At 70.4% G+C, this 57,043-nt stretch carries 52 protein-coding genes and 1 pseudogene (1 of these 53 cut by a window edge); 36 read left to right on the forward strand and 17 right to left on the reverse strand.

The genetic code is table 11. The features are described 5' to 3' along the window. Positions 1–356 precede the first annotated feature (356 nt). Positions 357–1,232, reverse strand: coding sequence for an alpha/beta fold hydrolase (locus CG740_RS04410; RefSeq protein WP_100573508.1), 876 nt, complete (start codon positions 1,230–1,232; stop codon positions 357–359). Positions 1,233–1,349: 117 nt separating this feature from the next. On the opposite strand from CG740_RS04410, the gene CG740_RS04415 reads away from it, so the two are divergent. Next, positions 1,350–1,856, forward strand: a complete 507-nt coding sequence (locus CG740_RS04415) for a CGNR zinc finger domain-containing protein (RefSeq protein ID WP_100573685.1) — start codon at positions 1,350–1,352, stop codon at positions 1,854–1,856. A gap of 54 nt (positions 1,857–1,910) precedes the next feature. Here the strand turns inward: CG740_RS04415 and CG740_RS04420 are convergent, their stop codons facing one another. Beyond that, the gene (locus CG740_RS04420; RefSeq protein WP_100573509.1) at positions 1,911–2,822 is read right to left on the reverse strand and encodes a helix-turn-helix transcriptional regulator; all 912 of its coding nucleotides are present in this window, start codon (positions 2,820–2,822) and stop codon (positions 1,911–1,913) included. A gap of 221 nt (positions 2,823–3,043) precedes the next feature. Between CG740_RS04420 and CG740_RS04425 the strand changes: the two genes are divergently transcribed. After that, a complete protein-coding gene (locus tag CG740_RS04425; protein WP_100573510.1) occupies positions 3,044–4,021 on the forward strand; it encodes an aldo/keto reductase in 978 nt (325 codons plus the stop codon). Positions 4,022–4,123: 102 nt separating this feature from the next. Next, positions 4,124–5,152, forward strand: a complete 1,029-nt coding sequence (locus tag CG740_RS04430) for an alcohol dehydrogenase catalytic domain-containing protein (RefSeq protein WP_199846321.1) — start codon at positions 4,124–4,126, stop codon at positions 5,150–5,152. Between the two features lie 33 nt (positions 5,153–5,185). On the opposite strand, the gene CG740_RS04435 is transcribed toward CG740_RS04430, so the two are convergent. Beyond that, entirely contained in the window at positions 5,186–5,965 is a 780-nt protein-coding gene (locus tag CG740_RS04435; protein ID WP_234376038.1) for a transglycosylase SLT domain-containing protein, read from the reverse strand. A 292-nt stretch (positions 5,966–6,257) separates the two neighbouring features. On the opposite strand from CG740_RS04435, the pseudogene CG740_RS04440 reads away from it, so the two are divergent. Beyond that, positions 6,258–7,021 (forward strand): annotated as a pseudogene (locus CG740_RS04440) (IS5 family transposase). A 76-nt stretch (positions 7,022–7,097) separates the two neighbouring features. Here the strand turns inward: CG740_RS04440 and CG740_RS04445 are convergent. Then, the gene (locus CG740_RS04445; protein ID WP_100573511.1) at positions 7,098–7,658 is read right to left on the reverse strand and encodes an isochorismatase family protein; all 561 of its coding nucleotides are present in this window, start codon (positions 7,656–7,658) and stop codon (positions 7,098–7,100) included. A gap of 261 nt (positions 7,659–7,919) precedes the next feature. Between CG740_RS04445 and leuE the strand changes: the two genes are divergently transcribed. The 3 genes from leuE to CG740_RS04460 all read left to right on the forward strand — a co-directional run bounded on the left by leuE (position 7,920) and on the right by CG740_RS04460 (position 10,761). Continuing rightward, entirely contained in the window at positions 7,920–8,573 is a 654-nt protein-coding gene (gene leuE, locus CG740_RS04450) for a leucine efflux protein LeuE (protein ID WP_100573688.1), read from the forward strand. 377 nt (positions 8,574–8,950) lie between these two features. Beyond that, on the forward strand, positions 8,951–10,054 hold the full coding sequence (locus CG740_RS04455) for a ThiF family adenylyltransferase (RefSeq protein WP_199846322.1): 1,104 nt from the start codon (positions 8,951–8,953) through the stop codon (positions 10,052–10,054). Next, complete coding sequence (locus CG740_RS04460; protein ID WP_100573512.1) at positions 10,051–10,761, forward strand: GNAT family N-acetyltransferase; 711 nt, start codon at positions 10,051–10,053, stop codon at positions 10,759–10,761. Before CG740_RS04455 ends, CG740_RS04460 begins: the two co-directional genes overlap by 4 nt. Before the next feature lie 60 nt (positions 10,762–10,821). On the opposite strand, the gene CG740_RS04465 is transcribed toward CG740_RS04460, so the two are convergent. Beyond that, complete coding sequence (locus CG740_RS04465; RefSeq protein ID WP_100573513.1) at positions 10,822–11,655, reverse strand: helix-turn-helix transcriptional regulator; 834 nt, start codon at positions 11,653–11,655, stop codon at positions 10,822–10,824. 129 nt (positions 11,656–11,784) lie between these two features. Here CG740_RS04465 and CG740_RS04470 point away from each other — a divergent pair, with 129 nt between their 5' ends. Together CG740_RS04470 and CG740_RS04475 are read left to right on the forward strand one after the other, a co-directional pair. Further along, positions 11,785–12,861, forward strand: coding sequence for an aldo/keto reductase (locus CG740_RS04470; protein ID WP_100573514.1), 1,077 nt, complete (start codon positions 11,785–11,787; stop codon positions 12,859–12,861). A 95-nt stretch (positions 12,862–12,956) separates the two neighbouring features. Continuing rightward, the gene (locus CG740_RS04475; protein ID WP_100573515.1) at positions 12,957–13,517 is read left to right on the forward strand and encodes a GNAT family N-acetyltransferase; all 561 of its coding nucleotides are present in this window, start codon (positions 12,957–12,959) and stop codon (positions 13,515–13,517) included. A gap of 117 nt (positions 13,518–13,634) precedes the next feature. Here CG740_RS04475 and CG740_RS04480 read toward each other — a convergent pair whose 3' ends face one another. Both CG740_RS04480 and CG740_RS04485 read right to left on the reverse strand, forming a co-directional pair. Then, positions 13,635–13,964, reverse strand: a complete 330-nt coding sequence (locus CG740_RS04480; RefSeq protein ID WP_100573516.1) for a hypothetical protein — start codon at positions 13,962–13,964, stop codon at positions 13,635–13,637. 287 nt (positions 13,965–14,251) lie between these two features. Continuing rightward, positions 14,252–15,115 carry an NmrA family NAD(P)-binding protein gene (locus tag CG740_RS04485; RefSeq protein WP_100573517.1) on the reverse strand — a complete coding sequence of 288 codons (864 nt, stop codon included), beginning with the start codon at positions 15,113–15,115 and terminating at the stop codon, positions 14,252–14,254. 100 nt (positions 15,116–15,215) lie between these two features. On the opposite strand from CG740_RS04485, the gene CG740_RS04490 reads away from it, so the two are divergent. Together CG740_RS04490 and rph are read left to right on the forward strand one after the other, a co-directional pair. After that, a complete protein-coding gene (locus CG740_RS04490; RefSeq protein WP_100573518.1) occupies positions 15,216–15,962 on the forward strand; it encodes a TetR/AcrR family transcriptional regulator in 747 nt (248 codons plus the stop codon). 411 nt (positions 15,963–16,373) lie between these two features. Beyond that, positions 16,374–19,061, forward strand: coding sequence for a rifamycin-inactivating phosphotransferase (gene rph / locus CG740_RS04495; RefSeq protein WP_100573519.1), 2,688 nt, complete (start codon positions 16,374–16,376; stop codon positions 19,059–19,061). 160 nt (positions 19,062–19,221) lie between these two features. Here rph and CG740_RS04500 read toward each other — a convergent pair whose 3' ends face one another. Beyond that, complete coding sequence (locus CG740_RS04500; protein ID WP_100573520.1) at positions 19,222–19,509, reverse strand: DUF3253 domain-containing protein; 288 nt, start codon at positions 19,507–19,509, stop codon at positions 19,222–19,224. Between the two features lie 211 nt (positions 19,510–19,720). On the opposite strand from CG740_RS04500, the gene CG740_RS04505 reads away from it, so the two are divergent. From CG740_RS04505 to CG740_RS04520, 4 genes are all read left to right on the forward strand, one after another. Continuing rightward, entirely contained in the window at positions 19,721–20,272 is a 552-nt protein-coding gene (locus CG740_RS04505; RefSeq protein ID WP_100573521.1) for an EF-hand domain-containing protein, read from the forward strand. Positions 20,273–20,737: 465 nt separating this feature from the next. After that, on the forward strand, positions 20,738–20,962 hold the full coding sequence (locus CG740_RS04510) for a hypothetical protein (RefSeq protein WP_100573522.1): 225 nt from the start codon (positions 20,738–20,740) through the stop codon (positions 20,960–20,962). Positions 20,963–20,981: 19 nt separating this feature from the next. Continuing rightward, positions 20,982–21,449 carry a hypothetical protein gene (locus CG740_RS04515; protein ID WP_199846323.1) on the forward strand — a complete coding sequence of 156 codons (468 nt, stop codon included), beginning with the start codon at positions 20,982–20,984 and terminating at the stop codon, positions 21,447–21,449. 179 nt (positions 21,450–21,628) lie between these two features. Then, entirely contained in the window at positions 21,629–22,036 is a 408-nt protein-coding gene (locus tag CG740_RS04520; protein ID WP_100573523.1) for a hypothetical protein, read from the forward strand. A gap of 219 nt (positions 22,037–22,255) precedes the next feature. Here CG740_RS04520 and CG740_RS04525 read toward each other — a convergent pair whose 3' ends face one another. Both CG740_RS04525 and CG740_RS04530 read right to left on the reverse strand, forming a co-directional pair. Next, the gene (locus tag CG740_RS04525) at positions 22,256–23,194 is read right to left on the reverse strand and encodes a hypothetical protein (RefSeq protein ID WP_100573524.1); all 939 of its coding nucleotides are present in this window, start codon (positions 23,192–23,194) and stop codon (positions 22,256–22,258) included. Positions 23,195–23,199: 5 nt separating this feature from the next. After that, positions 23,200–24,294, reverse strand: coding sequence for a C40 family peptidase (locus CG740_RS04530; RefSeq protein WP_100573691.1), 1,095 nt, complete (start codon positions 24,292–24,294; stop codon positions 23,200–23,202). Positions 24,295–24,614: 320 nt separating this feature from the next. On the opposite strand from CG740_RS04530, the gene CG740_RS04535 reads away from it, so the two are divergent. Next, a complete protein-coding gene (locus CG740_RS04535) occupies positions 24,615–25,130 on the forward strand; it encodes an HD domain-containing protein (protein ID WP_100573525.1) in 516 nt (171 codons plus the stop codon). A gap of 89 nt (positions 25,131–25,219) precedes the next feature. On the opposite strand, the gene CG740_RS04540 is transcribed toward CG740_RS04535, so the two are convergent. Both CG740_RS04540 and CG740_RS04545 read right to left on the reverse strand, forming a co-directional pair. Next, the gene (locus CG740_RS04540) at positions 25,220–25,825 is read right to left on the reverse strand and encodes a hypothetical protein (protein WP_100573526.1); all 606 of its coding nucleotides are present in this window, start codon (positions 25,823–25,825) and stop codon (positions 25,220–25,222) included. Positions 25,826–26,181: 356 nt separating this feature from the next. After that, positions 26,182–26,769, reverse strand: a complete 588-nt coding sequence (locus CG740_RS04545) for a hypothetical protein (RefSeq protein ID WP_100573527.1) — start codon at positions 26,767–26,769, stop codon at positions 26,182–26,184. 285 nt (positions 26,770–27,054) lie between these two features. Here CG740_RS04545 and CG740_RS04550 point away from each other — a divergent pair, with 285 nt between their 5' ends. From CG740_RS04550 to CG740_RS04575, 6 genes are all read left to right on the forward strand, one after another. Continuing rightward, on the forward strand, positions 27,055–27,762 hold the full coding sequence (locus CG740_RS04550) for a helix-turn-helix domain-containing protein (protein WP_234376039.1): 708 nt from the start codon (positions 27,055–27,057) through the stop codon (positions 27,760–27,762). Beyond that, positions 27,752–28,141: a VOC family protein gene (locus CG740_RS04555; RefSeq protein ID WP_100573529.1), complete on the forward strand. Its 390-nt coding sequence runs from the start codon at positions 27,752–27,754 to the stop codon at positions 28,139–28,141. The genes CG740_RS04550 and CG740_RS04555 overlap by 11 nt, the downstream gene beginning before the upstream one ends. A gap of 245 nt (positions 28,142–28,386) precedes the next feature. After that, the gene (locus CG740_RS04560; protein WP_100573530.1) at positions 28,387–28,935 is read left to right on the forward strand and encodes a hypothetical protein; all 549 of its coding nucleotides are present in this window, start codon (positions 28,387–28,389) and stop codon (positions 28,933–28,935) included. A 172-nt stretch (positions 28,936–29,107) separates the two neighbouring features. Next, a complete protein-coding gene (locus tag CG740_RS04565; protein WP_100573531.1) occupies positions 29,108–29,554 on the forward strand; it encodes a TIGR03618 family F420-dependent PPOX class oxidoreductase in 447 nt (148 codons plus the stop codon). A 204-nt stretch (positions 29,555–29,758) separates the two neighbouring features. Continuing rightward, the gene (locus tag CG740_RS04570; RefSeq protein ID WP_100573532.1) at positions 29,759–30,211 is read left to right on the forward strand and encodes a hypothetical protein; all 453 of its coding nucleotides are present in this window, start codon (positions 29,759–29,761) and stop codon (positions 30,209–30,211) included. 293 nt (positions 30,212–30,504) lie between these two features. Then, complete coding sequence (locus tag CG740_RS04575) at positions 30,505–30,870, forward strand: VOC family protein (protein ID WP_159030224.1); 366 nt, start codon at positions 30,505–30,507, stop codon at positions 30,868–30,870. A gap of 9 nt (positions 30,871–30,879) precedes the next feature. Here the strand turns inward: CG740_RS04575 and CG740_RS04580 are convergent, their stop codons facing one another. Genes CG740_RS04580 through CG740_RS04590 form a run of 3 tightly spaced genes read right to left on the reverse strand, consistent with a single transcriptional unit; the run spans position 30,880 to position 35,559 of the window. Beyond that, positions 30,880–32,439, reverse strand: coding sequence for a GMC family oxidoreductase (locus CG740_RS04580; protein WP_100573534.1), 1,560 nt, complete (start codon positions 32,437–32,439; stop codon positions 30,880–30,882). A gap of 29 nt (positions 32,440–32,468) precedes the next feature. Further along, positions 32,469–34,037 carry an APC family permease gene (locus CG740_RS04585; RefSeq protein WP_100573535.1) on the reverse strand — a complete coding sequence of 523 codons (1,569 nt, stop codon included), beginning with the start codon at positions 34,035–34,037 and terminating at the stop codon, positions 32,469–32,471. A gap of 52 nt (positions 34,038–34,089) precedes the next feature. Then, positions 34,090–35,559, reverse strand: a complete 1,470-nt coding sequence (locus tag CG740_RS04590; protein WP_100573692.1) for an aldehyde dehydrogenase family protein — start codon at positions 35,557–35,559, stop codon at positions 34,090–34,092. A gap of 459 nt (positions 35,560–36,018) precedes the next feature. Between CG740_RS04590 and CG740_RS04595 the strand changes: the two genes are divergently transcribed. From CG740_RS04595 to CG740_RS04605, 3 genes are all read left to right on the forward strand, one after another. Beyond that, a complete protein-coding gene (locus tag CG740_RS04595) occupies positions 36,019–36,381 on the forward strand; it encodes a PASTA domain-containing protein (protein WP_100573536.1) in 363 nt (120 codons plus the stop codon). Between the two features lie 171 nt (positions 36,382–36,552). After that, on the forward strand, positions 36,553–39,318 hold the full coding sequence (locus tag CG740_RS04600) for a helix-turn-helix transcriptional regulator (protein WP_100573537.1): 2,766 nt from the start codon (positions 36,553–36,555) through the stop codon (positions 39,316–39,318). A 271-nt stretch (positions 39,319–39,589) separates the two neighbouring features. Continuing rightward, a complete protein-coding gene (locus CG740_RS04605; protein WP_100573538.1) occupies positions 39,590–40,117 on the forward strand; it encodes a hypothetical protein in 528 nt (175 codons plus the stop codon). A 410-nt stretch (positions 40,118–40,527) separates the two neighbouring features. Here the strand turns inward: CG740_RS04605 and CG740_RS04610 are convergent, their stop codons facing one another. Further along, entirely contained in the window at positions 40,528–41,436 is a 909-nt protein-coding gene (locus CG740_RS04610; protein WP_100573693.1) for a hypothetical protein, read from the reverse strand. A 1,269-nt stretch (positions 41,437–42,705) separates the two neighbouring features. Between CG740_RS04610 and CG740_RS04615 the strand changes: the two genes are divergently transcribed. The 3 genes from CG740_RS04615 to CG740_RS40740 are packed head-to-tail and all read left to right on the forward strand — an operon-like array spanning position 42,706 to position 44,611. Continuing rightward, positions 42,706–43,527 (forward strand): SDR family NAD(P)-dependent oxidoreductase, encoded by an 822-nt coding sequence (locus CG740_RS04615; RefSeq protein WP_100573539.1) that lies wholly within the window; start codon positions 42,706–42,708, stop codon positions 43,525–43,527. Positions 43,528–43,581: 54 nt separating this feature from the next. Further along, positions 43,582–44,241 carry a class I SAM-dependent methyltransferase gene (locus CG740_RS04620; RefSeq protein WP_100573540.1) on the forward strand — a complete coding sequence of 220 codons (660 nt, stop codon included), beginning with the start codon at positions 43,582–43,584 and terminating at the stop codon, positions 44,239–44,241. A 40-nt stretch (positions 44,242–44,281) separates the two neighbouring features. After that, positions 44,282–44,611 (forward strand): hypothetical protein, encoded by a 330-nt coding sequence (locus tag CG740_RS40740; RefSeq protein WP_234376040.1) that lies wholly within the window; start codon positions 44,282–44,284, stop codon positions 44,609–44,611. A gap of 237 nt (positions 44,612–44,848) precedes the next feature. On the opposite strand, the gene CG740_RS04630 is transcribed toward CG740_RS40740, so the two are convergent. Then, positions 44,849–45,760 carry an alpha/beta hydrolase gene (locus CG740_RS04630; RefSeq protein WP_100573541.1) on the reverse strand — a complete coding sequence of 304 codons (912 nt, stop codon included), beginning with the start codon at positions 45,758–45,760 and terminating at the stop codon, positions 44,849–44,851. A gap of 44 nt (positions 45,761–45,804) precedes the next feature. On the opposite strand from CG740_RS04630, the gene CG740_RS04635 reads away from it, so the two are divergent. From CG740_RS04635 to CG740_RS04675, 8 genes are all read left to right on the forward strand, one after another. Further along, complete coding sequence (locus CG740_RS04635) at positions 45,805–46,281, forward strand: MarR family winged helix-turn-helix transcriptional regulator (protein ID WP_100573542.1); 477 nt, start codon at positions 45,805–45,807, stop codon at positions 46,279–46,281. A gap of 615 nt (positions 46,282–46,896) precedes the next feature. Further along, positions 46,897–49,776 carry an aldehyde dehydrogenase family protein gene (locus CG740_RS40745; RefSeq protein ID WP_234376041.1) on the forward strand — a complete coding sequence of 960 codons (2,880 nt, stop codon included), beginning with the start codon at positions 46,897–46,899 and terminating at the stop codon, positions 49,774–49,776. Then, positions 49,773–51,503, forward strand: a complete 1,731-nt coding sequence (locus CG740_RS04650) for a thiamine pyrophosphate-binding protein (protein ID WP_100573543.1) — start codon at positions 49,773–49,775, stop codon at positions 51,501–51,503. Before CG740_RS40745 ends, CG740_RS04650 begins: the two co-directional genes overlap by 4 nt. Further along, positions 51,500–52,762, forward strand: a complete 1,263-nt coding sequence (gene fabF / locus CG740_RS04655) for a beta-ketoacyl-ACP synthase II (protein WP_199846324.1) — start codon at positions 51,500–51,502, stop codon at positions 52,760–52,762. Before CG740_RS04650 ends, fabF begins: the two co-directional genes overlap by 4 nt. 10 nt (positions 52,763–52,772) lie before the next feature. Beyond that, complete coding sequence (locus tag CG740_RS04660; protein WP_100573545.1) at positions 52,773–54,815, forward strand: condensation domain-containing protein; 2,043 nt, start codon at positions 52,773–52,775, stop codon at positions 54,813–54,815. Then, positions 54,812–56,059, forward strand: a complete 1,248-nt coding sequence (locus tag CG740_RS04665; RefSeq protein WP_100573546.1) for an aminotransferase class I/II-fold pyridoxal phosphate-dependent enzyme — start codon at positions 54,812–54,814, stop codon at positions 56,057–56,059. Before CG740_RS04660 ends, CG740_RS04665 begins: the two co-directional genes overlap by 4 nt. 162 nt (positions 56,060–56,221) lie before the next feature. Continuing rightward, positions 56,222–56,446, forward strand: coding sequence for an acyl carrier protein (locus CG740_RS04670; RefSeq protein ID WP_234376068.1), 225 nt, complete (start codon positions 56,222–56,224; stop codon positions 56,444–56,446). 103 nt (positions 56,447–56,549) lie between these two features. After that, positions 56,550–57,043: the 5' portion of an SDR family NAD(P)-dependent oxidoreductase gene (locus CG740_RS04675; RefSeq protein ID WP_100573547.1), read on the forward strand. It continues 268 nt past the right edge of the window; only the first 494 of its 762 coding nucleotides appear in the window; it begins with the start codon at positions 56,550–56,552; its stop codon lies off the right edge, out of view.

Raw genomic sequence — 57,043 nt, forward strand, 5'->3', positions numbered from 1 at the left:
ATCGTGGATGCGGCGCCTGCGCAAGGGCTCTCGCGAGTCCGCGGCGGCCTCCGGGTCCGGCGGGCCCGCGAACCCCTAGCTCCTTCCTTGCCCGCGTCGCCCGCGTCGGGCGCCTGGCGCGTCAACGGGGCTGCGGGGAAGGGGAGTTGAAGCCTCGGACTCCGGCGGTCGAGAGGCTGGCAAGGCCATGGATCGCGACAGTGGGCGAGGGCCCCGCGCCGGAAGCGGGGCCCTCGCCCACTGTGTGCGCCTTGTGTGTCCCCTGGGCGTGCCCTCTCTGTACGGCCTCTTCGTGTGGCCCGTCGGTTTCGTGTGACCCATCGGTCGTGATGCCTCTTCGTGAGCCTTCGTCGGCGTCACGCAGGCCCTTCGCCGGCCGTCAGGAACCCGCGCATGTACCCGGCCACCGTGTCGAGATGGCTTTCGAGCAGGAAGTGCCCGCCGCCGGGAACGAGGTGAACTTCCGCGTCCGGCAGGTCCCTTGAGAAGGCGCGGGCACCGTCGGGGCCGAAGATCTCGTCGCCCGCTCCCCAGACCGCGAGGAGTGGCACCCGGTGTTCGCGGAAGTAGGCGTGCAGCTGCGGATAGAGGGGCGGATTGCTGGCGTAGTCGAGGAACAGGGCGAGCTGTACGAGGTCGTTGCCCGGTCGGTTGACCTCGCGGTGGTCGGTGGCCCAGGTGTCCGGGTCGACCAGCTCGGGCCGGGCCACCCCGTTCAGGTACTGCCAGCGAATGGCGTCGAGGGAGAGCGCGCCGCGGACGGCGGGCTCGGTCTCGGGGCCGGGATCCTCCCAGTACGCCCGCACGGGCTTCCAGAAATCCGCTACGAAGCCGTCCTCGTAGGCGTTGCCGTTCTGGCTGACCACCGCGGTGATCGCCTCCGGGTTGCGCAGCGCGAGCCGCCACCCGATGGGTGCCCCGTAGTCCTGGACGTAGATGGCGTAGCGGGCGACGCCGAGCTGGGCCAGCAGGCCCTCGGTGACGTCGGTGAGCGCGTCGAAGGTGTAGGTGAACGCGTCGACCGACGGGGCGTCGGAGTTGCCGAACCCGAGATGGTCCGGCGCGATGACGTGGAACCGGTCGGCCAGCGCGGGAATGAGGTGGCGGAACATGCGCGAGCTGGTGGGGAACCCGTGCAGAAGCACGAGGGTGGGCGCCTCGCGGGGGCCCGCCTCGCGGTAGAAGACGCGGTGTGACCCCACGGTCGCGTACTGGTGCCGGATCTCAACCATGGCTAACCCCTTCAGATGTCTATGACGGTTACCTCGCAGATCTAGTAGACGCCCGGAGGAGTAACCTGTCAATCGACTTGATGGAGTTAGCTGGAATCGGCGGGAAAGGTGGCGGCCGTGCTGGACGAGCAAGCCCTTATGGAGGCGCTGAACAGCACTCCTGTCGTGGACGGCCAACGCCAGGACCTGTGGCACGCGGACCACGAGGTAGACGGCTGGGCGCGGAAACACGGCGGACACGGCGGCGAGGAGGAGCGCCGATGGCTGCGCACCGCTCGGGACGCGCTCCAGGCGGTGGAGTCCGGCGCGGCGGCGGAGTCCCGGCTGCGGCGGGTCCTGGCGGGCGTTCGCCGGACCCCAGAGCCCAGCGCGGCGGGCATCTCTTGGCACCTGGAGGTGGCACCGGAGCGCCGGCTCGCGGTGGAACTCGTCCTGGCGTGGGCGGATGTGAAGGAGCGGATGCCCGGTCGTCTGCGGCCCTGCGAGAACCCCGAATGCCGCCTCTTCCTCCTGGACCGCAGTCGGGCCAACACGGCACGGTGGTGCTCCATGAAGGCATGCGGAAACCGGCTCAAGGCCCGCCGCCACCAGGCCCGCGCGCGCGAAACCCCGGGTCTCGACTAGAACGCCGGGTCCGTCCCGCGAGCGGGGGAACGCGCCCTGCCGAAGCGCGGTGTCCTACCGGTCGGCGGCTCGCGGCTCCGAGGCGGGTGCCGGCGGAGCGTGCCCCGGGTCGGGGGCGGCCAGGTCGAGCAGGAGCAGGGCGTCGTGGTCCGGGCTGCCGGGTTCGGCGGTGTAGACGCCGATGCGCTGGCCGGGGGTGCCTTCGACCTGGAGGGACTGGGACGTGAGGGTGAGCGTTCCGACCCGGGGGTGGCGGAAGGTCTTCTGGGCGGGTTTGCGTCCGGTGACCTCGTAGCGTTCCCACAGTCCGGCGAACTCGGGGCTCTTGAGGAGGAGTTCGCCGACGAGGTTGGTGAGGTCGGGGGCATCGGAGGCGGTACCGGCGATGGCGCGCAGCCGGGCCACGCAGGACGTGATCTGCCGGTCCCAGTCCGTGAAGAGGTCACGGGCAGCGGGATGCAGGAAGAGGTAGCGGGCGAGGTTGCGGTGTTTGGCCGGCCAGTCGTCCAGGCCCGCGTAGAGGGCGAGCCCGCCGGGATTCCAGGCCAGTACGTCCATGCTGCGGCTGATGACATACGCCGGGTTGGGGCGCAGCGAGTCGAGCAGCAGCTTCAGGTGGGGTCGCACCGCCCGACTGGGCGCGGGCGGCGGCTCGGGCGCGTAACGGGCGGCCCGCGCGGCCAGTTCGCGCAGGTGCTGGGACTCCTGATCGTCCATGTGCAGAGCGCGCGCGAGGGCCTCAAGGACGGCGGGGCTCGGGCGGGTCTCCTTGCCGCGCTCCAGCCGTACGTAGTAGTCGATGCTGATGCCGGCGAGCGTGGCGAGCTCCTCGCGGCGCAGACCGGGAGTGCGCCGAATGCCGGTGCCGATGGTCAGGCCGACATGACCGGGGCTCGTCTGGGTGCGGCGGGCACGCAGATAGTGACCCAGCTCGGCGCCTTCACTGTTCGCGCTCTCGGATGCCATGTCTTTCAGTCTCACACCGTCCGCACCGCACCAGGACCGCGAGAGGGGCCCTGCCATTACCCCCGAAGAGCCCGCCCTGCCGGACCGCCGTGATTTCGGCGAAGCTGGACGGACGAGACACCGGTGCCCCGCCGCGGCCCGCCGACCCGGCCGCAAACAGCAGGCCGGGTGGCGGGGCGACAGCGGGGAAGCCGGATACGCCATGGACCGGAGGATGCGAAATGCGCTACATCAAGCTGCGCGACCTGGAGGTTTCCCGGATCGGTCTCGGTGCGATGGGGATGTCCCACGGCTACACCGGCTCCGGCACCGATGACGCGGAGTCGATCCGGACCCTGCACCGGGCACTGGAGCTCGGCGTCACGCTCGTCGACACCGCCGAGATCTACGGTCCGTACATCAACGAGGAACTGGTGGGACGAGCGCTCAAGGGCCACCGGGACCAAGTGGTGCTGGCCACCAAGTTCGGCCTGGTCTCGCACCCGGGTTCCGGCGCCGGGCACCTGGACTCCAGCCCGGGCAACATCCGTACCGCCGTCGAGGGCTCGCTGAAGCGGCTGGGCACCGATCACATCGACCTCTACTACCAGCACCGCGTGGATCCGAACACACCGATCGAGGAGACCGCCGGCGCGGTCGCCGCACTGATCGCCGAGGGCAAGGTAGGTGCTTTCGGACTCTCCGAGGCCGGTCCCGACACCATCCGTCGGGCGCACGCGGTCCAGCCGGTCACCGCTGTGCAGTCCGAGTACTCGCTGTGGACGCGCGGCATCGAGGACCGTGTGCTGCCGGTGCTGCGTGAGCTGAACATCGGCCTGGTGCCCTTCTCACCGCTGGGGCGCGGCTTCTTGACGGGCACGATCCGCTCCACCGATCAGTTCGACGCATCCGATTTCCGCCGGGACAACCCGCGCTTCACGGGCGAGAACTTCCGGCGCAACCTGACGATCGCCGACGCGGTGCAGGCCGTGGCCACCGAGGCCGGGGCCACCGCGGCCCAGGTGGCGCTGGCCTGGCTGCTCACCCGGGGCGAGGACATCGCGCCGATCCCCGGCACCAAGCGGGTGAGCCGGGTAGAGGAGAACACCGCCGCCGACACCGTCGTGCTCACGAGCGAGCAGATCGACAAGCTCAGCAGCCTGCCGCCCGCCGCGGGCGACACCCACAGCGGGGCCCAGGCGCGGATGCTCGAACGCTGATCCCCGTCCCTCGCCCTTTTGCCGTCCGCTGGACCCGATGTCCAGCCTCCCCGCGCCGTCGCCCACCCGGCGGCCGCCCCCCTGTGATGGGAGTTCCTTTTCATGCGCGCCGCAGTGATGTACGGAGCCGGAGACGTCCGCGTCGAGGACCGGCCCGACCCGAAGATCGTTCAGCCCACCGACGCCGTCGTCCGCACCCTGGCCGCCTGCGTCTGCGGCAGCGATCTGTGGCCGTACCGATCGATGCCCGCCGCCGACACCGGCCGCCCAATGGGCCACGAGTTTCTGGGCGTCGTCGAAGAGACCGGAGGGGAGGTGCAGGGTCTGAAGCCCGGCGACCTGGTCGTCACCCCGTTCACCTACAGCGACAACACGTGCGACTACTGCGCCAAGGGTCTGCACATCTCGTGCCGCAACTTCGGCCGCTACGGCTTCGACGGTGTCGACGGCGGGCAAGGGGAGGCCGTCCGGGTCCCGTATGCCGACGGCACCCTCGTGAAGCTCCCGGTGGCCGCCGACTCCCCGCTGCTGTCCTCCCTGCTCGCGCTGTCGGACGTGATGACCACGGGCCACCACGGAGCGGCCACCGCCGGTGTCGGACGGGGGGACACGGTGCTCGTCGTCGGGGACGGTGCGGTCGGCCTCTGCGCGGTGATCGCCGCCAAGCGGCTCGGGGCCGAGCGGATCGTGCTCGCGGGCCGCCACGAGGCACGCACCGGCCTCGGCCGTGAGTTCGGCGCGACCGATGTGGTCGCCGAGCGCGGGGCCGAGGGCCTCGCCCGGATCCGTGAACTGACCGGCGGTGTGGGCAAGGCGATCGAAGCGGTCGGCACCCGCCAGGCGCTCGACACCGCCCTCGGCGCGGTCCTGGACGGCGGCACCATCAGCCGCCTGGGCGTGCCGCAAGCCGATCAAGTCCCCATGGGGCCGGCCGAGTTCATGCGCAACATCACCCTGACCGGCGGCGCGAGCCCCGCCCGCGCCTACATCGAGCAGTTGCTGCCCGATGTCCTGGACGGCACGATCACCCCGGGCCGTGTCTTCGACCAGGAGTTCACCCTCGACCGGACTCCGGACGCCTACCGCGCCATGGCCGACCGCCAAGTCCTCAAGGCCCTCATCCGCCCCTGAACCGACCGATCGTCCGGTCGCTCGGCGGTCGGCTCAGTACGAGTTGTGGGACTGCCAGAACGACCAGGCTCCGCACGGGCTGCCGTAGCGCTGGTTCATGTAGTTGAGGCCCCACTTGATCTGGGTCGCCGGATTGCTCTGCCAGTCGGAACCCGCGCTGCTCATCTTGGAGCCGGGCAGCGCCTGCACGAGACCGTAGGCACTGCCGTTGGTGGCGCGGTAGTTCCAGCTCGACTCGTTGTTCACGATGTTGCTGAAGCACTGGAACTGGTCGGCCGGGACGATCTGCCGGGCGATCGCCTGCACATCGGATATCGAGTAGGAACTCTGGACCTGGAAGGTGGTCCGGTCCGACGAGCGGCTGGCGGCCTCGGTCTTCAGATCGCGCGCCTTGGCCTCCTTGTCGGCCTTCTCCTTGGCCGCGTCCGCCTTGCTCTTGTCGGCCGCGTCCTTCTTGGCCTTGGCGTCCTGCGCGGCGCGCACGCGCGCGGCCTCCTCCGCGGACTTCTTCGCCGCCGCGTTCGCCTGCGCGGACTGGGCATCCGCCTGCTGCGTCAGGGACGCGGTCTGCACCTGAGCCTGCTGCCCGGCCGGGAGGTCGGCCAGCAGCGTCGAATCGGCGGCGGACGCCTGAAGACCGTCACTCGCGGCGGAGGGGCTGCCCGCGCCGACGCCGACCACGGCGCCGACGGTGGTGACGGCCGTGGCGGACGCCACCGCGAACCCCCGGACACGGCTGGTGCGCGGGGACTGAACACGCGAGTGGCCGGGGCCGTTGCGCTCAGCGGTACGGGCTTGCTCGTTGGCGGCCATCGGGTCCTCTTGCGAACTGTGGGCACGCGGTGCCGGACGGACGGAGCACCGGCCAGGTGCACGCGGCCGGGAGGCTCCAGGGAGGAGTGCGCAATCGTTCCAGGGCACGCCAACGCTTCGCTAACGCCTTCGTGGCTGGAACGTTAGCGCGAGCCTACCTCGCACGCCCGATCAAGTCGGCCCTAGGCCGTGTCCGTAAAGTCGATGGTTCGTTGCTCCGTTCGTGGTGCGTCGACATGAACTAACCGATGAGTCGTGGGCATTGATCGCCCCGTTGCTGGCGCCGGGCCGTATGGGCCGGCCGGTACGGGACCGGCGCCAGGTGGTCAACGGCATCCTGTGGAAGCTGTCCACCGGTGCCGCCTGGCGTGACCTGCCCGAACGCTATGGGCCGTGGAAGACGGTCTACGAACGTTTCCGGCACTGGTCCGCCGACGGCACCTGGGACCGCCTCCTGGCCCACGTCCAGCAGCACTGCGACGCCGTCGGGAGTGTCGACTGGAGCATCGTCTGCGTCGACTCCACGACGGTGCGGGCTCACCAGCACGCGGCCGGAGCTCGAAAAGGGGGCCCTGGGAAGGCGAGGCACTCGGCCGGTCGCGCGGCGGGCTGACCAGCAAGATCCACCTCGCCTGCGACGGCCAGGGCCGGCCCCTCGCCTTCACCCTGACCGGCGGCAACGTCAACGACTGCACCCAGTTCGAGCCGGTCATGGACCGAATCCGCATCGCCCGGCCGGGACCGGGCCGACCCCGGACCCGGCCCCAGCGCGTGGTCGCGGACAAGGGCTACTCGGCCCGCAAGATCCGCGCCTACCTGCGGCGACGAGGCATCGCTTGCACCATCCCGGAACGGATCGACCAGATCAACGGACGCCTCCGCCGAGGCGAGAGCCGCTGCCGCCTGGACCGAACCGCATACCGGCGGCGCAACGTGGTCGAGCGCTGCTTCAGCCAGCTCAAGCAGAACCGGGCCCTGGCCACCCGCTACGACAAGCGAGCAGTCCACTTCCAGGCCATGGTCACCCTCGCCTGCCTGCGGCTCTGGCTCCCATGACTTTCCGGACACCCCCTAGGGCAGCACAGTTGGATGTGCTGCCCTGCCCGGGGACGTTGCTCCCCCTGCCTCAGCCTCAGCGGGCGTCGCCGAGCACGACGTCCTTGGCCTCGGCCACCTCGGCCCGCCGCCCCGGGGCCCTCTGGAAGGACCAGTACAGATTCGTGTGCGTGATGACCTGGGCCGGTGTCGGAGCACCCCATGCCGTCTTGTCGCCCGCCGTGTGCGCGTCCCCGACCAGGGTCACGTCGTATCCCCTGGTGAAAGCGCCGTGGAGCGTCGAGCGGATGCACGCGTCGGTCTCCGCGCCGGCGATGACGAGCCGCCCCGCGCCGAGCCCGGACAGGACCTTCTCCAGTGTGGTGTCCTCGAAGGCGTCGCCGTACTTTTTCTCGACGAGGGGCTCACCGTCCCCTGGAACCAGCTCCGGCACGATCCGCCAGTCCTCACTTCCGCGCGTGAGTCCGTCGTCGGAGTGCTGGACCCAGACGACCGGGACGCCCTCCGCCCGCGCCCGCTCGACGAGGCCGGCGATGTTCGCGACCACCGCGTCACGCCCGTGGGCCCCGGCTACGACGCCGTTCTGCACGTCGACGACGAGGACGGCGGTGCTGGGCCGGTTCTCCAGTGTGGTCATGCCTACTTCCCCCTGCTCTCGGCGGGCGCCTGCGTTCCCGCCCGTGTCTTTCTTGATCGCGAGCCTCATTGTGCACTTCACCGCGTAGTTCGCTACGTCGCACGGTAGCCGTACCGACTGACATCGGGGCGGCGGGGCTGGACGGCCGGCGGCCGCGTTTCCGGCACCTGGAGGTGTGCCGGGTGTGGAGTCCGGCGATGCCGGCACCGTGACGGGGGAGTGGCGCACAAGGTGTCGGAGGCGCATGCGACACTCGGCTCCATGCTGGGTGTGACCGATCTTCCGACCTATCTCGCCGGCCTGGTGCTGATCATCCTTCTGCCGGGCCCCAATTCGCTGTACGTGCTGTCCGTGGCGGCCCGCCGAGGGGTGCGCACCGGGTATGCGGCCGCCGCCGGAGTCTTCACCGGCGACACGGTCCTCATGACGTTGTCCGCGCTCGGCGCGGCCTCGCTGTTGCAGACGGCACCGCTGCTGTTCGCCGTGGTCAAGTACGCGGGCGCGGGCTATCTGGCCTGGATGGCGTTCGGCATGCTTCGCCAGGCGGCCGGTATGTGGCGGTCCCGGCACGAGCAGGCGCGCGAGCAGAGTGCCGCGACCACGGAATCGGCGGGCGAGCGGCCCTACCGGCGGGCGCTGATGCTGAGCCTGTTCAACCCGAAGGCGATCTTGTTCATGCTCTCCTTCTTCGTCCAGTTCGTGCAGCCCGGCTACGCCTACCCCGCCCTGTCCTTCCTGCTGCTCGGCACGCTGCTCCAGCTCGGCAGCTTCCTGTACCTGTCGACCCTGATATTCAGCGGCACCCGCCTCGCCGCCGCCTTCCGCCGCCGCAAGCGGCTCTCGGCGGGCGCGGCATCGGCGGCCGGCGCGCTCTTCCTGGGCTTCGCGGTGAAGCTGTCGCTCAGCGGCGTCTGATGGTGCGCGGCGATTGACGCCCGGTGATTCATGACGCCCGGCGGTTGAGCGCGCGCGGATCGGTTGGTGCCCGCCGACTGATTGCGCCCCGCATCGCGCCGCCCGCATACCGCGGCTGCCCCCGGCGCGGCGCCGCGGTATGCGGGCGAACCCCGGCCGGCAGCTCCATCCGCACCGCTCCAGCCAGGGGGTGCGCTGGAGTTGGGGGCGCGCGAGGCGCGCGATCGGCGCACTCGGGTAGAAGATCAATTCGACCGCGCCCCTGCGGGTGAACGGCCCTTCGGCAAGATCGTCGCGTTGTTAGCGTCCTGGCTGTGACTGATCTGATGGCGTCCGGCCCAGCGCCGGACTCTCTCGTGCTGCCTTCGCACCGCGAGATGAGCGAATCGTTTCACCCCGTACTGCTGGACCCGGCCCGCCCCGTGGACGCCGCGGCTCTGGCCGCGCTGCGGGAGTCGGACCGGCTGCGCGAGGTCCATGACCGGATCGAGAACCAGGTGGCGGAGCTGCTGCGCTGCCTGACTCCGCACGAGGCTTTCGAACAGCGGGCTCTGGACCGCGCGGTCGACGAGATGCTGGGCGGCCGGCCGGAGGCGTACGGCAGATGGGTCTGGTACCCGTGGTCGGGGCGACTGGTCCATGTGCTGCCCGAGGCGGAATTCCGGCTCGTCCGTACGGACCGCAATCGCGACAAGATCACCCGCGAACAGCAGCAGGGCCTGTTGCGGCGCCGCGTCGGTGTCATCGGGCTCTCGGTCGGCAGCAGCGCCGCGCTGACCTGCGCCATGGAGGGCGTCGGAGGCGCCTTCCGGCTGGCGGACTTCGACCGGATCAGCCTGTCGAACCTGAACCGACTGCGGGCCGGGGTGCATGAACTGGGCCTGGAGAAAAGCGTGTTGTGTGCCCGGCGCATGTACGAACTCGACCCCTACCTGGACATCGAGATCCACCGGGGCGGAGTCACCGAGGACACCATCGACGCCTTCTTCGGTGACGAGGACGACGGTCTGGACATCCTGGTGGAGGAGTGCGACACCCCCTGGGTGAAGGTCGCGGCGCGCGAACAGGCCCGGCGGCGCCGCGTTCCCGTCCTCATGGACACCAACGACCGCGGCCTGCTCGACATCGAACGCTTCGACCTCGAACCCGACCGGCCGCTCTTCCACGGCCGCGTCGGCGAGGTGACCTCCGCCGGTCTCCGCGACCTGGATCCGGAGGCCGCCATCCATCTGCTGCTCGACATCGTCGACGGACAGCGACTGAGCCCCGCCATGACCGAGGCGCTCACCCGCATCGGTCAAACCCTGTCCAGCTGGCCTCAGTTGGCCAGCGGAGTCATGCTGGGAGCCGCACTCGTCACCGAGACGGCCCGCCGGATCCTGCTCGGCGAACCGCTGCCATCGGGCCGCCACTACGTCGACCTCGACGCACTGATCCCCACCCCGGCGAGCGTGCCCGCACCACACGGAGCCTGCCGGTGAACCGAGTCCCCGAACTCCGAGGCGACCATCTGCGGCTGCGGGAACTGCACGCCGACGACCACGAGGCCTTCGCCCGCATCCTCACCCACCGCGTGTTCACCCGGTACCTCGGCATCGACCGCATGGACGCGCGCCAGGCCCACGACACCTTCGCCCAGAGCCTCGCCCAGCCCCACACCCACCCCCGGCGCAAGTACACCCTCGCGGTCTGCTCCCTGGACGACGACAGCCTCGTGGGCACGATGGGGCTGCTCATGGAGGACTACGGCAGCAACGCGATGCTCACCAGCCTGGTCCTGCTGCCGGGCAGCCCGGTGCAGGGCCACGGCCACGAGGCCGGACGGCTGTTGATGGCGTACGCCTTCGGACAGCTGGGGCTGCACCGTATCTGGGCCGGGCACCGCAGCGACCACTCCTTCATGCCGCAGGTGATGCACGCGGCCGGCCTGCACCCCGAGGCCACTCTCCGTCAGCTCTTCAGGACCAGCGGCTGCTGGCATGACGTCACCACGTACGCCGCCGTGGCCCCCGAGTGGAAGACCCAGGCCGGCGCCAAAGAACTCGCCATCTTCGACGGGGCGGGCCGTCGCGAAGAGGGGTGTGTCGAAGAGGGGCGTGTCGAGCTGGGGGGTGTCGAAGCGGTGCGCCTCGCCGCTCCCACGCCCGTCCCGGACCAGGTGAGCACCCCTCCCGTGAGCATCGGATAGCTCCGCACACCCGCCCCTCCGTGACGCGGAACAGGCGGACCGTGCGGCTCCGGCAGGAGCTCACGGTCCGCACAGCCGGTCCAGCGCCGACCGGCTCGCGTCATCCGCGGGCCGATGGATCACCAAGCGTTGATCCCGATCCTGAAAGGGGACGAGCACCTCGAAGTCCACCGCGATCAGACCGACTACGGGATGCCGCAGCACCTTGTGGCCACGGCCGATGCCGTTGATGTCCCCTTCGGCCCACAGCCGCGCGAACTCCGCGTCGTGAGCGAGGAATTCGGCGATCAGATCGCTCAACACCCGATCGTCCGGATGCGCGGCCCACGCGGCCCGCAGATGGGCGACCCCCTCCCGTACGACGCGTTCGCGGTCGACGTAGAACTCCCGTACTTCCGGATGCATCAAGCACAGCCACATCGCATTGCGCCGGTTCGGCGGGAGGGTGGTGAAATCGACCAGGAGCCTTGCCATTTGGTCGTTCCAGGCCAGGATGTCGAAGCGGTGGTTCATCAGCATGGCCGGCAGCGGCGACAGATCGGCGACCAGCCGGGACAGCGACGGCTCGGCAGTCGTCGAGGGCCCGTCGGTGTTGCGGGGGCGCTGCTGGGTGAGGTTGAAGAGGTAGGCGCGTTCGTCCGGCGCGAGGCGCAGCGCCCGTGCCAGTGACTCCACCACGTTCGCCGAGGGGCGCAGTCCGCGGCCCTGTTCCAGCCGCACGACGTAGTCGATGCTGACGCCGGCCAGCTCGGCGACCTCTTCACGGCGCAGCCCTGGGGTGCGACGGGCCTGCCGACGGGCCGGCAGGCCGAAGTCTTCGGGGTCCAGGCGTTCGCGCCTCGTCCGGAGAAAGGCGGCCAGCTCCTGTGTCGGGTCAACGGTGCGGGTCATCATGACCGGTCCAACAACCAGGGTGGGAGTGGCGTTCCCAGGATCTTCTCTCCCTTACCCGGGACGTGGGGTGAACGCAGACTTTCCCTCGGAAACGGACAGCAGCACCAAGAACCATCACAGGAGGACACGATGTCGCTCACCCTCGACACCTATCGGCTGCTTGGCCGCTCCGGACTGCGGGTCTCCCCACTGGCGTTGGGCGCGGCGACGTTCGGCACCGAATGGGGCTGGGGCGCCGAGCGGGACGAGGCGCGCAAGCTGTTCGACCGCTATGTGGAGAGCGGCGGCAACTTCATCGACACGGCTGTCACGTATACGAACGGCAGCTCCGAGCGCCTGCTGGGTGAATTCGCCCGTGCCCATCGCGAAAGCCTCGTCCTCGCGACTAAGTACTCGACGCAGCGCCGGCCGGACGACCCGAACTCCGGGGGAAGCCACCGCAAGAACCTGTTCGCGTCCGTGGAGGCCAGCCTGCGGCAGCTGAACACGGACTACATCGATCTGCTCTACCTCCACATGTGGGACTTCACCACGCCGGTGGAGGAGGTCCTGCGCGGCATGGACGACCTGGTCCGGCAGGGCAAGATCCTCTACGTGGCGATCTCCAACGCCCCGGCCTGGCAGGCGTCGCGCATGCAGGCCATCGCCGATCTGCGCGGCTGGTCACCTCTGGTCGCGCTGCAGATCGAGTACAGCCTGATCCAGCGGGCCGGGGAGCGTGATCTGATTCCCATGGCCCGGGAGATGGGCCTCGGGGTGGTCCCGTTCTCGCCGATGGGCGGCGGAGTGCTCACCGGCAAGTACAGCCGTGACGATCTGACGGCAACGGCAACGGCAACGTCCACCGGATCCGGCGAGAGCACCCGCAAGAGCGTCAACCAGACCATGGGTAGCGTCACCGAACGCAACCTCGCCATCGCCGACACGGTGCGGGAGGTCGCCACCGAGCTGGGCCGTACTCCAGCTCAGGTCGCCCTGGCCTGGACCTTGCACAACCCTGACGTGACGGCCCCGATCATCGGCGCCCGCACCCCCGCACAACTGGATGACAATCTGGGCGCACTGGACGTCGAGTTCACCGCGTCGCAACTCTCCCGTCTCGACGGCACGAGCTCGGTCGACCTCGGCTATCCGCACGCGTTCCTCGCAGGTGACTTCGCCCGCACCCTGACCCAGGGCGCGCTGAGGATCCAAGCCCGAGGCTGAAGCGGTCGAACTGCCGGGCACCGCAAGCCCGTTGGCGAGGGGATCCCATGATGCGGCCGACTCTCACGGGTGTCCCCAGGGGTAAGTTGCCCGGCATGACTGAACTGGGGACCCCGAACTGGTTGCCTGGCCCGCTCAGGACCGACCGGCTCGTGCTTCGCGAGCCGGAGGCCCGGGATCGTGCGGCGTTCATCGAGCTGTTCAGCTCGCCCGAGGTGGGCACGTACGTAGGTGGACCGCGACCGCGTGACGAGTTGGAGAACGAACTGCCGGGGTCGCCCACAAGGCGACCCGGCCTTTTCGTGATCGAGCTCGGCGGAGCGATGATCGGCATCATCGAACTCAACCGGCGTGAAGAGCAGCGGCGGACGCATGTCCGCGCCGGGGAGGTCGAACTCGGCTATCTGCTGATGCCGGAGGCGTGGGGCCACGGGTATGCCGCCGAGGCGTGCACGGCCGCGCTCGGCTGGTTCGCCGATGCGAGTCCTGGTGAGCCGGTGGTGCTCTGCACGCAGATCGCCAATGACCGCTCGATGCGCCTCGCGGCGAAGCTGGGGTTCACGGAGGTGAGACGGTACGAGGCGTGGGGCGCCGCACAGTGGATGGGCGTATGGTCCCCCGCCCTGCGACGCTCCGCCGGCCCGCAGTCCGACTGAGCTCGCACCGGGCAGGGGACGGCCCGGGCCCCGATGACCAGTCCTCGCGGCCCGATCGGGGTCCTGCTGGGCCGGCCCTGCGGCTGCCCCGCGTCGGACCGGCCGGGCGCGGTGGATTCAGCTGAGCGGAGTGAATTCTTCGGACAGGTCGAGGTGGAAGGGCACTCCGGGCTTCTCCGGTGTCCACCCCCGCGCGTGCGCCGCGCGGATGGCGCCGGCCACATCCGCGGGCAGCACGGGCCGGGCGGAGATCTCGAACCAGTTGCTCGGATGCGGCTGATTGGTGGTGACCACCATGATGGCGCCGGTGACCTCGGCCCGTTCGACGGCGTAAGCCAACGGACGCCAGACCAGTCCTTGGGCATAGGTCGCTCGTCCCCGGACCCGCCATCGGTAGGCGACACCGTCGACGGTGATGCGGCGTGAGCCCTTCTTGACCAGAGCCATGGGTCTCCTCGTCTGTCGGATCAACGGTGCTCGGCCACTCCGTTGAGGGGGATTCGTGCCGGCCGTCCGCCCGACTGCCTGGTGGCCGGCATCGGCCTATGAGGCTATGAGAGGCACGCACGCCACCGCCGCGGAAGTCTGCAACGGTGGGAGGACGCCGATCCTGCGCGAGCGCGGGCCGACCCGTCAACCGGATTTGCCGTGCCCGGGATTCGGGCGACGGTCGGCAACGGGCGGAGACGCCGAGGCAGCACGCAGTCGATGTCCGGACGTGGATCAAGCTTCGGTCAACGCTTCGCAAGGTGGTCGCGCAGCACCCCCTCCAATGTGATGGGTTCGCGGCCGATCAGCTCGGCCAGGGTCGGATCGATCGTCGCGAACTCGCCGGCCTCGGCGGCCGCGAAGATGCCGAGCAACTGGTCCGCAGTTTCCGCCGGGACGCCCTGGGCCGTGAGCTGGGCACGGAACTGTTCGCCGGGGCTGGTGGTCCTCGTGACGGGCCGGCCCGTGATCTCGGTCGTGATGGCGGCTATGTCGTCGAAGGTGAGGGCCTGTCCCGCCGTGAGCGGCGGGGTCGGGCCGTCGAAGCGGCCTTCGTCGGCCAGGATGGCGGCGGTCGCCTCGGCGAGGTCGGCGTGCGCGGTCCAGGCGACCGGCCCGTCCGCGGGGAGGGCGAGCTCACCGGATTCCGCCGCGTGCCCGAGGAAATGCGCGGCGCTGGTGGCGTAGAAGCCGTTGCGCAGCGCGGTGAACGGGACGCCGCAAGCGCGCAGTTCCTCCTCCGTGGCAGCGTGATCGCGGCACGCCTGGAAATGCGATGCCGCACTGGACCCCATCTGGCTGGTGTACAGAATGCGGCGCGCGCCCGCCGCGACGGCCGCCTCGATCGCGGTGCGGTGCTGCTGCACGCACTCGTCGCCCATTTTGTCGACCGAGACGATCAGCACCTGAGTGGCGCCCTCGAAGGCGTGGGCGAGGCCGGCGGGGTCGGTGAAGCTGCCCTGCCGGACACGTACGCCCTGGTCGGCGAGCGTCCGCGCCCTCTGCGGATCGCGAACGCTGACGCCGACCCGGTCGGCCGGCAGCCGGTTGAGCAGCCTCTCGACGATCTGGCGCCCCAGCTGTCCGGTGGCTCCCGTCACGATGATCATGATGTGCGCTCCTGTGCTCACGGCGAATGTTGCCAGTGGGATCAGCTCAACGGTACCACCGATAATAACGACGAAACCGTATCTGCGATATCGTTGATTCATGGCATCGCGTGAGCATGGTCAAGAAGGTGTTGCTACGGGCAGGTCCGGCACCGCATCCCCGGGGCGTGAGCAGCCCCGGCAGCGGGTGATCGACGCCGTCATCGGGCTCCTGACGCGCGACGGCCGTGAGGCGGTGACCACCCGAGCGGTCGCCGATGCGGCGGGCTTGCAGCCCCCCGCCATCTACCGGCTGTTCGGCGACAAGGACGGGTTGCTCGACGCCGTGGCCGAGTACGGCTTCACCGCGTTCCTCGCGACCAAGCGCGTCGACCCCGACCCGCAGGACCCCATCGAGGACCTGAGGGCGGGCTGGGACATGGCGACCGAATTCGGTCTTGCCAACCCCGCGCTCTTCACGCTGATGTACAGCGAACCCACCCGGGCCGACTCCGCCGCGTTCAAGGCGGGCATGGAAATCCTGAGGGGCCGAGTCCGGCGGCTGGCCGCAGGAGGCTGGCTCCGTGTGGACGAGGAACTAGCGGCTCAGATCATTCATGCCACGGGACGCGGCGCGGTGCTGACCTGGCTGTCCTTGCCTCAAGACCGGCGCGACCCAGCCCTGTTGACCGCACTGCGCGAAGCCATGGTCGCCGCCGTCACCAACGAGCGGCCGGCCGTTCGGCACCCGGGCCCCGCAGGAGCCGCCCGCGCCTTGCGTGCCGCCCTGCCCGACCAGACGAACCTCAGTGTCGCCGAGCAGCATCTGCTGGGGGAGTGGCTGAACCGCCTTGCCGCCGAGGGGTGACGCCTTGGCCGGGCATGCTCTGCGTGCGCCCAGCCGTATTGTCGAAAGACGCAACAACAAAGGCCAGGAGATCTCTCTCCCGGCCACTCTTAACTTATAGCGGGTCGGGGGGCTTGCCGCAAGGCCCCCATGAGGGCGCAGAATCGTCGGCCGAGGCCACCACCTGCGGAAATGAGGGCACTACGTGCGTGTGTTGTTGTCGACGGACCAGGGACGCGCTGACGTCGAACCTGCCAGGCGATCGGACGGGTGCGTTCCGCACCACCGGGCGGGCCGGCCGAACCGCTCGCCGGAACCCGGGCATCCCGGCGCGAAGGCGTGCCTCACAAGGGGTTGCGCAGAGGTGGGTGCGCCGGTGCTTCGACGGCTCGGCGTCGCGCGACGGAGCCCGGCCGTCTCGGAGGTGTCGCAGTGAGTGAGCGCTATGTGAGGGACCTCAGCGAGGTCGACCAGACACAGGTCGCGGCCGTAGGGGGCAAGGGTGCTCACCTGGGTGAACTGTCCAGAATCGAAGGAATCCGCGTACCCGGCGGTTTCTGCGTCACCACCGACGCCTTCCAGCGGATCGTGGCGGAAGCGCCATCCGTGAGCGAGCTGCTCGACGGCCTGTCGCGCTTGAGTCCGGACGACCGGGACGGAATCCGCACGCTCAGCGAGCGGATCCGTCGGACGATCGAAGCCATCGCTGTCCCGGACGATCTCGCCGAGGCGATCAACGGTGCGCATGCCCGGTTGGGTGAGGGAGCCGCCTGTGCCGTCCGGTCCAGCGCTACGGCGGAGGACCTGCCGACGGCCTCGTTCGCCGGTCAGCAGGACACGTATCTGAATGTCGTGGGACCGGCGGAGGTCCTGCGACACATCGGCCGGTGCTGGGCCTCGCTCTTCACCGAGCGGGCCGTGACCTATCGCCGGCGCAACGGCATCGACCACCGGTCGGTGCGCATGGCCGTCGTCGTGCAACAGATGGCTTTCCCGCAGGCGTCCGGCATCCTGTTCACGGCCGACCCCGTTTCGGGCAACCGCAGGGTCGCCACCGTGGACGCCGGCTTCGGCCTGGGCGAGGCCCTGGTTTCCGGGCTGGTGAACCCAGACGTCTTCAAGGTGCGGGACGGCGACATCGTCGCGAGGACGATCGCCGCCAAAGAGCGCGCCATTGACGCCAGGCCCGACGGCGGAACGCACCAGGTGGCGATCGACGCCGACCGACAGCGGCAGCCCGCGTTGACGGATGAGCAGGTCCTGCGGCTCGTACGGCTGGGGCGGCGGATCGAAGCGCACTTCGGGCGTCCGCAGGACATCGAATGGTGCCTGGTCGATGACGACTTCCGGATCGTCCAGAGTCGGCCGATCACGACGCTGTTCCCCATCCCCGAGGCCGACGACACGGAGAACCACGTCTACGTCTCCGTCGGGCACCAGCAGATGATGACCGACCCCATGAAGCCCCTCGGGGTCTCCGTGTGGCAGCTGACGGCCATGGCGCCGATGCACGAGGCGGGCGGACGGCTGTTCGTCGACGTGGCCCGGCGTCTCGCCTCGCCCGCCACCCGTGCCGGGCTCCTGGACCTCATGGGAAGGGGCGACCCACTGGTCAGGGACGCCCTGGAAACCGTCCTCGAACGTGACGACTTCATCCCCCCGCTCCCGGAGGCGGGCCCCGGCGCGCAGCCGCCCGGCGGCGCGGTCGCCAAGAACGAGCCCACTCCCCACGGGCCCGACCCGGCCATCGTCACCGAACTGATCGAGCGCAACCGGGCCTCCAACGCCGCCCTGGAGCGGGACATCCGGACGAAGACGGGGCCGGCGCTCTTCGACTTCCTTCTGGAGGCCTTCGAGGAGCACAAACGAGTTCTCAGCGATCCGCTGAACCTGCAGGCGATCATGGCCGGTATGGAGGCCACGTGGTGGCTCAACGACATGCTGTACGAGTGGCTCGGCGAGAAGAACGCGGCTGACACGCTCACGCTGTCCGCGCCCGACAACATCACGTCCGAGATGGGTCTTGACCTGCTGGATGTCGCGGATGTGATCCGCCCGCATCCGGAGGTCGTGGCCTTCCTGCAAAGCGTTCACGAGGACGGCCTCCACGACGAGGAAATGCAGGACCAAGGTGTCCAGGACCAAGGTGTCCAGGACCACGGCGTCCAGAGCGGCGGCTTCCTGGGCGAATTGGCGAAGCTCCCGGGCGGCACCGAAGCACAGGACGCCATCGAGGCCTACCTCAACCGGTACGGCATGCGCTGTGCCGGCGAGATCGACATCACGAGGCCGCGTTGGGCGGAGCAGCCCAGGACACTCGTGCCCGCGATCCTCGACAACGTCAGGAACTTCGAGCCGGGCGCCGCCGAACGGCGCTTCGAGCAGGGTCGGCAGAAGGCGCTGGAGAAGGAACGGGACGTCCTGTCGCGCCTGCGGGCGCTGCCGGACGGGGCGCAACGGGCCGATGACACGAAGCGGATGATCGACCAGGTCCGTGCCTTCATCGGATACCGGGAGTACCCCAAGTACGGCATCGTCTGCCGCTCCTTCATCTACAAGCGGGCCCTGCTGCGCGAGGCCGAGCTGCTCGTGCGGGCCCGGGTGATTCCCGAGCGCGAGGACATCTACTACCTCACCTTCGAAGAACTTCGGGAGGCCGTCCGCTCTCATCGGGTGGACGACCGGCTCATCGAGCGGCGCAAGGAAGCGTTCCGGGCGTACCAGGCACTCACCCCGCCCCGGGTGCTCACCTCGGACGGTGAGGCGGTGACGGGTGCGTACCGGCGTGATGACGTCCCGGCCGGCGCACTGGCCGGCCTCCCGGTGTCCGCCGGTACGGTCGAGGGCAGGGCCCGCGTCATCCTGGACATGGCGGACGCCGACATCGAAGCGGGCGACATCCTGATCACGACGTTCACCGATCCCAGCTGGTCCCCGCTCTTCGTCGGCATCGCGGGCCTGGTGACGGAGGTGGGTGGTCTGATGACGCATGGCGCGGTGATCGCGCGGGAGTACGGATTGCCGGCTGTCGTGGGGGTGGAGCGGGCCACCCGGTTGATCCGGGACGGGCAGCGGATCCGCGTGCACGGCACCGAGGGGTACATCGAGATCCTGTCCTGACGGCCGGCGGCCGATGTGTAAGCCGCAGGGCACCGGCGGGCTCGGCATCACGCGTGCAACGGGGCCCATGTGTACCGCGGGGCCCATGCGAACCGGCTTCCCGCGTGCAACGGGGCCCCTCGTGCATCGGCTCCCCGGATGCCTCGTGCACCGGTGTCCTTCAGGGTTGGCTGGGCCGGCGGACGCGCCGAATGCGGATCGGACCGCGAGCCGTGTGCGGATCGACGGGCCGGCCGCCCTGAAGGACCTCCACCTCGCCTTTCCCGACCAGTCGGCGAGCCGCGCGCCGGACCGGCTCCATGAGCGCGCGCCAGCCGTCGTCGTCCCCTTCGTACGCCGCCCGTGCGGCGTCGGAGGGGCAGATCGAGGAGCTCGCGTCCCGCGCCTTCAGGAGCTCCAGGATGGCCCGCTCAAGTCGCCGGTCGGTCTCAGTTTCGCCGTCCGCCACGCTTCCAGTGTCACCCCGGCGATCGCGGGTGCAAGGCGGCGAGCACGCACCGTTCGAGCTGAGCAGGTGGTGCCCCGATCCCCGGTGGGGCGGCGGACGTGCGCCCTCTTACGCGATTGACCCTTCGCGCAGATGTGCTCATGGAGACGGAGGCGCGCCCCGACCTATAGTTACCGGCGGTCCGCCGATCCGGCGTCGAGGGAGGCCGCTCATGGCCAATGCGTTTCAGGAACTCAAACTCAAGGGAATGTTCGCCGCGTTCGACGCGGACGGCGACGGATTCCTGCGCGAGGAAGACTTCGCCGCGCTGGTCGACCGCTGGTGCAGACTACCGGCGGTGGGCCGGGGAACAGAGCTGCGGGCCAGAGTCGAAACGCTCTTGATGGGCTGGTGGGCAGCGCTGCTGGAGGCGGGGGACGCCAATGGCGACGGCTCCGTCGACATGGATGAACTGCTCTCCCTCGTGGACCGGCTCCCTACGATGCTCGCGGAAGTCACGGCCACCGCCGACACCCTCTTCGATGCTGTGGACGCCAATGGTGATGGCCGCATCTCCCGGGACGAACACCGCATGCTCGTCGAGACCTGGAACGGCCGGCCCGTCGACATGACGGGTGTCTTCGAGAGAATCGACCTGAAGGGTGACGGTCACCTGAGCCGCCAGGAATTCGCGCTGTTGTGGCGTCAGTTCTGGATCAGCGACCAGCCGGAGGACCCGGGCAACTGGCTCTGCGGACGAATCCCCGGCCAACGAGGCGTCTGACGAACGTGGTTGGGGCAGTCGGCGGCCCGCGAGATTGTTGGGTACTGGGCGCGCATGCCGGTCCTGCCGGTCCCACCCTCCCGGTGCCGACTCCGTTGCGGATGGGGAGGAGTCCGCACGGCTCCCCGGCCGTGGACCATCGCGGCCTAATCCGGCGATATGTGTGTGGACGACGATCCGGCGCGCACGTGGGTCGGCCCAAGTTGGCCTGAGGCCCGCGGGCAGAGATGTGCTCGACCGCGTTCTGGCGCGTCAACAGGCGCTGAACTAAACCGAGCGCGCTTGCGGGACGGTGGACGAAGGCGGACGGAAGGTGGCGTCGACGCGTGACGGCCGTACGGTCGCCGCGACTCCGGTCTCCGCACTTTGACGAAATTAAGTACGCACCAAAGTGGCTTCCCCGCACGGGAGTTGGTGCATACGGTCGCCCTTGTCAGTCGAGACGACAATGTCAAGGAGGACAGCATGAACCCCAACCTTCGTGCCGCGGCCGCCACGGCCGCGCTCATCACCGGGCTCCTCGCCGCCGGTGGTGTCGCCAACGCGGCCGAGAGAACCGACGCCCAGAACCTCTCCGCTCACATCCAGAAAGCCGTCGTCGCCGAGCAGCAACTCGGCGGGACCACGGGCGGCCCCATCCTCGGTCTCATCCTGACCGCCCCCGACGGCGCCGAGACCGCGTCCTCCTGACGGCCCGGAGGTGCGCATCGTGGACGATCACGGCCAAGACCACATCACCTGGTGCCCGAGCGGAGACGCCCACCGTCCGGAATCCCTCGTCCTGGGCGTCAGATCGGGAGAGAACGGCCAGGTCGTCTATCTCGACGAGCCGGTGCCCGCGGCGGACGTGCTGTCGAGCATCCCCGAAGGCATCGCGCCCCACCGTGTCCTGCGGTTCGCCTCGCACTGCACGCCCGCCTGCGCGAACCGGGTGGGTGACGACTGCGGTCTGATCCAGCGCATTCAGACACTGCCGTCGGCGCACGGAACGGGAGCCGTGCCGCGGTGTCACCTCCGTCCGCGCTGCAAGTGGTGGAACCAGACAGGAGTGGACGCCTGCCACCGCTGCCCCGCCCTCGCCACCCTCAACTCCGCCGACGACCGGCTCGCCGCGCTGGTCGCCGACCCGGCCACGACCATCGAGCAGTTGGAGAACTGGATCGCCGCGGCCGAGTGAGCAGGCGAGCAGGTGGGCCGCACGGCCGAGTGGCCTGATGACCAGATCGGCCACGCAGCCGGGTTTCAGGCGACCACGGACGCGCCGACGGAAGTGCGCGCCCACCTGTCGCCGGCACGGGAGTTGGGCCGGCCACGAACACGCCGTTTGGAATCAGACACAGCGGCTAAACGGACTCCATGTCGGAAACAGCGAAGAACAACGAAACCACGAAGAGCACTGCGGCCAAGACCACTGCCCGTACGGCGAGTAGTGGAGCCAAGGCCGCCGGAGCCGCTGGGACCAAGGCTTCATCAGCCGCGAACAACGCCAAGGCGGCGGCCTCCGAGGGTACGGACCACGCCACCGGCAGCGTGCTGGCACTGCGCTCCAAGGCCAAGGCCGGCGGCGAGATGCTGTCCACCATTCCGGGCAAGTCTGTGCAGGTCGCGTCGACCGCGTGGACCGTGGTCCGCAACCGCAAGCAGATAGTGGCCTGTGCGGGCGGTGGCGCCCTGGCGGCCCTGGCCGGTGCCTACGCCCTCGGACGGGTGGCGGTCCGGCACGGCCAGGGACCCATCACGCGTGCCACCGGCGGTCGCTTCTGACCGGTCCGCACCGGCGGTCACTCCTGACCGGCCAGACCGGGCGCGTCCTCGCGTTCGACTCCTGGCGGGTACGCGCGGTGGACGCATCCGTGTCCGGCCCGCGTCCGTCAACTCCCCGACGGCAGGCCTGGGTCGGCCGCCGATCGGGAAGCGCCCGGCGCTTCGGCCCGGCTGCGCCGCGACCGCACTGATGACGGCGCACGCTCGGGCACGGCCGACTCAGTCGGCTGCCCGGCCCGGCCACCGGGTGAAGCGACGCAGGCCCCTTCGGCTCCGCTTGAGGGGTGTGTCCTCCGGGGCAGCGGCCCCCTGGGCGGCGGTGAGAGCCGCCGCCGGGGGCCCCACCGGGGCCTCCACGTACTGGCTGCCCCGTTCGAGCCGGTTACGTACGGCGAGTGCCATGGTGTGGTGGGCCTGGTGCTGCACCAGGCCCTCCGCGGACAACCGGTCCCACATGTAGAGCAGTTCCTGCCCGCGGGCGGCCACCTGGCCCTCGTCCTCCAGCCGTTGCCATGCCGCGGTGGCGCGGGCCACCTCGGGCGCGGCCCGATTGAGGTCGGTACGGCACCGGATGCGCGCGACGGTCAGCGCGAGGACGGTGGAGACCGTGTAGTCGCCGCGCAGAAACGCCATGTACGCCTCGATCGCCCGTGCCTCCAGCGAGAGGTCGTCCTCCACGCCCCTGCGCAGCGTCAGGTGCTCCCGCAGAGCGCTGGCGAGGACGAACGCGGCGTGCAGCTCTTCCCGTTGGGCGTGCTGGATGATCCGCTCGACACGGGCGAGCGGAGGGAACGCCTGCTCCTCCGCGGCGGTCCGCTCATGGCCGGGCGCCAGGTCCTCCGCGTCGGCGATGGTGTAGCTGGAACCGTCCGGGTGCACCCGGAGCCGCGCCACCTGCTGCACGGTGCGGTCGATGACGGTCGCCGCCACCGGGGCCCCCAGGGTGCGGGCGAACATGGCCACGGCGTCGAGGATCGCCTCGTTGGGCGGCCGAGTGCCGCCCATCGTGAGCAGATGGCCGTTGACCACCGTCGAGCCGTCCTCGGCCACATAGGCGTCCAGGCGGATGAGTGGTTGGGCGCTGAGCGCCGGCAGGTTCCTCTCGTCACGAGGTGCGGGCAGGTTCCCCTCGTCGCGGGGTGCGGGGAGTTGGGACATTCCGCTCAGCCTCCGGGTCGGACCACGCCGAGAATGGGCATGGATGCGGCCGGCGCGGTCGTGATCGTACGCCCGGGCCGTGGAGCGTGGACGATCTGCCCGCCTCCGATGTACATGCCCACGTGCGTGGCGTCGTTGAAGTAGATGATCAGGTCCCCGGGTTGAGCGGACGAGAGGCTGACGTGGCGAAGTCCCTGCCACTGGGCCTGCGAGGTACGGGGTATGGGATGTCCGGCATGGGCCCATGCTACGGAGGTCAGGCCCGAGCAGTCGTACGACGAGGGGCCCACGTCCCCCCACCCGTACGGCTTGCCGATCTGGGCCATGGCGAACGCGACGGCCTGCCCTGCCGCTCCGCTCGCCGCCGGTCCGCCGCCCATGGGCCCGCCGCCCTTGCTGTCCGACGGCCCGCCGTTCGAACCGGAGCCGGGCCATTTGGCCTTGGCCTCGTCCGTCTGCTGCTTCTCCAACTGGGCCAGTCCGGCGACCTGTTCCTTCTCCAGTCCCGCCTCGATGCGCTCCGCGTCGGCGATCTTCTTCTGGATCTTCTCCTTCGATCCGGCCTTGTCCGCGAGGGTCTTCTTCAGCTCCCGCAGGTCCTTCGCGGCGGCCTCGGTCTGCCGGTCGAGTTCCGTGCGGGCCGTCTTCTGGGACTCGTAGATGTTCACGAGGTTCTGGCTGGCCTGGCCTGCCTGAGCGGCATCGGAGAGCGCGTGCTCGGGATGGTCGCCGAGCAGCAGCTGGATGCCCGTGGAGCCGAAATAGCCGCCCCGGTACTGCGTTCGGGCCGCCGCGCCGGCGAGATCGTGCAGGACGCCGACCCGACTCTGGATGTGGGCGAGGTCACTCTGGAGGGACGTCAGCCGCTTGGACTGCTCGGTCGCCTTCTCGTTCGCGGCGTCATAGGCCTCGGTCGCGACCTCCGCCTCGCGGTAGAGGCCGTCGAGCTGGCTGCGGATCTGTTCCAGCGTCCCGCCGTCGCCCGGTTTCGGGTCGCTCGGAGCCGCGTAACTGAGCCCGGGCATCAAGGTGATCGCGCAGACAAGGGCCGTCACGGCGGCCCGGCCTCGCAGCTGTCTACCGCCGGTCGACACGTTCATCAGCGCCACTTTCGGAGGCCGGGTACGAGAGTTCGGATGACGACCTACCATCACGGTGGTCAAGTCGGGTCATACGGAGATCCGTTCGGCCCACGAACACACTACCCTCACACGAACGGCTGATCTCCGGGTCCCTATGCGTGTCAATGCGCTTCCGACCAATTCATCGGCCACAGTTGGCCGATTCTCGCCCCCACCCGGAAGTGGGGGAAGCTGTGGTCGGGCGTCGGTCGGCTCACCCGGGTCGGGTGTGCGCACGGTCGCCGCCCATGTGCCGAGTCCCTCGGTGCGTTCATCCCGTTCCCGGCACAGGAGGCGCCATGCGGACCGTGGCAGAGGTCGAAGAGTTCGCGCGCCTCGCTCATGAGGGGCAGACCGACAAGGTCGGCGTTCCCTACATCGAGCACGTCCGTGCCGTTGCCGCCGGTCTCGTGCCCTTCGGGGACCACTTGGTCATGTCGGGACTGCTGCACGATGTCATCGAGGACACCCAGTGGACGGCCGAGCAGCTGCGGGCCACCGGGATGCCGCCGCATGTGGTGTCCGTGGTGGAGGCCGTCACGAACCAGGCCGGAATGCCCTACGAGGAGAAGATTCGGCGCATCACGGCCGACCCGAAGGCCACCCTCGTCAAGATCGCCGACAACGCGCACAACAGCCACCCCGCCCGCACGGACCGGCTACCGCCGGACCAGCGGATCCGGCTCGCGACGAAGTACCGGTCCGCGCGTGATCTGTTGTGGGCGGCCGCGCTGGAACGGGACGTCGAGGCGATCGTCTCGATCGTCAACCCGAGCCTTCTGGACGAACTGGCGGAGCGGCGCACGGCCTGGTGAAACGGCGGCGCGCGCGGCTTCCCTTCCCCGGATGCGGCGCATGGCCGTCTGCGGGCGGGAGTTCATCGCGTACGGACCACAGGGCCAGGTCAGGGGCGAAGGCCGACGCGCCGGAGCGTGAGGGCCGACAGGTCGGCGAGTACGTCCGGATCTGCGCGGCGCCAGGCGTCGACCAGACCGCCCGGCGGGGTGGGGATGGTGGCCAGCGGCCGTTGCGGGCCGGTGAGCGCCCGCAGGGCGAGCAGGTCCGCGCCGCCGGGTGCGTCGAGGAGACGACGGGTGGTGGCGGTGCGGCGGATCCACCGCAGGCGCGGAACGAGCCACAGCACCAGGATGACGGCGGTGGGCAGGACGATCAGGGCGACGGTGGTGAGGGTCGCGATATGCCCCACGGTGTCCTGCAAGGATCGGCCCGCATCGGAGAGGCTGGTGCCCGCGTCGGCGGCGGACTGGAGCGGCTTCTTCAACGAGCCCCCAACGAAGGGCACTTTCGAGGCCGCGTCGCCGGCGTCTCCGAGATTGGACGCGAGGCTGTCACCCGCGCTCTGCGCCTTGCGCCCCGGCTCGGCCAACGTGAGGATCGCGTCGCGGACGGCGAGAGCGAACTTCACCGTGACCGCGATCAGGAGCAGGGCGATCACATCCGCGATCAGCTGACGAATCCGGCGAGCTGGGGTCTGGGCGTAGAGGCGCATGGACGTGCTCCTGTTCCGACGATGGCAACGGTGAAACGGCCGACGGGCGGTGCGGTGGGTCGAACGTGAAGGAGTGGCCGCGGGGCGCGGCGGCGGACTTGACGGTACGCGGGGAGGGCGGCGTGCACGGAGGTACGCGCCCGTGGGGCACGCGCCCGTGAGGGGCGCGCCCACTGCGGAGGCCCCATGGAGGCCCCACGGCCACCGGTGGCCTCCGATGTCGGTCGAGGGCCCTCGCCAAGCGAACGCACCACTTGCCCGCCCGGGTTGTTGCCGTTGTGCCGTTCGGCGGCCTCCGCCCGGGATGGCGCAGAGGACCCGGTCCCCAACCGTGCGGGCGCGCGGGTACGGCCTGCTCAGGCTGTCTGCGCGCCGCTCTCTGGCGGGCGCATGGCGGGCGGACGCTCCGAGTTCTGGGTCAACTGACGCTCCATACGCAGGAATCGGTCGATGTTGGCTCGACGCATCCACCACAGGCCACCGGCGAAGCCGACCCCGATCACCATCCAGGCGATGCCCGCCACGACGCTGCCGTGGACGAGGAAGAGGACGCCAAGACCCACGAAGATCAGCAGCAGCCACGCCGCGAGGGCCCACATCAGCTTGCCGCGCATCACCTTCAGTCGACGGCGCACCAACCGGAGCATGGCCTCGCGCAGAGCGGGGTCGTCGGGAACGGCGCCGCGACGCACTCGGCGGTCCAGAACCGGTACGTCGTCGGTCTCCAGACCGGCCGCGCGGGCATCGGCCCGCTGACGGCGACGCATGAGCGCGGTGAAGATGATCGCGTAGAACCCGGAGCCGACCAGGATGGGCACCCAGTCGTCGAGACCGCGGAAGAACAACCGCATCACGACGCCGACGGCCAACGCCAATAACCCCACGACCCACCACTTGTCGATCCACCGCCGCTGTGACCTCAAGTCCGTTGCACGGTCCGTCATTTCGGCCCCCTCCCGACCCGCGCGGCACGTCCTCCCGCCTGCCCATGACGGCCGGGTACCCCCGAGGCCGCCATGTGACACGGGTCACGCCCGGGGGGTGCTCGCGGGGCTGTCGGCTATCCGTAGGGCGATGTCCGGCGCGGGACCGGCACCGGTGAGACACTTGGTTCCGTGGAGTTGAGCCAGGCATGCGTGGCAGCAGGCATCGGTGCGGTCGCCGTCAGTGAGCACACCGGACCCCCTCGGCTGCATCGGGCGCTCCCCCTCCTCTCCTGCCGTCTCGTCGTGAGCCTTGGGACCCCCATCGAGGTCCGCTACGGGGACCAGGCCCGACGGGTGCAGGCGGTGGTCACCGGCATGATGCGGCCCGGGACCGGAACGCCGGCCCTTACGCTGCGACCCCAGCAGCCGATGGTGTACGTCGAGCTGTCACCTGCGGCCACCCAACGGCTGACCGGCGTACCCCTCGGCGAAGTGGACGCCGGCGGGCTCGACGCCAACGACCTCCTGCCGTGGCTCGGCCGGGTGAGTGAGGAGCTTGCCGACCTGCCGGCCGGCGAGCGCGTCACGCTCATGCGGCGCCGGCTCCTGGACCACCTGGCACGGGCCGGCCGGCCCGATGTGTCCCCGTACGCGGTCGAGGCGCTGAGGGTCATCCGCGTCGGAGACGGCCGGATACCGGTGGAGGACGTGGCCCGGCAGGTTCACCTCAGTCCGCGCCGGCTGCGGCAGGTGATGGGGAGCGCGGTGGGAATCGGTCCGAAGTTCGCCTCTCGCGTGGCCCGGCTCGCCGCCACCCTGCGCCGTGCGGGGGAGGGCGCCGGTTCCTGGGCGGACATCGCCGCGGAATGCGCTTACCACGACCAGAGCCACCTGGTGCGTGACTTCCAGGATCTGATGCGGACCACACCGAGCGCCTGGCTCGCCGAGGAAGGCCGAAATCTACAAGGCGAAAGCCGTACTCTCCCGCGACGATCTAGTCATGACCAGTGAACTCCAGCCCAAGCTGCTCGTCTCCGATGCGGACGCCGCGATCGACTTCTACACCAAGGCCCTCGGCGCCACCCTGACCGAGCGCGTGGCCGACGACCAGGGGCTCGTGATGCACGCCGAGATCTCCCTGGGGACGGCCACTTTCGCGCTGGCGCAGAGCGTCGAGGAGTGGGGATGGTGTGACCCCCTGTCCGTGGGCGGATCTCCCGTGCTCCTCCAGATCGACCTGCCCGACCCGGCGGCCACGGCGGACCGCATGGCCCAGCTCGGCAGCGAGATCGTCATCCCGATCGAGGACCGTCCCTACGGCAAGCGGCAGGGCCGTGTGAAGGACCCGTTCGGTCACCTGTGGGTGCTCAGCGGCGACACCCCTTCCTGACGCGCACCCGGCCCACCGCCGCACGGCGGGCGAAGCCTGGCCGCCCCGCTCCGGCCCGGAGCTGCCAGGCTTCGTGGGGCAGTGGGTTGTGAGTGCCGTACGAGGCGGATGTCCTGGGCGCGTCATGCGCGGGGGCGGTCCAACTCCCGGCCCGGGCCGCTTGAAGGGGTATGGCATAGGGTTACGTGGCGTATCAGAGCCGATCAACGTTGTGATCCATGTGATCCGTGTTCGAGGAACCGCAGTTGACCCCGTACTCCCTCGCCTTCTACGTCAACGCCGTCACGACCGGCACCGTGCTGGGGCTACGGCCCACGGATGCGCCCGAGCGGGTCACCGAGGTGCTCGGGCCGCGCTTCGGGGACAACGACTTCGGCACCAGCATGGTCCGTGACTACGGCCTCGCCGAGTTCTACTGGCACCGTTCGCGGTCCGCCGACCCCTGGGTGGGGCATCACTTCACCTTGCAGGTCCACCGGTTGTCCCGTGGGGACCGCAGCAGCGTGAACGAGAGGCTGCGCGAACAGTACGGGCGGTTCACCCACCGGCTGCGGTTCGAGAAGCTGCGGCGCCTCCTGGAGCGACGCGGTGTGTCGCTGGTGGAGGTACCGGACCCGGGGAACGCTCCGTACTACCGCACCTTCTGGCAGCCCGATTCACAGGTGGCCGTCTCGGTCATCGCCGGCTACGGGCAGTACAGCACTCCTGACCACATGAGGGTGGGCGATGTGTACAGCATCCTGGCTCCCATGACCGCGGCCGAAGTGGAGTGGCGCCGGGCGAGTGCGGCGTAACGGCCGTAGGTGTGTGAGCGAACCGTCGGACCCGTTGGACCCTGCTCGGCCTGATGGATTCCCCCGGGACTGTTGGACCCGCCCGGTCGTTCGCGAGCCGCAGGCACGGGTGGGTTCTCCCGCCACGGTCCGGGCGTACGTTTCCGCCGATCGTGGTGGGTAGCCTCCCCGGATGACTGTGACATTCGACGACGCCGTCCGTGCTCGGCTGCGAGCCCCCAACATCTGGTACGTCGGCACCGTGTTCGCCGACGGGGCACCACAGGTCAGCCCGATGTGGGTGGACCTGGAAGGTGAGGGGGAGCTGGCGTTCAACACCTCGGTGGGACGGGTGAAGGAGGAGAACCTGCGCCGGGATCCCCGCGTCTACCTGTCGCACGCGGATGCCGACGACCCCTTCGACCGCGTGCAGATCAGCGGTGTGGTGGCCCGCTTCATCACCGGCGAAGAAGCGCACGAGCGGATGGACGGGCTGGCCCGCAAGTACCTCGGTGGCGAAGGCTTCGAGTGGATCATGCCGGGGGAGGAGCGGGTGGCCGTGATCGTGCGTCCGGTCAAGGTGCGGCACATTGTGGGAGTTGAGCGATTTCGGCCCGGCGGTCCCCGCCCTGCTCGGTGAGGGGAGCGACGCATCCGTCGGGTGGAGGCTCCCAACTAGCTTTCTCCGAGACCCAGTTGGTTTTTGTCCTGGGTGTGTAACGGGACGGGCCGGGCGCAACGGGTCGGCCGGTCGGCCCATCTGGGTAGGCGGCAAGGCGCGTTGGGTGCCTTCGCGAAGGGGCGGGATCTCACCGAGTGGTGGAGATCCATGGAAGGAAAGTCCATGACCAGGACGAAGAAGACCGACCGGACCGGAACGAAGACGCGAGGCGGCCGGCTGGCCGTGATCGGCGCGCTGGGGCTCGCTACCGCGGCCCTGGGGCTGACCTCGGTGACTCTGGCAGCCGGGTCGGCGTCCGCGAAGGGTTCTGTGGAGATCACGGCGCCGCGCACGGCCCAGGTCGGCAAGACCATCACGGTCAAGGCGAACGGCGGCGACGACAGCGCGGGCTACCTGCATCAGCTGTGCATCGAGGAGAACGGCTTCGGCGAGGGCTGGCACCAGGAGACGTGCAGCGCCGCGGCCAAGGGCGAAGCGCACGTCACCGCGCAGGGCACGTCCGCGCGCAGTGGCACGCTGCGGTTCCGGGCGGTCCTGTACGGCCTGACCAGCGCGCACGACCAGCATCCCGTGCGGCTGCACTCCTCCGACGTGGTGGCGGTAAGCGTCCGCTGATCAGCGAAAGCCGGCGGCAGCGCGGCCGCGGACAGCGCGTGGGAACGCTGCCCGCGGCCGCGTACGGCGGACCTCACCTTCTGCCGAGGCCGGCCGCGTACGGCGGACCTCACCACGTGCCGCGGTCCTGGCGAACCGGCGAGTGGGATGAACGCGGTCCGGAGGACGGGGGTGGCCAGGACGCGGACCGCCTGGTCCGGGCGGGCGGCCGGGGCTGATGCGGCCCCGGGGCGGGGCGTGGGGTAACTTTCTGGTCCCTGGGGTGGGGTTTGGGCTGGGATCGTGGAGGCAGTGTGTTCAAGCGTCTTCTGCCTGTTTTACCGGTAGTTGATCTGGAGGCCGAGGTGGGCTTCTATTCCGCGTTGGGGTTCACTGCCGAAATCACCTATTCCGGTTTCACGTCCCTGCGGTGCGGGCCCGTTCTGTTCGGGGTGCGCAAGCCGCAGGGCTCCGAATACCACGTCCCGCCGTGGGATCTGGCCTGGCAGATCGAGGTGGTCGACGTCCATGCGGTGCACGACCTGGCGCTGCGGCGGGGACTCGCGGTCCTGAAGGGGCCCCAACCGCACCCGGCCGGTTTCTGGACGGTGCAGCTCAGGACCCCGAACGGCTACCTCCTCACCCTGGAAGGGCCGCCGCCCGCCCCTGGCCGGCGTTGAGGCAATCGCTCACCGCTGAGCGTCCTCCTTCAGCATGTCCGCGCACTTCTCTCCGATCATCATCGTCGTGATGCACGGATTCACCGTGACGAGATCCGGCATGGCCGAGCCGTCGGCGACCCGCAGACCCGCGATGCCCTTGACCCGCAGCCGGGCGTCCAGCGGGGCGCTCCGATCGTCGTCCGCACCCATCTTCACGGTGCAGGACGGGTGGTAGACGGTGTTGTGCGTCGTGGCGATGTAGTCGAGCAGCTCGTCGTCGGTCTGCACCTCGGGCCCCGGCGCCAGCTCGGCCCCCGCCCAGGGAGCGAGTGCGGGCTGGGCGGCGATCCGGCGCGCGAGCCGCAGTCCGTAGGTCATCACCCGGACGTCGTGCTCGTCCGTGAAGTACCGCGGGTCGACGCGCGGCTTGTCGCGGAAGTCGCGCGTCCGCAGTCGTACCGTGCCGCGCGAGCGGGCGCGGGTGACGTTGGGCGTGAGGCAGAAGGCGTTCTCGCTGGTCGGGTAGCCGCGCCGGTAGGTGTTCATGTCGAACGGCATCGAGCCGTAGTGGAACATCAGGTCGGGCCGGTCCAGGTCCGGGACGGTGTCGACGAAGATGCCGATCTCCCACCACTGCTGCGACGTGGTCACCATGGGCTGCTTGGCCTCCCACATGATGACGCCCTCGGGGTGGTCCTGGAGGTTCTCGCCCACGCCCGGGGCGTCCAGGACGACGTCCACGCCCACCTCGCGGAGCTGATCGGCCGGCCCGATGCCCGAGAGCATCAGGAGCTTGGGCGTATCGATCGCCCCGCAACTGACGATCGTCTCGCGCCGCGCGGTGACCGTACGGGAGTGGACCAGATCCGGATCGAGGTACGCGGCGCCCGTACAGCGCCGGTCGGCGTCGATCAGGAGGCGCTTGGCGCGCACTCCCGTACGCACCTCCAGGTTCGGGCGCTTGCCGAGCACGGGATGCAGATACGCGACGGAGGCCGACTGGCGCATGTTGTTCTCGTCGGAGTTGATCTGGAACCAGCCCGCGCCCCGCAGAACCGTCGTGCCGGTGTTGAAGGTGGCCGTGGGGATGGCCGCCTGGGCGCAGGCTTTGATGACGGCGCTGCCGCACGGGTCGTTGGGCTGGACGGTGCGGATCTTGACGGGGCCGGTGCGGCCGTGGTGGTCGCCGGGCCCGTCGTTCGTCTCCAGGCGCTGGTAGAGCGGGAAGACATCGGCCGCGCCCCAGCCCGAACAGCCCGCCGCCTCCCAGGCGTTGAGGTCTTCGGCGGGCGCCCAGAAGGCGATGCAGGAGTTGTGCGAGGAGCAGCCGCCGAGGACCCGGGCGCGGGCGTGCCGCATGAAGCTGTTGCCGTGCGCCTGTGGCTCTACGGGATAGTCCCAGTCGTAGCCGGATTCCAGCAGGCCCATCCAGCGCTCCAGGCGCAGGACGTTGTCGTCCCCGACGTCGCTCGGCCCGGCTTCCAGCAGACAGACCGTGACCGACGGGTCCTCGCTCAGGCGGGCGGCGACCACACATCCGGCGGTGCCGCCGCCGACCACCACATAGTCGAACTCGTCCACGTCCACTCCTTCTCGGTACGGTCTGGCGTGCGCTGCTACGGGGCGCCGTGGCCCATCGGTCCGGACGGGCCCGCCGCCGAGTGCTCGGCGAGCACGCCGGTCTGCTTGCGCTGGACGAACCAGTAGTAGAGGAAGCCGCCGACGCCGACGACGCCGACGAACAGGACGCCGCCCCAGCGCAGGTACCAGTGCTGCGGTCCGGTGGCGTTGTAGACGGCGGCGCGCGGCCACAGCAGGTTGACGGTCATGGCGGCGCCCCAGAGCACGGCCAGGATGTTGACCGGGATGCCCAGCCGGCCCAGCGAGAAGCGGCCGGGGGCCGGCGTCCAGTTGCCGCGCAGCCGCTGGACCAGCAGGGGGAGCGTCACCAGCAGGTAGGCGATGTAGATCATCACGATGGCGATGCTGGTGACGACGGAGAAGATCTGCGGCTGGTTGATGTTCACGACCAGGATGACGATGGCCACGAACCCGATCAGACACGTGGCGAGCACGGGTGTCTGGAACCTCGGGCTGATCCGGGCCAGTTTCGAGCCGCCCGGCAGATTGTTGTCCCGCGCCATCGCGAACGCGAGCCGAAGTCCCGCCGTCTGTACCGACAGCGCGCACACGGTGATGGCGATGACGACGCACCACAGCACGACCACGCCGACGGTGTTGCCGAGCGCGGCCTTCACCACGTACTGGAGCCCGTCCACGGACAGCTCCTTCGCGTGCAGGTCGGGGGCGGCGAGCAACGCGAAGAGCAGGATCAGGCCGCCGAGGAGGAAGGAGGCGATGAGCGCGCGCAGGATGGCGCGGGGTGCGTTGCGGGACGGGTCGACGGACTCCTCGCCCAGCGAGGACGCGGTGTCGAAGCCGTACATTACATACGCCGAAGCCAGTGAGGCGGTCAGGAACGCGCCGAGGTAGCCGAGCGACTGCCCCTGTCCGTAGCCGCCGGTCTCGACGATGGCGCTCGGTCCGCGGGTGATGTGCGCGGCCAGCAGCACGATGAGGACGACGGCGGCGACCAGCTCGATGAAGACGCCGCCGGAGTTGATGGTGGCCATCAGCTTGACGCCGAACGCGTTGACGAGGGTGGTGAAGAGGATCAGGATCGTGCCGAGCAGAACCGCGTTGGCGGCCTTGTCGTACTTGCCCGTGCCATCACCGATCACCTGGAAGAAGCTGGAGATCTGAGGGAGCGTCAGCTGATAGGCGAGGGCCACGGCGGCCAGCGACACCATCGTCGCGACCGTCATCATCCAGCCCGCGAGCCAGCCGACGTGGGGGCCGCCGGAGTGCTTGGACCAGTTGTAGACCGAGCCCGCGACGGGGAAGCGGGCGGCGAGTTCACAGAAGCACAGGGCCACCATCAGCTGGCCGAGGAAGACCATCGGCCAGGACCACCAGTAGGCGGGGCCGCCGAAACTGACGCCGAAGTAGAACAGCTGGAACGTGCCGGTCAGGATGGAGATGTAGCTGATGCCGGCGGCGAAGGTGTGGAAGTTGCCGAGCGTCCGCTTGAGACCGGGCTTGTAGCCGAGCTCGGTGAGCGCCGCGTCCTGGTCGGAGGACGCGTTCTTGGCCGGTTCGTCCGGGCCGGGCCGGGTGTCCGCCATGACAGGTCTCCTCGTTCCGTGCGGGCAGGCAGGGGCAACGGGCCAGGGCCCGTCAGTCGAACCAGCGCTGCGGCTCGGGCGCGGTGTTGCGCCAGATGTGCTTGGCCTCGCTGTATTCCGCGAGTCCGGCGGGGCCCAGTTCGCGGCCCACCCCGGACTGCTTCATGCCGCCCCACTCGGCCTGCGGGACGTAGGGGTGGAAGTCGTTGATCCAGACCGTGCCGACCCTCAGGCCGGCGGCCACCCGGTGCGCCCGGCTCTGGTCCGTCGTCCACACGGCGCCCGCCAGGCCGTAGACGGTGTCGTTGGCGAGTGCCACGGCCTCCGCCTCGCCCCGGAACCGCTCGACGGTCACGACCGGGCCGAACGATTCGTCCTGGATGACGGACATCTGCGGGGTGCACTCGTCGAGGATGGTCGGCGGGTAGTAGAAGCCGTCCGCGAGCGCCGGGTCGTCGGGCCGGGCACCGCCCAGCCGCAGCACGGCGCCTTCGGCGACACCCGCCGCGACGTATGCCTCCACCTTGTCGCGGTGCGCGGCCGAGATGAGGGGGCCGGTGCGGGCGTGCTCGTCGAAGGGGCCGCCCATCCGGATCTGCCCGGCGCGGGCGGCGAGTTCGTGGACGAAGCGGTCGTGCAACTCGTCCTCGACCAACAGCCTGGCACCGGCCGAGCAGACCTGGCCCGAGTGCAGGAAGACGGCCATGAGCGCATAGTCGACGGCGGTGTCGAAGTCCGCGTCGGCGAAGACGATGTTGGGGTTCTTGCCGCCGAGTTCGAGGGCGACCTTCTTCACGGTCGGAGCGGCGGCCGCCATGATGCTCCGGCCGGTGGCCAGGCCTCCGGTGAAGGAGACCAGATCGACCCGCTCGTCCGTGGTCAGCGGCGCGCCGACCACGGCTCCGGAGCCGAGCACCAGGTTGGCGGCCCCGTCCGGAAGGCCGGCCTCCTGGAGGAGCCGCATCAGCATGATCGCGGTGTGCGGTGTCAGCTCGCTCGGCTTCAGCACGAAGGTGTTGCCCGCGCCGAGCGCGGGTGCGACCTTCCACGCGGTCTGTAGCAGCGGATAGTTCCAGGGTGTGATGAGAGAGCACACACCGACCGGCTCATGGACGACGCGGCTGTCGACGGTCGGGTTTCCGGTGTCGACGATCCGGTCGGTGCCGCCGGCCGCGACCAGATTGCCGAAGTAGCGGAAGCAGTTGGCGATGTCGTCCATGTCGTACTCCGACTCCACCAGGCGCTTGCCGGTGTCGAGCGACTCCGCCCGTGCGAAGTCGGCCTTGTCGCGTACGAGGAGGTCGGCGACGCGGAGCAGCAGCGCCGCGCGGTCCGCGACGGGCGTACGCGGCCACGGGCCGCGGTCGAACGCGTCCCGCGCGGCGGCCACGGCAGCCGCCGCGTCCTGTGCGCCGGCCTCGTCCACCTGGGCGACCAGGGTGCCGTCCGCGGGACACCTGATGTCCCGCTTGTGCCCCTCCGCAGCCGCCGTCCACCGGCCGGCGATGAACAGCTCGGGCATGGCAATCCTCCAGGTCAGGGTGTACGGGGCGATCGCCGCGAGCACACTGGCCGGTGCGGCGCGCCCCGTCTTCACGACGGACAGTCGACCTGCCACACGTAACACGCCCCGGGACGCTCCGCACGGGAGCCCGGCGGCGCCGAGGGCGGCCGGCCTCCGTCCCGGGGCCGTCCCCGGGACGGCCGCGCTCGCCGGTGATCGGCCGCCCCGGCTCTGAGCGACGTGCCGCGCGCGTCACTCACGGCTCGGCGCGCGCAGGTGCTCGGCGAGAACCGCCCGGACTTCCACGACACCCCCGTCGGCCGGGCTGAGCCGCTCCCTGGCGCCCGTCCTCCAGTGCCCGCTCGCTGCTGAAGCGGATCCGACTCTTGCCTCTCGCCTGTCGCCATCACGAAGTGGGAACACCAGTTCCCGCAGACCTGTTCAGATGTCTCCCGGCTCCCTTACCGTGAGAGTCCCATGAACCACACCCGTACCGCTGTCATCGTGCTCGCCGCCGCGGGGCTCCTCCTCGCGGGCTGCTCAAGCAGCGACCCGGCACCCGCCAAGACCCCCGGAGCCGCCGGCTCGGGCTCACCTTGCGCGGGGAAGAAGTGGCCCCAGGCCGTCCCGACGGTCACGGGGATGCCGCTCGCCGACGCCGTGGCCGACCCGCTCCTCTGCTTCCACATCACCGAGGCGGTCGCGCCCGACGGGCACGACGCCCTTCAGGATCCCGTCGACGAGACCGACTGGGTCATCACGGGCTCGAAGCCCGGCGCCGGTACCGCCGTCACCCAGGACCAGCCGGTCACGCTGACCATCAGCAATCCCAACAACTGACCTCTGCGTCAGGCGAGTTGACCACATCTGATGCCGTGCGACCGGCAAGGGGCGGCGATCGCGGGGGAGGTGTCCGGTACCGCGCACGGTCCGTTCTCGGACAACCCGCTCCACCGGTGCCCGCCCGTCCGTAGCATGTGAAGTCAGCGGGGGAAGGCTGTCTGGGGAGACATGCGAATCGTCGGACGAGAGTCGGAGTGCGCCCACCTGACCGCGTTGTTGGACGAGGCGCGCGCGGGCCGAGGGCGCAGCATCGTAGTGCGCGGCGAGCCGGGCATCGGCAAGACAGCCCTCCTGGACCACCTCGCCGAGCAGGCGCAAGGGTGCACCGTCGTGCGGGCGGTCGGCGTCGAGTTCGAGTCGGAACTGGCGTTGGCGTCGTTGGGCGAGCTGATCGGGCCGCTGTCCCCGGTGGTGGGCGAGCTTCCGGCGCACTACGCAGACGCGCTGACGCTCCTGGTCCCGCAGAAGCCCGACGACAACGCGGGGTCACCGCGGACCTCGGCCGACCGGCACGCGATCTACGCCGCGACCCTCGCGCTGCTCACCGCGGCCGCCGCCCGCCGCCCGCTGCTGTGCCTGATCGACGACGCGCACTGGATCGACGACGCCTCGGCGGCAGCCCTGCTGTTCACCGCACGCCGATTGCTCGCTGATTCCGCGCTGATCGTGTTCGCGACGAGGGAGGTCCCCGCGTTCGAGGCGCCCGGCATCGAGACACTGCGCCTGGAGGGCCTGAGCGAACAGGCAGGACTGGAACTGCTGGCCCGCAGCGGGAACGTGGCGCCCTTGGTCGGCGCGCGTCTGGCGGCGCTGACCATGGGCAACCCCCTCGCGCTCATCGAGCTGCCCCGGGTGCTGCCGCTCGACTCGGCGGACGGCCTCGGCGAACTGCTGGAACCACTGCCGACGACGAAGCTCCTGCAACGGGCCTTCGCCGCGTCCCTGGTGACGATGTCGGACCGGCAGCGGCAGGCACTGCTGGTGTGCGCCGCGGCGGGGAGCGCGGACCTGGAGGTGGTGGCGCGGGCGCTGGGAGCGCTCGGGCTCGACCTCGTGGCGCTGGACGAGGGCACCGTCAGCGGCCTGGTGCAGATCACCGGACGGATGGTGACCTACCGCCACCCGTTGATCAGGTCGGCCGTCTACTCGCAGGCCGGGCCGGGGGAACGGTGGCAGGTGCACGCCGCGCTCGCCGATGCGTGCACCTCACCGAAGGACGCGGACCGCAGGGCCTGGCATCTCGCCTGCGCGACGGTCGGGCCGGACGAACAGGTCGCGGTGGCCCTGGTGGAGACCGCCGACCGGGCCCGACGGCACGGCGGGACCGTCGCGCAGGCCGCCGCCCTGGAACGCGCCGCCGAACTGACCGGTGAGGCAGGGCGCCGGGCCAAGCGGATGTGCGCCGCCGCGACGATCTGGTCGGCCGCCGGGGCGCTGGACCACTCCGAGGCGCTGCTGGACCAGGCGGAGGCCCTCGCGGGCGACGACATCACCGCACGCATCGAGGTGTTGGGGGAGCGTGCCTACCATGCCGTGCTGCGCGGACGCACCGGCGACATCTTCGACGTGCTGGTCGCGGAGGCGGCCGGCGCCGGGCCGCAGGACCGCCTGGCGGCCGGCCGGATCCTGAGCCTGGCCATGAACGCGCCGCTGGCCAGGTGGGACGTCGCGGCGACCCTGAAGGTCTGCGCGGAGGTGATGGCGCTGACCGCTCCGGACGGCCTTCCCAACCCGGACTTCCCCAAGGGAGCCGTCCGGATGTCGCTGGCACAGGTGCTCGCCGGGGAGGCGGCCGGTGCCGCGCTGGCCAAGGATTGCGTCGCGGTCTGCGAGCGGCTCGTGCCGAACGGGGCCTGTGCCGAACTGGCCGAAGTGCTGACGTACATCGAGGAGTACGCCCTCGCACGCCGCATGGTCGAGCGCGATGTGACCGCGGCCCGAGCCGTCGGCGACATCGCGCTCCTCGGCTACGGACTGCGGCGGCGGGCTCAGCTGGAGATCCGCCTCGGCCGGCCGCTCACGGCCTACTCCGACGCGCTGGAATGTGCCGGTATCGCCGACGCGATGGCACAGCCGACCACCATCGCGGCTTCCCGCGCGACGCTCGCCCTGGTCACCGCGGTGCTCGGCCGCGCGGACGACTGCGCGGCGCAGGCCGGGGAAGCGTTGCGGCTGTGCCCGGACGACGACCTGGAGACCGAGGTACGGGTCCGGTACGCACTGGGTCTCGTGGCGCTGGCCGGTGGCAGGGCGGCCGACGCCGTCGACGAACTGCGCCGGGCGGACGACGCGCTGGGTGCCGTCGTCGAACCGGCCGTCGTGCCCGTCGCCGCCGATCTGGCCGAGGCGCTCATCAGGGTCGGCCGGTCCGCACAGGCGCGGCGGGTACTGGACCGCCTCGACGCCTCGGTCGCGGCGACGGGGCGCTCCGGCCGACGGGCGGCTGCCCTGCGCAGCCGGGCGCTGCTGGCCCGTGGTGCCGCCGCGGGGCCGTTGTTCGCCGCGGCGTTGGAGGCGCACGAAGACGTGGACGAACCGCTGGAGCGGGCCAGAACTCTGCTCTGCCAAGGCCAGTGGCTGCGCCGGTCCAGACGGCGGCAGGACGCGTACGCGCCGCTCACGGCGGCGCTGGAGATCTTCGAGTCGGCGGAGTCGACGCTGTGGGCCCAGCAGGCCCGTCACGAACTGTCGCTGCTGGGTCTGCGGAACCTGCCCCGTGCCGAGCGTCCGGGGCTCGGCGTGCTCACGCCGCAGGAGTGGCGGATCGCGTGGTCGGCGGCGCAGGGGCGGACGAGCCGGGAGATCGCGGCCGAAGTCCTGCTGTCCGTACGCACGGTGGACTACCACCTGGGCCATGTCTACCGGAAACTCGGGGTGTCCTCCCGCCGGGCTCTGATCCGTCAGTTGGGCGGATCAGGAGAACTACCGGCCTGACGCCGGATCAACGCAGGGGCCGCGGCCGCCAGTAGGCAGGCACGGCCCCTTTCCGCTGTTCAGGGGCCGTCCATATGGCCTGTCAGCGCTACGGATTCGGGGCGCGTGGCCGGTCAACATACTGGGTCCCATCGATCGGCAAGGGCACGCACCACGGGGGGACCGGCGGACCGGCACCAGCTCGATGCCCGATGCCGACGGGAGAGGACCGGAGATCGAGATGGGCTTGGCTCAACGACTACGTTCCGCCACATTCACAGAGGGGAATTCAATGAGGACACGCAACATCACGGGCCGGGCGGCGGTTTCGGCCGCGGCCGTTCTCGCCGTCGTCCTGGGCTCGGCGGGTATGGCCGGCGCCGCCGGCCCGGCCTCGCCGGCCGCCTCGGCGCACCGGGCCTCCGCGGCCCACGAGAGCCCGGCGGCAACGGGGGCGACGCTGACCGATGCGTCGATCACGTTCTTCACCCTGGACGACAACAAGGACCACGACACCCTGCTGACCGTTCAGGTGCTGGACGGCAGCAGCAGGGTGGCGGCCTCCGCGACCGGCTTCTTCGGGGAGTTCAAGGACGGGTCGTCCCACGCCGTTCCGTTGAAGCTGCGACCGGGATTCACCTGGGACGCATTGCAGACGGGCCACTTGCGGCTCAACATCCAGCCCCACGGTGACGACACCTGGAAGTTCGGCTACGAATTGGACCTGAGCTTCTCCGACGGGGACTTCGCGCCCACCGTCGAAAGCCGCCTGTCCCTGAGCGAGGACAACAAGACGCTCCTCGACCCGCTGCAATTCTGATCAGAACCCGGCTCGGACCATCAAGGGCCTCCCCGGCCCGAGCCCGATGAGCAGTTCCTCCCCCTCGTCCGAGGGGGAGGAACTGCTCACTGCGCTGGGCCGTCACTTGCCGAGCCGGGCCCACACCGCGCCGCGCCGCCACGGTGCACACCTGGAAACCGTCCGGCCGGACCGACTATGAGCGCCGGCTACGAGAGCCGGCTACGAGGGCCGGCCGCGATGTCGACCAAGATGCCGGCCAGGGCCCGCGGTCAGGCCGACCAGGGCCTGACCGCGGGCCGAGCAAACGGCGCCGCCCCATGTTGCTGGGGCGGCGCCGTCCTCGTTCTGGCCCGTCGGACCGTGGGCGCGCAGAGCCTCCGCGCCATCGCGGGAGAACCTGGTGCCGCCCGGCATCCGCCGCACGGCGGTCAGTCGGGTCGGCGCTCGGGGTCGCCGAAGTCCGGAGTGCTGAAGTCCGGGCTGGTGAAGGTGGGGCCGGTGCGACTGGGCCCGTCGTCCGGCGGGCCGTCGTCGTCAGGGCGCGGGACGTCGGGGCTACGGTAGGCGGCGGGGCTCAGGTGGTCGGGATGACGGCCCATCGGCTCGCCCTCGTCCGGCCTGGCGGGGGAGGCGGGGCGGGCGTAGCCGGCTGCGGTGACCGGGCGGGGTGCACGCTGCGGGTCGGACGGGGCCGGGTCGGCCAAGGTGTCCCGGAGCAACGGGTAGATTCCTCGCTCCAACAGCGCATGGCGCCAGGCCTCGCGGGCGCGCGCGACCTCTTGGCTCCGCTCGTCGCCGATGTCCTCCTCGGCAGCCACCTGCGTGGCTCCGTTCCGTAGCGCGGTGCGGAGCAGTCCGATCGTCGCAGCCAGGATCGCGGCCGTCGTCAGCGAGGCAAAGACCCATCCGGCGGTCAGCACCGTTCCGGCGAAGGACGGCTCCGGCCTGAGCATCTTCAGGACATAGCCCACGAGCAGGAAGATCGCGGCCGCGGCTCCACAGAGCACAGGAGCGAGCACGGCGAAGACACCGCCGAGGCCCTCTCTCGAAGTGCGCGCAGTGACCCTGCCCGCAGCCGCTCCCGCCACGGGCGACAGATCGTCGGTGAGGGCGGACTGCGGAGCCGCGGCCTCGGCCCTCAACTCCTCGCGTGCGCTGACGTAGTGCTGGTACTCGGCCGCCGCGCTCCCGGTGACCCACGAGTCGGCGGCCAGCACGATCGTGCGCAGCTGCTCGGTGTTGAGTCGTCGGCCGACGCCGGACAGCTCGGGCCGGGCGGACGTGGTCAGCAGCGCTTGGTCCAGGATGCGCTCGAACTCCCTCTGGTCTTCGGGCAGTAGACGCGCGGTGCGAGGGACTTGGCGATCCCGGCCCGGCGGCCCCGGTCGGTCGGACGGGCGGCCCCGGTCGGTGTCCCTCGCCCTCAACGGCGGTATGGGAGCGGCTGGCGGATGGCCTCGGTCGTTGTCCTCCCCCCTCGGCTGGGGTACGACAGGGACCGTCGGCGGTGTTTCCTGCGCCGGGCTTGCCTCGTGGAGCGGGGGCACGCTCTTGGGGCCAGGTGGTTGCACCCGGATGCCCAGGAGCGATGTGAGTACACGACGACCGAGCGGGAGGCGTCGCTGCGATGTGACTGCGGCCGGCCGGTCACCGACCTCTCCCGGGCCGCCCAGCACCGCCGCAACTACCCTTCGGCTCAAGCCAGTTCGCGTCACCGCGCCGCCCCGTCCCCGCCGACGGGCGGCCCTGGAGGCGGAAGGGGGGACGTCGGACGAGCCTGGCCACCGGGTGTGTGGTCCGGGGCGCGCAGCGGGTGGGGGGGACCGCCCGGTCGCTCGCGAGGCGTCGGACCCGGCGGCCGGCCCGCTGCCGGAATCGCCCGTTCCGGGCCGTCCTTCCCCACGGCCCGTGAACGCCGCGGTCACCACCCCGGATGCCGGCGTCCCGGCGGACCCGGGAGGAGCGGCCTGGCCTGGGTGTGCGGGCCAGGGAACCGCGCCGAGCGGCACGGGAAACCGAGGCCCCTCCTCCGTGCCCGTGCTCGCCTCCGGGCCCATCGCCGTCTGCTGCGCTTCGGTGACGAGCTCGCTCACCGACTGAATGCGCCCGAGCTGAGTCAGGATCACGGGGGCGGAGATCCCGACGACGAAGGCCGCGTACGCGCCGCTGATCTGCCCGGTGGTACCGAGGAGCACGGCGGCGCCGGCGCCCAGTGCCGCGTGCACGACCGCGGCCACGGGATCGGCGACCGGATCGAAGTACCCCTGGAACGCGGGTGGACCCGCTTCCGTCCCGCCGGGCCGCGCCCGATGGACGCGACGGTCCGACTGCCACTCCAGGAACCGGTTGTAGGCCTCGATGAGCCCCCGCAGCATGCCGCCCCCCGCCCCCAACAGGATCAGTGTCGGCACATCCACGATTCCCCCGCATTCCGGACGGCACGGCCCCCGCCTCTGCAACCGGCCCTACGAGCCTAGAGGCCGACGCGCTCCCGGCGGAAGAAGTCGGCCAAGTTCAGGGTCGGCGCCTCGGCGGCGAGGGGCCCGGCTGATCGTCCCCCTACGATCGGGAGTTCGTTGTGGATCAGGACGGAAGGGTGAACCGGAGTGCCGGACGGGCGAGTTGTGATAGTGACCGGTGGAGGAACGGGCATCGGGGCGGCCACCGCCCGCCTGCTGCGTGAAGCCGGGGACCGCGTGATCGTCTCGGGACGGCGGGCCGAACCGCTGGAACGCCTGGAACGGGAGACGGGAGTGCTGGCGCACCCGTCCGACGTGGGCGATCCGGAGGCCGCCGAGGGCCTTGTCCGCGCAGCCTTGGCGGCCTACGGGCGAGTTGACGGCCTGGTGCTGAATGCGGGCATCGGGCGAAGCGGAGCGGTTGGCGATCTGTCGCTCGACGACTGGGACGAGGTGATGCGCACGAACGTCACTGGTCCGCTCCTGCTCCTGCGCGCGGCGATCCCGCACCTGTTGGAGGCGCGCGGATCCGTGGTCGCCGTCGCATCGGTGTCCGCCCTGCGCAACGGCGCGGGCAACGCGGCATACGCCACGTCCAAGGCGGCCCTGCTACAGCTGTGCCGTTCGCTCGCCGTCGACTACGGACGCCAGGGGCTGCGCGCCAACACCGTATGTCCCAGCTGGGTGCGGAGCGAGATGGCCGACCGGCGCATGGCGCGGTTCGCCGTGGAGGCGGAGCTGGGGGACCGCGGTGCGGAGTCCGGGTACGACGAGGCGACCAGGATCCTGCCCATGGGACGACCGGGCGATCCGCGTGAAGTCGCGGAGGCGATCCGCTGGTTGCTCTCTCCGGCGGCGTCCTACGTCAATGGCGCGGTGCTCACCGTCGACGGCGGGGCCACCGCGCTCGATCCCGGCACGCTCGCGTTCGACTTCCAGATCGTGCCACGCGCCACCGAGGAAGCCTGACCTCCCTGCGACCGACGGCTCCCCCTGTCGACGGCCTTGACTAGAGTCGCCCGCGTGCCCGAACACTCATACCTCGCCGCCGTTCGCGAGTCGTACGACACCGTCGCCTCCGACTACTTCGCCCGGGTCAAGGCTCCGTCGGAGCTGGATCCGCTGTCCCGGGGGATGCTGGACGTCTTCGCGGAGATGGTGCGCACGGCCGGCCTCGGACCCGTCGCCGACCTCGGCTGCGGGCCCGGCAAGGTCACGGCCCATCTCGCCGAACGGCACGTACCCGCCTTCGGGATGGACCTGTCACCCGCCATGATCGAGCTGGCGCGCACGGCCCACCCGGGGCTGCCCTTCGGCGTCGGATCGATGACCGCGCTCCCGATCGCGGACGACAGTCTCGGCGGCATCCTCGCCTATTACTCAACCCATCACACTCCGCCGGTGTTGCTCCCCGTGGTGTTCGGGGAGTTCCACCGAACGCTCGCACCGGGCGCCTGCTTGATGCTGGCCGGCCACGTGGGAGCCGACCAGCACCTGCGTCCCACCCAGGCATACGGTGGCCATCCGGTGTCCTACGAGTCCTATCTGCTGCCGCCCGACCGGATCGCCGAACTGCTGAAGCAGGCCGGGCTCGTCCTCACCGCACGGCTCGTCGAAGAGCCCGCGGAAGGCGCGCAGCGGACTTTCGCCACCTTGCTCGCGCGGAAGCCCGAACGGCCCTGACATGGTGAGCCTGTGGAACGAGCGCTTCCACGCTGTACCGGTGGCCACCACGAGGCGCCCCGCGGGAGTCGCCCTCTTCGGCGTCGAGCGGCTCGACCTGAGGGAGGTCGCGGCGCCGGCGCTGTCACCCCGCGACGAGTCCGCCCGGGACCGGGTCTGGAATGCGGCGGTCCAGTCCAACCCGGCCCTCTTCGACGGGCCCGTAGTGGCGTGCGCGGGACTGGCGCGGACCGGTCCGCACACGCTGTGCCTGTCCTGGGCCCGGGTGACCTATCCGCACTACGCGTTGCGCCGGGTTCCCGGGGCGTCCGCGTTGCCGTCGCTGTTCGTGAACGTGGTTCAGCCGCTCGATGACGGCCGCGTGCGATGAACTGGGCATCGAGGCGGCGCTGCGAAAGGGGTTCGCCACCGCCGCCGCAGCCGAGCGGGACCAAGGCCGGGAACCGGAACTCGATGGACTGGCACTGCTGCGCTCGGCCGCGGAACTGGACGGCTTGAGCGGTCCGCACGCGGACTATCTGGAGCCGGTGATCAGCCGGTATACGAGTCCGAGTCACCGAGTGCCCCCCCCCCCGGGACACCGACGCCGGACGGCCTAGGCCACGGCTCAGCGGGCGTCAGGGTTGCGGAGGCGCTGCGTGAGGAAGAGCGCCGCACGGTCGAGCGCCTGGTCGGCCTCGTCCAGCGGGCCGCCGGCGAAGGCCTGGAAGACATGGGGGGCGTCGGCGGTGATGTCGAGAATGACGTCGACTCCCGCCTTCTGGGCCCGGCTGGCGAAGCGGGTGGAGTCGTCCAGCAGGATCTCGTTCGTGCCCACCTGGACGAGGACCGGGGGGAGTCCGGTCAGGTCGGCATGGACGGCCGGGCTGAGCAGGGGCTGGGCGGGGTCCTGGCCCGCGAGGTACATGGCTCCGGTGCGCTGCACGGCAGCTCGGGTGAAGATCGGGTCGATGCCTTCCTTGGACGTCATGCTCTCGCCCGTGCGGGCGGCGTCGAGACCGGGGGAGAAGGCGACGATCGCCGCGGGCAGTGGCAGGCCCGCGTCACGGGCGGCGAGGGCGGTGGTGACGGAGTAACCGCCGCCCGCGGAGTCCCCGGCGAACGCGATGGCCGAGGCGTCCAGACCGCTGTCGAGAAGGGCGCGGTAGGCGCGCAGGTTGTCCTCAAGGCCGGCCGGGAACGGGTGCTCGGGGGCCAGCCGGTAGTCCACCGAGTACGAGTCGAACCCGGTCCTTGAGACGAGTTGCGCGGTCAGACACAGCGCCGTCTCGGGGGAGCCGAAGACGAAACCGCCGCCGTGGAAATAGAGGATCGTGCCCGGACGCGCGCCGTTGTCCGGCTCGACATGAAGGGCGGGGCGACCGCCGAGCACCGACGGTGTGGTGCGGACGTCGTCCGGTACGACCATCTGGGCCATGAGCGCCCGGAACCCGGCGCGCAGCTCCTCGACGGAAGGCTCCCCGTCGGGGCCGGGCCGACGGAGCATCGCGTCGATGGCGGCGAGCTGTTCCTTGCTCATCTGTACCTTCTCTCATCGATGTACCTTCCTCTACACTATATGCCATGGAATATAAATCCCCGGATGACGCCTCCGAGCTGCACGGATTCTTCTCCGACCTCGTGCGCTGCGAGACACGCCTCTACAACGCGCTCAACGATCACCTGCGCCGGCAACACGGCATCGTCACCTCGCAGTTCGAGTTCCTGCGCTTCCTGCGTGAGCACCCCGGCTCCCGAGTGGCCGACCTGGCCGCGGAGTTCGCGATCGGTGTCGGCGCGACCAGCAAGGGAGTCGACCGCCTGGAGAACCGGGGGTGGATCGTCCGCCAGGCCAACCCGGCCGACCGCAGGTCCTCCCTGCTGGCCCTCAGCGGCGAGGGCTCCCGGCTGCTCACCGCGGCCGAGGAGACCTTCACCGCGACCCTGCGCGGGCTGCTTGGGGGCGCGCTCGACGCGTCCGGAACGGCGGCCGCGGGGCGGTCCCTGTCCCGGCTGCGCGTCGCGCTGGAACGCGAGCAGATCGGCACCCCGGCAGGCTGAATGTCGCGCCCCTGCCCTGCTGTCGGGGAATGCCCGTTCCGGCGCTGCTCGGGGCCGAGCTTCGCGGCGGTGGATTGCGCGGAGGTGTACTGACCCACTCAACGTGCTTTCCAGAGCGTGTAGTTGTTCGAAGAATGCCGGGATGGCCAGAGTTTTTCGTTGCTGCCCGCCGCCGCTCCTTGTCGCGAGTCGTTCCGGACGGGCCGGGCCGGCGGATGGCGGATGCCGCGATTCTCCTTCTCACGATGACCGGGATCCGCACCGCACGGCTCGAAACGGGCGGCCGACTACGCGGCTCCGCATCCCAGGAAGTGCGAGGTCGGTTCTCGACGGGGGTCGGTGTTTGCGCATACGCGAACAGGACTGCTGCCCGGAATTCGGCGGCGATAAATGGCCATGCGTCATAACTCTTCCGTCACTGTGTTCTCAACGACCCCAGGCGTGTCATGGGGTGTCTTTGCCGTGCTCGACACCGTTCGGCGGGTATGGGATAGTCGTTTCGGATTCATCTTCTTAAACAAAAGAAGGCAGAAGAAGGCGGCATGCGCGATTGCGGTTGCAGGGCGTGCATGTGCGGGGAGATGAACAGAACCCTCTGGCGCTAAGGAGCACGAGTTGCCCATTCCCAGGCGCTTGATCTCGCCCGAGGGGCATATCTGGAAGACGGAAGAAATTGTGGCTCAAATTTCGGGAGCCACCGAGTTTTATGCGCGAAGCGGCGTAGTGGCCGGCTCACGGGTGATGATGAGCGGAGCCAATTCCCGCGCATGGGTCGTCGATTTGCTCGCGCTCATCCACCTCGATGCCTCGGTGGTCCTGGCCGATCACCGAGCCGCCCCAGCGCAGCGCTCGCAGATCCGTGCGCAGGCGCGCGTGATGCTGGAAGTCGGCGATGGCCCGGGCGATGCGTCCCGGTCGCAACGCGCAGGGGACCGCGAAGCCTCCACTTCACGGCCCGCCCCGGGCGCGGCCGCCGGGTCCGGCGTGGCGGCCTGGGCGCGGCGCCGGGACGCCGCCATCTCATGGTCGTCGGGTACGACGGGCAGCCCCAAGGGAATCGTCCGCTCCGGCCGCTCGATCCTGGACAATCTCGCACTGAGCGCGGAACGGATGGAGTACCGGCCCGACGACGTCTTCCTGCCCGTCCTGCCGTACTCCCATCAATACGGTCTGTCGCTGGTCCTGTGCTGGTGGCTGGGCGGGGGCACGCTCGTCGTCTACGGTCCGACCACGCGCCTGGACCGCGTCCTTGAGGTGGGCATCGACCACGGCCTCTCCATCGTGGACGGAGCCCCGTCGACCTACCACACCCTGCTCAACCTGCTGGACCGCCGGCCCTCCCTCGTGACCGCGCTGAAGGGCGTACGGGCCTGGTGCGTGGGCGGTGCCCCGCTGGGGCGCGGTCTGGCGGCCCGCTTTCATGCCCGTACGGGCGAACACCTGCTCGACGGCTACGGCGCGACCGAGGTGGGAAACATCGCGCTGGCCTCCCGTGCCGACCCGGTGGGGTGCGGCACACCGCTGCCCGGCGTGATCGTCGAAGTCCATGACGAGCACGGCCGGCCCCTCCCTCCTGGCCGGCTCGGCGAACTCGTCGTACGCAGTGGCGGCCTGATGACCGGTCACCTGGACGATCACGGTGAGATCATTCCGGTTCCGGGTCCCGTTCACCGCACCGGCGACATCGGTCTGCTCGACGACGCCGGGCGCGTTCTCCCGGTCGGGCGCAAGCACGCCGTGCACCGCGACGGCCACACCCTCTATCCCGACCACCTCGCCGCCCGGGCCGAGTCCGTCGGTGCCCAGACGGAGGTCGTCGCCGTCCCCGACGCGCGTCTGGGCGCCCGCCTGGTGTTCGTGATCGCGGACCCCGACGCACACGAGCCCGCGCACTGGAAACGGGTGCTGCGCGGTGTGCTCGCCCGCTACGAGCAGCCCGACCACATCGTGGTGCTTCCCGCGCTGCCGCTCACTAGCTCGGGAAAGCCCAACCTGGCCGTTCTGGAGAAGATCGCCATGACTTCGCTGTCCACGTCCTACGACACGTCCACCGAGCCGTCCACAACCGCCTCCACCGACACGTCCGCCGACCTGTCCAGGACCGGTTCCACCGACCCGTCCACCGACTCGGCACCGTCCGGGGCGACCGACGCGCCCCCCGACTTAGACGCGCCCCCCGACTTATCCGTGTCCGCATCAGTCGCGGTCTTGGCCACGTCCACCGCGACCGGCGCCGCCACCGGGCCGTCCGCGGCCGGCTCGGCCATCCGTGCGAACGATTACCGCATTCCCTTCGCGGCCCGCGTCGACGCGTTGCGCGCGGTACGCCACCACGTGGCCGAGAACGAGGACGCGGTGATGGCGATCCTCACCGAAATCTCGCCGCACCATACCGCCCGTGCGGAGATCCACGCGTTTCTCGCCACCCTCGATGGCGCCGAGGAGGAGATCCGCAGGGGCCGCCCCGGAAGTCTTCCGCTGGCCGCCGTCTTCATGCCCTCCAACATCCCGCTGTATTCGTATGCGCTCTATTTGCTGGTGGCCTCCCTTTACAGCGACCGCATCGTCTTTCGGCCGTCTTCCGAGATAAAAAGCCAGATGCTGCGGCTGCACGCCCTGCTGGCGCCGGTTCACGGATTGCCCATCGAGATGTACGAACTCAGCCAGCGCAAGTTCGTGACGGGGCCGGTCCGCGAGGCGGACCTCATCGTCTTCACCGGTAAGTACTCCAATGCCGAGGTCATCCGCGAAGGACTGGCGGAAGACCAGCTCTTCCTCTTCTTCGGACATGGCATCAACCCCTTCGTGATCGCACCCGACGCCGATCTCGCCCACGCCGCCCGGGACGTCACGACGATCCGGCTCTACAACTCGGGCCAGGACTGCTTCGGCCCCGACGTCGTGTTCGCGCCGAAGGGCCGCACCGAAGAATTCCTCCGCCTGTTGTCGGCCGAACTCGATTCGCTGCGCTTCGGGCCGAACGACGACCCGGATGCCGACTACGGTCCGATCTGCTACGACTCGGCGCTGGTGAACTGCTCGGACTACCTCGTGCGGCACGCGCGTCACATCCGGCACGGCGGGCGCATCGACCTGCCGTCCCGCAGGATCGAGCCCACCGTGCTGCTGTGGGGCTTCGACGACAAGATCCCTCTCGACGAGATGTTCGCCCCCGTGTTCAACGTCGTGTCCTACCCCGGTGCGAGGCAGTTGCGCGAGCGCCTGGCGAGCCCCTACTTCAGCGAACGCGCGCTGGGAGCGATGGTCTACGGGAACGACCCGGAGACCGTGAAGGTCCTGTCCCAGCGCCACCACACCTGCGTCAACCACACCCTGCTCGACGCCGAGGACGGCAACCGCCCGTTCGGCGGATTCGGGATGAGGGCCAACTACATCTCCTACGGCGGCGAGCGGCACGCCGAACCGCTGCTCATGTCGCAGGCCGTGGCGCGGAACCTGCCGGCGTCTCCCGCTGCCACGGTGGGTGAGAAGTGACCCGAGCGAGCAAGCGGTACGCCGGCGCCTGGTCCGCGATCGTCGACCTGCTGGCGGCCAACGGAGTCGACACCTGTTTCGGACTGCCCGGCGACGACCTGGAGTTGCTGGCCGCCTTCGACGCCGCCGGCCTGGACCTCGTACCGTGCCGGGACCAGCGCAACGCGATGCACATGGCGACCGGCTACGCGTTGCAGTCGGGCCGGCTCGCCGTCTGCGTGCTGGGCAAGGGGCCGGCCGTCACGCACGCCGCCACCGGCCTGCTGGAGGCGCGGGAGTCGGGTGCGCCGGTCCTCGTGCTCGCCGCCGGTGCGCCCGAACAGCGCCGGGGGAGCGGCGGGTTCCAGGAACTCGACCAAGTCTCCGTGACAGCACCCCTGGTGCGCTGGGCACACCGGGTGGGCCACCCCGACCGGGTCGTCCCCGCGACGGTGGCGGCGCTGACCCGAGCGATGGGTCCGCCGCCAGGACCGGTGTACCTGGAGTTGCCGGACGACGTCCGCACCGCCGAGATCACGGTCAGCGGTAAGTTCCCAACTCTCCCTGAAAAGCTGCTCATTGACCCGGACATCGTGACGTCGGGCCCGGCGCTTGCGGCGCTCCGCGCGAGCAGCCGCCCGGTGGTGCTCGTGGGCGGCGGAATGCGGCACCGCAACGACGACAGCGCGGTCGAACGCTTCGCCGAACGCCTGGGCGCGGCGCTGTTCACCACCGCGTCCGGCCGGGGAACCGTCGACGAGAACCATCCGCTGTTCTGCGGCGTGGCAGGCCTCTATGCCGCTTCCCCCGCCCGTGAGTTGTGGTCGTCCTGCGACCTGGTCGTGTCGCTCGCCGGGCGGCTTGAGGAGACGGTTGTCGAAGGCGGCACACCCTGGCCCCCGGTCACCGTGGTGCAGGTCAACATCGACCCGGGCGGACTGTCGTCGGAGTTCTCCGGTCCGCGCGTCATCGGCGACGCCCGGCACGCCGTGCTCGGCTGGACCCGGGCGCTCGGCGATGACCGCGGGGCCGGGCACACGGACGCGAGCGAGCGCCGGGAGAACGAAGGCGCGGACGCGACAGTGCAGTGGCGGAACGAGATCGCGGATGCCCGCAAGGCCATGTCGCGGGCAGTCGAAGGGGAGTTGGCCCGCGCCGCGACGCTGCCGGGAATCCGCATCGCCGAGCTGCTCGCCGCACTCGACGCCACTGCCGCGGAGCGGCACGTCCTCGTCCAGGAGAACGGGCTCCAGGACATGTGGTCCTACTGCTTCCCCTTCCACATCGGCGGCGGATCCATCGTGCCGTCCGAACAGACCCCGCTGGGCTTCGGGGCCGCCGCGGCCATCGGGGTCAAGCGAGCGGCCCCGGACCACGACGTCACCGCGTTCATCGGGGACGGTGCCTTCCTGGCGGCCCGCGCGGACATCGCCGTCACCGCACCGGCCCACGGCGGAGTCCTCTACGTGGTGCTGTGCAACGGCGGCTACGGCTGGCTCGACGCCCAGCGCGCCCGTCTCGGCCTCGACGCCGAGCGCTACCCCTTCACCCGGGCGGGCGCGCCGCCGCCCACGGTGGACGGGTCGGACGTCCACCACCGGGTGCTGCGCGACAAAGCCACGCTGACCGAGGAGGTCGTCGCTGCACGCCGGTTCTGCGCCAAGGGAGGCACGGCCGTGCTCATGGTGCCCGTCGCCCCCGACGACATCCCTCCGTGCATCAGCGAAGCCGAGGTGGTCCCCCAGTGACAGCGGCAAGGGAGCGAGATGACGCCCGGCGCCGGGTCGTGGTCACCGGGTACGGCGCGGTGACGCCGCTGGGCCACAGCGTCGACGAGACGTGGACGGCGATGCTGGCCGGTCGCAGCGGCATCGACACCGTGGACGCGATCGACGTGACCGACCTCGGCGTCCGCATCGGCGGCCAGGTCCGCGGGTTCACCCCCAGCCGTTACATGCCCCGGACGGTCAGCCGACGCGCCGACCCGTACGCGCAGTACGCCCTCGCCGCGGCGCTGGAAGCCTGCGCACACGCCGGACTCGTCGTCGACGAACAGCTGGCACCGCGGGTCGCCGTGATCATCGGGAGCGGGTACGGCCCCGTGGGGTCCATCTACCGCGCCGCGAACATCCTGCGCGACAAGGGGCCACGCGCCATCAGCCCCTTCACCCAGGTCACGACCGCCATGGACAGCGCGGCCGGCGAGATCAGCATGCGTCTGGGCACCCAGGGCCCCAGCCGGGCCCAGAGCACGGCGTGCGCCAGCGGCGCGGACGCGGTGGGCGCGGGGATGCGCATGATCAGCCATGGCGAGGCCGACGTCGTTCTCGTCGGCGGCGCCGACGCCTGCGTCACCACCGTCGACCTCGCGGGCAGCGGCAATGCCCGCGCGCTGTCCAGACGGAACGACGAGCCGACCTCGGCGTGCCGCCCCTTCGACGTGCACCGCGACGGTTTCGTGATGAGCGAGGGAGCCGCCGTGGTGGTCCTTGAGGCCGCCGACGTGGCCGAGAGGCGGGGAGCGACGGCCCTGGCCGAACTCATCGGGTACGGAGCGAGTTCCGACGCCCATCACTGGACGGCCCCGCACCCGGAGGGAAGGGGCGCCTGCCTCGCCGTCGAGGCGGCGCTGCGCGACGCGCGGATATCGGGAGCGGACGTGGACTACGTCAACGCCCATGGAACCGGGACGCAGTTGAACGACGCCACCGAAGCGGCCGTTCTGCGGAAGGTACTGGGAGATCGCATCGACCGGATCCCGGTCAGCTCGACCAAATCGATGACCGGGCACATGATCGGTGCCGCGGGCGCGGTCGAGCTGGTGGCCTCGATCCAAGTCCTGCGCACCGGTGACGTCCCGCCGACCATCAACTGCGACGAACCGATCGACCCGGACATCAACTTCGTACCGCACCAGGCGCAGCACCACGACGAGGTACGGATCGCTCTCAGCAATTCGTTCGGCTTCGGTGGTCACAACGCCGTTCTCGTGGTCCGATCCGTATGAGGTCCCGGTCGTGAACCACCCTCCCCAACCGGCCCCGGGCCCCGTCACCGTCCTGCGCAGCGGGCCGCTGACCTGGATCCAGCAGTGGCACTGGTTCGAGCACACCATCCCCGCACAACGCCGGGTGAACCCGACGCCGCTCGCGGACCACTGCCACGTCCCGCCCTCGGCCACGGTCGCCGATGTGCTCGCGGCGCTCGCGTCCCTCACCGCCCGCCACGAGGCGCTGCGCACCACCGTCGACCCGCTCCGCCCGATCCAGTACGTCCACCACCCGGACTGGGCTCCGCTGCCGGTCGACTACGTCGACGTGCCCAACGCCGACGCCGACACCCTGGAGGCCGCCACCGCGACGCTGGCCGCCCACCCGATCGACCCCGAGCGGCACCCGCCCTGGCTCGCGAGGGTGCTGCTCCGGGGCGGGAAGCCGCGCGCGGTCGTGATAGCAGCCCACCACGTCCTGATCGACGGCTGGGGTCTGGCGGTGCTGATCGACCAGCTGCACTCCCAACTGTGCCGTTGCGAGGGGTTATTGGAGGCGTCCCCGCATCCTCTCGACATGGTTGCCACCCAGCCCCTGGAACGCGCCCGAGCGGCCGAGCTGGAATGGCTCACGCGTCTGGCGGGCAACCCGACCAACGTGCTGGCCCCCTTCGGCGGGAGCGACGACGGCGCCGGGCGCCACCGCCTCCAGCACCGCTCGGTGGACGCGTACCACGACCTCGACCGCCTGGCCCGTCGCCACCGGGTCAGCCCGGAGGCCGTCGTGCTCGCGGCGCTCGCCCACGACATCGCCACCCGCACCGGCGAACACCGGTTCCTCGCGTCCGTGGTGGTCTCCAACCGGGCCCGCGCCGCGCTGCGGCACAGCATCGGCGTCCGGGCACTGACGGTCCCGGTACAGATCGACCTCCGCCCGGGTGCCGCCTTCGGCGAAGTGGTCGCCTCCGTCGCCGCGGCCTCCGCCGCGGCCTACCGGCACGGCCAGTGGCGCCCCGCCGAACTGGTCGCGTCCCAGGCACGCATGGACCGGCGCCGCGGCGTCGTGACCGTACCCACCATCGAGTACAACTGCTACTCGTGGCCACGGGACTACCTGGTCCCCACGCAGTACGGGCCGTCCGACGGGGCCGACACCTGGATCACGAGCGCCCCCGACGACCCCTGCGAGACGCTCTATGTGGACCTCGGCCGGGACGAGGGGGTCGTCACCCTCGACGTCACCGTCGGAGACCATCTGCTCGACGCCGAGCAGGCCCTGGAGCTGCCGGTCCGGTTGTGCGGTCTGCTGCGCGCGCTCGCCGACGGCGCCGAGTGCCCGGTGCCGGAACGCCCCCTCAACCCCGCCGCCCCCGGCTGGTGGCGCGCCCCACAGGGATGGGTGCGCCTGGCCGACGTCGAGGAGGTGTTACGCGGTCATCCGGGCGTGCACGCGGTGACGGTGGCGCCCGACGGGCAGGCGGCAGAGGAGCGTGAGGCGTCCGAAGGCGATTGCGGTGGCGGGGAGATGAAGGCGCAGCGCGCGGGGACGAGGGGGGAGGGGAGCGGACCGCACCTCGTGGCGTACGTCCGCACCGACCCCGGCGTCACCCCCGGCGACCTGCACCGCCACGTCCTGGACCACCTGGGCGAAGTGCCCGGTCTGGTGGCCCCGAGGCGTTACGTCCTGACCGCCGTGACCGGGCCCGACCCCGGGCGGTCCTGCGACCAGCCGGTCAGCGCCGCCGGCGATACGGAAGCCCTCTGGATCCGGTCGCGCCCGGCCGAGACGTGTGCCGAACGCGCGTTGGCCGCCGCCGTGGCCTCCGTCGTGCCCGGCGGTCTGCCGGCCGGCACCCTCGACAGCCCCGACGCCGTGGACATGCACCGCAGCCTCGCCGACCACGGCGTGACGCTGGTCGCGATACCACAACTGCTCGCACTGCTCGACCAGTTCGGCTTCACCGGGATCGCGTCGGACGAGCTGGCCGGGACGGCCTCGCTCGGTCGTCTCGCCGCGGCCCTGGAGCCCCTACCGCCCCGCGACCCCCGTGGAGGAGACACCTCACCATGACCGCGTCCCACATCGCCACACAGTCCGTGGACCGCCTGGCCCCGTGGGCCTTCGGCGCTTTCGTCGAGGCGAACACGCACGACACGGCCTACCGCCCGCCCGTGGTGGACGGCCCGGTCGGGCCGACCATCGTCCGCAACGGCCGCGAGCTGGTGAACTTCGCCAGCATCAGCTTTCTCGATCTGGAGCGCCACGTCCCCGTACAACGCCATTTCGCGGAGGGGGCACTCGCCCACGGCCTGAGCACCAGCGGATCGAGGATGACGCAGGGGATCTGCCGTCCGCACCAAGTGCTCGAAGACACGATCGCCCGCCACACCGGCAAGGAACGGGCCATCAGTTTCGCCACGGGGCTCCTCGCCAACATCGGGTTCGTCCATGCCATGAGCAGTTCCGCGCACTTCGACGCCGGGATCGAAGTGCGCAACCACGACACCGTTTTCGTCGTCGACCGGGACGTCCACTGGAGCATCTGGAAGGGCTTGGAAGGACTCGACTACGGGCGCAACGTCCACGCGTTCCGGCACAACGACGTCTCCGATCTGGCCCGCATCCTGGAACGGGTCAGCGCCCGCAAGACCGTCGTGATCGCAGAGAGCATCTACTCGGCCGACGGCACCATGGGACCCATCGTCGACATCCTCGACGCGTGCGACCGGCACGGCGCCATCAGCATGATCGACGATGCGAACGGGTTCATGGTGTACGGGCCCGAGAACCGTCCGTACGCGCGGGAAGCGGCCGCGATCCGGGAGCGGGCGGACTTCGTCATGGTGTCCCTTTCGAAGGCCATCGGCCTGGAAGGCGGTGCGATCGCCGGGCCGGCCACGGCCATCGATGCCTTCGAACTCCTCTCCGGCACCTCCATGTTCACGGCCGCCATCCAACCTCCCACCGCCTACACGGCGACGCGCACGATCGACGCCCTCGCCGACGAGCCGGCGATCGTCGACGACTACTTGGCGCATGCGGCACGCTTCCGCCGCCAGATGCACGAGGCGGACACGCCGACCACGCCGACCGAGTCGTACATGCTCTCGGTACCGATCGGGAACGACGCCGCCGCCCTTCAGATGCGGGAGTGGTTCGTCGAGGACGGTTACCTCGTGCCGGTCTTCTCCTACCCCGCCGTCTCGCGCAACCGGGCCCTCCTGCGCCTGTTCCCGCACGCCGGCCACACCGAGGAACAGATGGACGGCTTCCTGCGCACCCTGCTCACCTACCGTCGCCGCCTCGGCATCTGACCTCCCCGCAAAGGCTCGCCCCGCAGCCCGCAGCGCGTCTCATGTCGCCCCCTCAAGCCTCAAGTCTCAAGAAGGAGAAGCCCCGTGGTGAACAGCACCGGCAACACCAGCAGTGCGACCGGCAATGCCACCAGCGCTACCGGCAGTTCGGGCAACACCGACATCCTGACCGCCGTTGCCAAGATCGTCGAAGAGGTCGCCGGGGTCGACTCCGCCGCGGTGACCGCCGAGAAGTCGTTCATCGACGATCTCGACATCGACTCACTGTCGATGGTGGAGATCTCCGTTGCGCTTGAGGACAACTTCCAGGTGAAGATCCCCGATGACCTGATCACGGAGCTGAAGACCGTCGGCGACACCGTGAGCTACATCGCCGACCACCGGTGACCGCCGCCGGACGGCCGAGCCGCCGGACCGTACGGACCGCTCGCCCCGTCCGAACGGCTCGCCCCCTCCGGCTCAACATCACGTCACCGTGCGGGAGTTGGGCATGAGCATCCTGGAGCGCTTCCGGCTCGACGGCCGCGTCGCCGTGGTCACCGGCGCCTCCTCCGGGCTCGGGGTAGCCTTCGCCACCGCGGTGGCCGAGGCCGGAGCCGATGTCGTACTGGGGGCGCGGCGCGCCGAGAGGCTGGCGGCGGTGCGCACGGCCGTCGAGAAACTCGGCCGCCGGGCCATCGCGGTGCACACCGACGTCGCCGAGCCGGAGGACTGCCGCGCGCTGGTCGACGCGGCCGTGCGGGCCTTCGGGCGGGTGGACATCCTCGTCAACAACGCCGGGATCAGCAGTGAACTGCCCGCGACGGAGGAAACCCCGGAGCAGTTCCGCGAGGTCATCGACATCAACCTCAACGGGGCTTACTGGATGGCCCAGGCGGCGGGCGCGGTGATGCTGCCCGGCAGCGCCATCGTCAACATCTCCAGCATCCTCGCGCTGGTCACCGGCGGTCTGCCGCAGGCCGCGTACTCGGCGTCGAAGGCCGG

This window comes from Streptomyces sp. CB01201, from assembly GCF_002803085.1.
GTDB lineage: Bacteria > Actinomycetota > Actinomycetes > Streptomycetales > Streptomycetaceae > Streptomyces > Streptomyces hundungensis.

Bases quoted from the DNA above. Each gene is read 5' to 3' on its own strand.
- CG740_RS04455 (WP_199846322.1), top strand. From the start codon at position 8,951: ATGAGCGAATCGTTTCACCCCGTACTGCTGGACCCGGCCCGCCCCGTG.
- CG740_RS04535 (WP_100573525.1), top strand. From the start codon at position 24,615: ATGCGGACCGTGGCAGAGGTCGAAGAGTTCGCGCGCCTCGCTCATGAG.
- CG740_RS04430 (WP_199846321.1), top strand. From the start codon at position 4,124: ATGCGCGCCGCAGTGATGTACGGAGCCGGAGACGTCCGCGTCGAGGAC.
- CG740_RS04540 (WP_100573526.1), bottom strand. From the start codon at position 25,825: ATGCGCCTCTACGCCCAGACCCCAGCTCGCCGGATTCGTCAGCTGATC.
- CG740_RS04490 (WP_100573518.1), top strand. From the start codon at position 15,216: ATGGCATCGCGTGAGCATGGTCAAGAAGGTGTTGCTACGGGCAGGTCC.
- CG740_RS04630 (WP_100573541.1), bottom strand. From the start codon at position 45,760: ATGAGCAAGGAACAGCTCGCCGCCATCGACGCGATGCTCCGTCGGCCC.
- CG740_RS04590 (WP_100573692.1), bottom strand. From the start codon at position 35,559: ATGCCCGAGCTGTTCATCGCCGGCCGGTGGACGGCGGCTGCGGAGGGG.
- CG740_RS04465 (WP_100573513.1), bottom strand. From the start codon at position 11,655: ATGATGACCCGCACCGTTGACCCGACACAGGAGCTGGCCGCCTTTCTC.
- CG740_RS04410 (WP_100573508.1), bottom strand. From the start codon at position 1,232: ATGGTTGAGATCCGGCACCAGTACGCGACCGTGGGGTCACACCGCGTC.
- CG740_RS04570 (WP_100573532.1), top strand. From the start codon at position 29,759: ATGACCAGGACGAAGAAGACCGACCGGACCGGAACGAAGACGCGAGGC.
- CG740_RS04520 (WP_100573523.1), top strand. From the start codon at position 21,629: ATGTCGGAAACAGCGAAGAACAACGAAACCACGAAGAGCACTGCGGCC.
- CG740_RS04425 (WP_100573510.1), top strand. From the start codon at position 3,044: ATGCGCTACATCAAGCTGCGCGACCTGGAGGTTTCCCGGATCGGTCTC.
- CG740_RS04565 (WP_100573531.1), top strand. From the start codon at position 29,108: ATGACTGTGACATTCGACGACGCCGTCCGTGCTCGGCTGCGAGCCCCC.
- leuE (WP_100573688.1), top strand. From the start codon at position 7,920: ATGCTGGGTGTGACCGATCTTCCGACCTATCTCGCCGGCCTGGTGCTG.
- CG740_RS04585 (WP_100573535.1), bottom strand. From the start codon at position 34,037: ATGGCGGACACCCGGCCCGGCCCGGACGAACCGGCCAAGAACGCGTCC.
- CG740_RS04445 (WP_100573511.1), bottom strand. From the start codon at position 7,658: ATGACCACACTGGAGAACCGGCCCAGCACCGCCGTCCTCGTCGTCGAC.
- CG740_RS04605 (WP_100573538.1), top strand. From the start codon at position 39,590: ATGAGGACACGCAACATCACGGGCCGGGCGGCGGTTTCGGCCGCGGCC.
- CG740_RS04525 (WP_100573524.1), bottom strand. From the start codon at position 23,194: ATGTCCCAACTCCCCGCACCCCGCGACGAGGGGAACCTGCCCGCACCT.
- CG740_RS04510 (WP_100573522.1), top strand. From the start codon at position 20,738: ATGAACCCCAACCTTCGTGCCGCGGCCGCCACGGCCGCGCTCATCACC.
- CG740_RS04480 (WP_100573516.1), bottom strand. From the start codon at position 13,964: ATGGCTCTGGTCAAGAAGGGCTCACGCCGCATCACCGTCGACGGTGTC.
- CG740_RS04555 (WP_100573529.1), top strand. From the start codon at position 27,752: ATGACCAGTGAACTCCAGCCCAAGCTGCTCGTCTCCGATGCGGACGCC.
- CG740_RS04635 (WP_100573542.1), top strand. From the start codon at position 45,805: ATGGAATATAAATCCCCGGATGACGCCTCCGAGCTGCACGGATTCTTC.
- CG740_RS04545 (WP_100573527.1), bottom strand. From the start codon at position 26,769: ATGACGGACCGTGCAACGGACTTGAGGTCACAGCGGCGGTGGATCGAC.
- CG740_RS04435 (WP_234376038.1), bottom strand. From the start codon at position 5,965: ATGGCCGCCAACGAGCAAGCCCGTACCGCTGAGCGCAACGGCCCCGGC.
- CG740_RS04485 (WP_100573517.1), bottom strand. From the start codon at position 15,115: ATGATCATCGTGACGGGAGCCACCGGACAGCTGGGGCGCCAGATCGTC.
- CG740_RS04505 (WP_100573521.1), top strand. From the start codon at position 19,721: ATGGCCAATGCGTTTCAGGAACTCAAACTCAAGGGAATGTTCGCCGCG.
- CG740_RS04600 (WP_100573537.1), top strand. From the start codon at position 36,553: ATGCGAATCGTCGGACGAGAGTCGGAGTGCGCCCACCTGACCGCGTTG.
- CG740_RS04665 (WP_100573546.1), top strand. From the start codon at position 54,812: ATGACCGCGTCCCACATCGCCACACAGTCCGTGGACCGCCTGGCCCCG.
- CG740_RS04595 (WP_100573536.1), top strand. From the start codon at position 36,019: ATGAACCACACCCGTACCGCTGTCATCGTGCTCGCCGCCGCGGGGCTC.
- CG740_RS04475 (WP_100573515.1), top strand. From the start codon at position 12,957: ATGACTGAACTGGGGACCCCGAACTGGTTGCCTGGCCCGCTCAGGACC.
- CG740_RS04420 (WP_100573509.1), bottom strand. From the start codon at position 2,822: ATGGCATCCGAGAGCGCGAACAGTGAAGGCGCCGAGCTGGGTCACTAT.
- CG740_RS04530 (WP_100573691.1), bottom strand. From the start codon at position 24,294: ATGAACGTGTCGACCGGCGGTAGACAGCTGCGAGGCCGGGCCGCCGTG.
- CG740_RS04470 (WP_100573514.1), top strand. From the start codon at position 11,785: ATGTCGCTCACCCTCGACACCTATCGGCTGCTTGGCCGCTCCGGACTG.